This is a genomic window from Flammeovirga sp. EKP202, from assembly GCF_014534745.1.
Classification (GTDB): domain Bacteria; phylum Bacteroidota; class Bacteroidia; order Cytophagales; family Flammeovirgaceae; genus Flammeovirga.
Window position 1 is genome coordinate 230,685 of record NZ_JACVVP010000001.1, and the last position, 41,950, is coordinate 272,634.

At 35.1% G+C, this 41,950-nt stretch carries 33 protein-coding genes (1 of these 33 running past the window's edge); 26 read left to right on the forward strand and 7 right to left on the reverse strand.

Annotation, left to right across the window (positions count from 1 at the left end; all coding sequences use genetic code 11):
- The 15 genes from IC221_RS00965 to IC221_RS01035 form a co-directional block, all read left to right on the forward strand.
- Positions 1-734, forward strand: partial view of a GMC family oxidoreductase gene (locus IC221_RS00965; RefSeq protein WP_188167177.1) — the final stretch only. Its footprint begins 1,129 nt before the window's first position; the window shows 734 of its 1,863 coding nt (coding positions 1,130-1,863); its start codon lies off the left edge, out of view; its stop codon occupies positions 732-734.
- A gap of 58 nt (positions 735-792) precedes the next feature.
- Complete coding sequence (locus IC221_RS00970) at positions 793-1,275, forward strand: hypothetical protein (RefSeq protein WP_188167178.1); 483 nt, start codon at positions 793-795, stop codon at positions 1,273-1,275.
- Between the two features lie 507 nt (positions 1,276-1,782).
- Positions 1,783-3,687, forward strand: a complete 1,905-nt coding sequence (locus IC221_RS00975) for a GMC family oxidoreductase (protein ID WP_188167179.1) — start codon at positions 1,783-1,785, stop codon at positions 3,685-3,687.
- Positions 3,677-4,798 (forward strand): ferritin-like protein, encoded by a 1,122-nt coding sequence (locus IC221_RS00980; RefSeq protein ID WP_188167180.1) that lies wholly within the window; start codon positions 3,677-3,679, stop codon positions 4,796-4,798. Before IC221_RS00975 ends, IC221_RS00980 begins: the two co-directional genes overlap by 11 nt.
- Complete coding sequence (locus tag IC221_RS00985) at positions 4,791-6,056, forward strand: VCBS repeat-containing protein (protein ID WP_188167181.1); 1,266 nt, start codon at positions 4,791-4,793, stop codon at positions 6,054-6,056. The genes IC221_RS00980 and IC221_RS00985 overlap by 8 nt, the downstream gene beginning before the upstream one ends.
- Positions 6,057-6,058: 2 nt before the next feature.
- Positions 6,059-8,080, forward strand: coding sequence for an amylo-alpha-1,6-glucosidase (locus IC221_RS00990; protein WP_188167182.1), 2,022 nt, complete (start codon positions 6,059-6,061; stop codon positions 8,078-8,080).
- Positions 8,077-10,776, forward strand: coding sequence for a glucosidase (locus IC221_RS00995; protein WP_188167183.1), 2,700 nt, complete (start codon positions 8,077-8,079; stop codon positions 10,774-10,776). The genes IC221_RS00990 and IC221_RS00995 overlap by 4 nt, the downstream gene beginning before the upstream one ends.
- 8 nt (positions 10,777-10,784) lie before the next feature.
- Positions 10,785-11,696, forward strand: coding sequence for a myo-inosose-2 dehydratase (gene iolE, locus IC221_RS01000; RefSeq protein ID WP_188167184.1), 912 nt, complete (start codon positions 10,785-10,787; stop codon positions 11,694-11,696).
- A gap of 496 nt (positions 11,697-12,192) precedes the next feature.
- Positions 12,193-13,800, forward strand: a complete 1,608-nt coding sequence (locus IC221_RS01005) for a cation:proton antiporter family protein (protein WP_188167185.1) — start codon at positions 12,193-12,195, stop codon at positions 13,798-13,800.
- 226 nt (positions 13,801-14,026) lie between these two features.
- Positions 14,027-15,874 carry a hypothetical protein gene (locus tag IC221_RS01010; protein WP_188167186.1) on the forward strand — a complete coding sequence of 616 codons (1,848 nt, stop codon included), beginning with the start codon at positions 14,027-14,029 and terminating at the stop codon, positions 15,872-15,874.
- Between the two features lie 554 nt (positions 15,875-16,428).
- Complete coding sequence (locus IC221_RS01015) at positions 16,429-16,710, forward strand: hypothetical protein (RefSeq protein WP_188167187.1); 282 nt, start codon at positions 16,429-16,431, stop codon at positions 16,708-16,710.
- Positions 16,711-16,771: 61 nt separating this feature from the next.
- The gene (locus IC221_RS01020; RefSeq protein WP_188167188.1) at positions 16,772-18,895 is read left to right on the forward strand and encodes a PAS domain-containing protein; all 2,124 of its coding nucleotides are present in this window, start codon (positions 16,772-16,774) and stop codon (positions 18,893-18,895) included.
- 1 nt (position 18,896) lies between these two features.
- The gene (locus IC221_RS01025) at positions 18,897-19,550 is read left to right on the forward strand and encodes a response regulator transcription factor (protein WP_188167189.1); all 654 of its coding nucleotides are present in this window, start codon (positions 18,897-18,899) and stop codon (positions 19,548-19,550) included.
- Positions 19,551-19,853: 303 nt separating this feature from the next.
- Positions 19,854-20,414, forward strand: a complete 561-nt coding sequence (locus IC221_RS01030) for a DUF3124 domain-containing protein (RefSeq protein ID WP_188167190.1) — start codon at positions 19,854-19,856, stop codon at positions 20,412-20,414.
- A 12-nt stretch (positions 20,415-20,426) separates the two neighbouring features.
- Entirely contained in the window at positions 20,427-21,617 is a 1,191-nt protein-coding gene (locus IC221_RS01035; protein ID WP_188167191.1) for a potassium/proton antiporter, read from the forward strand.
- 224 nt (positions 21,618-21,841) lie between these two features.
- Here IC221_RS01035 and IC221_RS01040 read toward each other — a convergent pair whose 3' ends face one another.
- Positions 21,842-23,428: a hypothetical protein gene (locus IC221_RS01040; RefSeq protein ID WP_188167192.1), complete on the reverse strand. Its 1,587-nt coding sequence runs from the start codon at positions 23,426-23,428 to the stop codon at positions 21,842-21,844.
- 473 nt (positions 23,429-23,901) lie between these two features.
- On the opposite strand from IC221_RS01040, the gene IC221_RS01045 reads away from it, so the two are divergent.
- Positions 23,902-24,579, forward strand: coding sequence for a DUF2490 domain-containing protein (locus tag IC221_RS01045; RefSeq protein WP_188167193.1), 678 nt, complete (start codon positions 23,902-23,904; stop codon positions 24,577-24,579).
- Between the two features lie 300 nt (positions 24,580-24,879).
- Here the strand turns inward: IC221_RS01045 and IC221_RS01050 are convergent, their stop codons facing one another.
- The 3 genes from IC221_RS01050 to IC221_RS01060 are packed head-to-tail and all read right to left on the reverse strand — an operon-like array spanning position 24,880 to position 27,162.
- Complete coding sequence (locus tag IC221_RS01050) at positions 24,880-25,830, reverse strand: succinylglutamate desuccinylase/aspartoacylase family protein (RefSeq protein WP_188167194.1); 951 nt, start codon at positions 25,828-25,830, stop codon at positions 24,880-24,882.
- A complete protein-coding gene (rimK, locus tag IC221_RS01055; RefSeq protein WP_188167195.1) occupies positions 25,823-26,695 on the reverse strand; it encodes a 30S ribosomal protein S6--L-glutamate ligase in 873 nt (290 codons plus the stop codon). Before rimK ends, IC221_RS01050 begins: the two co-directional genes overlap by 8 nt.
- A gap of 20 nt (positions 26,696-26,715) precedes the next feature.
- A complete protein-coding gene (locus tag IC221_RS01060; protein WP_223241254.1) occupies positions 26,716-27,162 on the reverse strand; it encodes a RimK/LysX family protein in 447 nt (148 codons plus the stop codon).
- Between the two features lie 727 nt (positions 27,163-27,889).
- Here IC221_RS01060 and IC221_RS01065 point away from each other — a divergent pair.
- From IC221_RS01065 to IC221_RS01105, 9 genes are all read left to right on the forward strand, one after another.
- A complete protein-coding gene (locus tag IC221_RS01065) occupies positions 27,890-28,165 on the forward strand; it encodes a hypothetical protein (protein ID WP_188167196.1) in 276 nt (91 codons plus the stop codon).
- Complete coding sequence (locus IC221_RS01070) at positions 28,162-29,739, forward strand: tannase/feruloyl esterase family alpha/beta hydrolase (protein ID WP_188167197.1); 1,578 nt, start codon at positions 28,162-28,164, stop codon at positions 29,737-29,739. The genes IC221_RS01065 and IC221_RS01070 overlap by 4 nt, the downstream gene beginning before the upstream one ends.
- 10 nt (positions 29,740-29,749) lie before the next feature.
- On the forward strand, positions 29,750-30,424 hold the full coding sequence (locus IC221_RS01075) for a MarC family NAAT transporter (RefSeq protein ID WP_188167198.1): 675 nt from the start codon (positions 29,750-29,752) through the stop codon (positions 30,422-30,424).
- Between the two features lie 47 nt (positions 30,425-30,471).
- Positions 30,472-30,966 carry a hypothetical protein gene (locus tag IC221_RS01080; RefSeq protein ID WP_188167199.1) on the forward strand — a complete coding sequence of 165 codons (495 nt, stop codon included), beginning with the start codon at positions 30,472-30,474 and terminating at the stop codon, positions 30,964-30,966.
- A 517-nt stretch (positions 30,967-31,483) separates the two neighbouring features.
- A complete protein-coding gene (locus tag IC221_RS01085) occupies positions 31,484-32,290 on the forward strand; it encodes a hypothetical protein (RefSeq protein WP_188167200.1) in 807 nt (268 codons plus the stop codon).
- An 18-nt stretch (positions 32,291-32,308) separates the two neighbouring features.
- Positions 32,309-34,123: an alkyl sulfatase dimerization domain-containing protein gene (locus IC221_RS01090; RefSeq protein ID WP_188167201.1), complete on the forward strand. Its 1,815-nt coding sequence runs from the start codon at positions 32,309-32,311 to the stop codon at positions 34,121-34,123.
- 17 nt (positions 34,124-34,140) lie between these two features.
- The gene (locus IC221_RS01095) at positions 34,141-35,958 is read left to right on the forward strand and encodes an alkyl sulfatase dimerization domain-containing protein (protein WP_188167202.1); all 1,818 of its coding nucleotides are present in this window, start codon (positions 34,141-34,143) and stop codon (positions 35,956-35,958) included.
- Between the two features lie 66 nt (positions 35,959-36,024).
- A complete protein-coding gene (locus tag IC221_RS01100) occupies positions 36,025-37,164 on the forward strand; it encodes a hypothetical protein (RefSeq protein WP_188167203.1) in 1,140 nt (379 codons plus the stop codon).
- Between the two features lie 11 nt (positions 37,165-37,175).
- Positions 37,176-37,697, forward strand: a complete 522-nt coding sequence (locus tag IC221_RS01105) for a mechanosensitive ion channel domain-containing protein (RefSeq protein ID WP_188167204.1) — start codon at positions 37,176-37,178, stop codon at positions 37,695-37,697.
- Positions 37,698-37,866: 169 nt separating this feature from the next.
- On the opposite strand, the gene IC221_RS01110 is transcribed toward IC221_RS01105, so the two are convergent.
- Both IC221_RS01110 and IC221_RS01115 read right to left on the reverse strand, forming a co-directional pair.
- Positions 37,867-38,382 carry a DUF3124 domain-containing protein gene (locus IC221_RS01110; RefSeq protein WP_188167205.1) on the reverse strand — a complete coding sequence of 172 codons (516 nt, stop codon included), beginning with the start codon at positions 38,380-38,382 and terminating at the stop codon, positions 37,867-37,869.
- Between the two features lie 132 nt (positions 38,383-38,514).
- Complete coding sequence (locus tag IC221_RS01115) at positions 38,515-40,278, reverse strand: long-chain fatty acid--CoA ligase (protein WP_188167206.1); 1,764 nt, start codon at positions 40,276-40,278, stop codon at positions 38,515-38,517.
- 444 nt (positions 40,279-40,722) lie between these two features.
- On the opposite strand from IC221_RS01115, the gene IC221_RS01120 reads away from it, so the two are divergent.
- Positions 40,723-41,343, forward strand: a complete 621-nt coding sequence (locus IC221_RS01120) for a class I SAM-dependent methyltransferase (protein ID WP_188167207.1) — start codon at positions 40,723-40,725, stop codon at positions 41,341-41,343.
- Positions 41,344-41,403: 60 nt separating this feature from the next.
- Here the strand turns inward: IC221_RS01120 and IC221_RS01125 are convergent, their stop codons facing one another.
- Complete coding sequence (locus tag IC221_RS01125; RefSeq protein WP_223241255.1) at positions 41,404-41,844, reverse strand: BLUF domain-containing protein; 441 nt, start codon at positions 41,842-41,844, stop codon at positions 41,404-41,406.
- Positions 41,845-41,950 lie beyond the last annotated feature (106 nt).

The window sequence follows — 41,950 nt, forward strand, 5'->3', positions numbered from 1 at the left end:
ACTTTATGGACCATCCGTATTTACTGACTTGGGGATTATTGCCAGAAGTAGCTGGTACAATGAGAGGAACTGTTTGTACATCAGGTATTTCTGATCTAAGAAGTGGAGAATTCCGTAAAGACCATGCTGCATTTGCAATAGATATTCATAATGATGGATGGGGTTGGGCTACTGGTTCACCATACACAAACCTTCATGATATTGTGGATAATATGAACAAGTACGGTAAGGAATTAAGACATGAGTTGGTCAATCAAATTTCGACACAATTATTGATGGCCGTAATGATTGAACTTCTGCCAGACCCTTCTAACAGTATCACTGTAAGTCCTGATTATACGGACCGTTTAGGTAATATGCGCCCGATTGTATCACTTTCAATTCCTGATTATACACTTAAAGCTGTTGAGAAAGCAAGGCAAGTAACTCGTCAGGTTTTCCAGAGATTAGGAGCTGAAGATCATACATCTTATGATCCATTGGATTTCGGATATGTGTCTTACAATGGAGAGGGATATGCTCTTCGTGGTGGTAACCATATTGCAGGTACACATATCATGGGAGATGATAAAGCGACTTCTGTGGTAGATAAGTATCAAAAATCATGGGATCATGAAAACCTGTATTTGATTGGAGCAGGTAGTATGCCGTCAATTGGAACATCCAATACAACACTTACATTAGCCGCTTTGTGCTTTATGAGTACAAAAAAAATGCTGGAAGATTTAATCTAGATTTCGCTCTTTTTAAATTTAAAATCAACAAACACGTATCCAAAACTTTCTAATAACTATGAATGCTAAGACACTAGAAATTCAACAATTTCTACAATTGTCCGAGAAGCTAACAGCCTTTTCAGAATTCCAACTTCAAGGGACAGGACAATTGGAAGAATATTACGAAGCTGTTTACCAAATTATTGGTGAGAAAAACATGATTCAATTGCTTACTACTTTTGATAAAATTCAAGATGAAACAGCTTCTGATGAGACAGCTTTTGATAAGCAATTCAGAGCTAAAGTATTAAGTGACGAGAAACTAGGACCAATTACTAGAAGTATTATCAAACTTTGGTTTGTAGGCACATGGTATCAATTACCTAAGTCATGGAATGAAACATTTGGATTATTAGAGAATGATAAAACATATGTGATTTCACCAAGTGCTTATAAAGAAGGTTTGCTTTGGCCAACGATTGGTTCTCACCCAATGGGAGCGAAAGCTCCAGGTTATGGTACATGGTCAGCTCCTCCGGAAATTCCAGCAATAGACTAGTATGTTGTAAACTAAATTACCGTTAATTTATATAATTCCTTTTATTAGGGGAAATGATGCTGTATTGTGGTTCGCAAGGACGTTTTACTAAAACGTCCCTACAGAACTGTACTTTAGAAGATTATTATAAAACACTTTTCTTTTGATCTGTAATTAGACAATCATCTAGCAGTAAATTCCCCGGCCTTGAAGGGAAAAGCGTTAAGAATTTCATGTATTGAGTCGTTAAGAATGATTTTGCTGTTTGAGCATTTCAAAACGATGAAGTTTTGATCGAGTTATCCTTTCAATAGGCGAGAGAAATGGAATTTAGCTTTTGACTTCTAAGCCTTGAATTTTTTGCTTCGTTTTTGTTTCAAGACAAAATTGAAGAAGAAGGAAGTTTGAAAGTAGACTATAGATAACATGTAGAACAATCGATGTATAGTTGACGAAAATTTAGTTGATAATATGTTAGCTCTATTTTAAACGAATACCCAAAATGTACCCTAACTAAATACTATAATCATGGAAAATAGAAAAAGTCACTTATTGGAAGATATAGTGACAGACCATAAAACTGCATCAGAAATAATGTATGATGTTGTGATTGTTGGTGCCGGTATTTCTGGTGCCATCATGGCCAATGAATTAAGTCAAAAAGGGTTTAAAGTACTTGTTGTTGAAGCTGGTCCAGGTCAAGATCTAACCATTACAGGCTATGAGGAATACGTTAAAAGGTTCTATACTAATCTTGATAAAGACCCTAATGCACCTTACCCTGTCAATTCAAGTGCACCTATGCCACGCCCTCAAGATATCAAGCCTTTGAAGAAAGGAGAGATTGATGATAGCGGTTACATTGTACAAAAAGGGCCGGATGTTTTTGATGGAACTTATGCAAAAGTCGTTGGAGGAACAACCATGCATTTTCAGTCCAATACACCAAGAATGTTACCTGAGGATTTCGAAATGAAATCAACGTTTGATAAAGGTATCGATTGGCCGATGAAGTACGATGACTTAAAACCTTATTATCGCAGAGCGGAAAAGGAAATGGGTGTTGCTGCTAATGTCGAAGATCAAACCTATGATGGGATGACTTTCGATGAAGGGTATGTTTTTCCTATGGAAGCGATGCCTCCAACTTATTTGGACAAAGTGATTGCTGATACTGTAGACGGTACGGTAATTAACTTGGCTGGAGAAAAGCATGAATTGAAAGTACGTAACATTCCACAAGGCCGTAATGGAATCCCAAATCCAAAATATAATAACGGAAAAGGTTTTGTTCCTGATGGAGCAGTAAGTGATCATCAAGCTGAAATTGGTGAGCGTTGCCAAGGGAACACAAACTGTACACCGATTTGCCCTGTACAAGCAAAATATGATGCTAGAAAAACACTAGCAAAAGCATTGCATACAGATCAGGTAGATTTCTTGAATAAGACGATTGCCTCTAAAGTAATTGTTGACCCTAATACGGGTGAGGTTACTTCATTGGAAGTGAAATATTATGATGAAGTAGGTGCTGATAATTACGAAGTAGCTACTTTGAAAGCACGAAAATTCATTCTGGCAGGTAATGCCATTGAAAATGCTCGTTTGATGTTGGCATCTGGTCTTAAAGGAGAAAGTGAGTTGATTGGTAAGAATTTGACGAATCATATTTACTTATTCAACTGGGCTTTAATGCCAGAAAATGTAGGTGCTTTTAGAGGTACTCAAGGTACTTCAGGTATTGAAAACTTCAGAAGTGGTCAGTTCAGAAATGAGCAGGCGGCATTCCACATGGACATCATTAACAATGGCTGGAACTTCGCAACTGGAGCTCCTTACAGTGATTTGGCTGATTTGGTCGACAACAAGAATAAATACGGAAAAGAACTTCGTAAAGAGTTGGTTGATAAAGTTTGCCGTCAAGTACTTTTCACTTTTATGGTGGAAATGACTGCTGATCCAAACAATGCTGTTTCTGTAGATCCTCAGTACAAAGATAAGTTTGGTAATCTTAAGCCTGTTGTCTCTTTCAAAATTCCGGAGTATACCCTAAACGGACTTCAGTATGGAAGAAAACTGGCGAAGAAGTTATTCCAACAACTAGGAGCGGAAGACTACACTGAATACAACCCAACAGATTGGGGCTATATCATTCATAATGGAGAAGGTATTGTGGTAAGAGGTGGAAATCACTTCTCAGGTACACACATTATGGGAGATGACCCTAAAACTTCAGTTGTGGATACTAATCAGAAGTCGTGGGATTATAAAAACCTCTTCTTGGTAGGATCAGGAAGTATGCCAACCATAGGAACTTCGAATACCACACTCACATTGGCTGCTCTATGTTATAAAACAGCAGATGCCATTACGAATGAATTAAACAACGAAAAAAATAACCAACAAAAAAAGGAACTAGATTATGTCTCTTAAGCCAATAAAAACTCTTGACGACGTAAAGGATTATCTTTACGCAGGTATGCAATTAGAACATGCCACTATTCCTACATACATCACTACGATGTATTCTATTCATCCTGATACAAACTTAGAAGCTTACAACCTAATTCGTGTTATTGTAATTGAGGAAATGTTGCACCTTACATTAGCTGCAAATATCCTGAATGCTGTGGGTGGTACACCTGACATGATGAAAGAAGGTTTCTTACCTGAATTCCCTACTTATTTACCAAATGGAGAAACTGATTTTGAGGTAAGTATCGCACCTTTTTCTCACTCAACGGTAGATATGTTTTTGGAAATTGAGCGTCCTGCTAAACCTGAAGAAGAAAATACGGGTGTCCGATTGAAGGCCGTTAACCCATCACAAAAAAGATACTTATTGCCTTGTTTGAAGGATGAAAATGACCAAGATGTAAGCTATTACAGTATTGGCGATTTCTACAAAGCGATTGAAGAAGGTTTGGAAATGCTTTGTGATGAATTAGGAGAGGAAAATGTATTTGTTGGCGATAAGAGCAGACAAGTGACTCCAGAATATTACTACTCAGGAGGTGGTGATATTGTTCCAGTTTATGATTTAGAGAGTGCAAAACAGGCCATTCGTTTGATTTCAGAACAAGGTGAAGGTTTTGAAGGTGGTATTTATGACTACGAAGGTGAATTAGCACACTACTATAGATTCCAACAGTTAAAATTAGGAAAGTACTACCATAAAGGTGATCAAGCGGATGAGCCGACAGGTGAAGCATTAAGTATTGATTGGGAAGCAGTTTATCCTATCAAGACCAATGCAAAGATGGATGAGTATCCGAAAGATTCTGAACTGTATGCAGCGAACTTGAAGTTCAATCAATACTACAAAAACTTCATGGACAAGATCAATACGGCATTCAATGGAAAGCCTGAAACATTGATTCCTGCAATTGGTGGGATGTTTATTATTAAGCAAATGGCTTATGAAATCATCAAGAATCCAATTCCAGGTCAGGAAGGCATGAATGCTACCCCAACTTTTGAGGTAGACAAAGTAGAATTATTATCAGATGAAGAACTAAACGTAGTCACACCTCAACATGGATAAGGAAGCATTAGATATACACGCATACTTAAATGATGGAACAGTAAAGATTCCGAAGTTTAAGAAAATTACGTTAGCAGAAAATCAAAAAGATGGATATTGGATTTCTGCAATTGATATAAATGGCAATGGTAAACTAGATATTGTCACTTCAGGCCTTGCTGAAGGTGAGGTAGTTTGGTATGAAAACCCTACCTGGAAAAAGCATTTAATTGCTAAATTTCCGGAGCCTGTAGCCATAGATGTTGCTGATATTGCTGGCAACGGTCGTAAGGATTTGGTGATCTCTCACAATTTTGGAACGTGTGCTTTCTGGTGCCGTCCTGAAGATGGTAAGATTTCATGGTTGGAAAATCCTGGAAAGTATGAGGAAAATACACCTTGGCAACGTCACTTTGTAAGTGATCTATTGGCAACCCATAGAGTAAAGTTGGGTTATTTTACTCAGTCTGAAAATTTAGAACTTTTGGGTATCCCTGTAGTAGGATGTAAGCCTTATGGCGAAGGAATTCATCAGCCGATTGCGATGACACTTTTTGATCGTCCTAAAGATCCAACAAACGCGGGAGACTGGCAAGGAAGAGTAATCAATGATACTGATTTCCGATTAGTACATGACGTTCTTTTAGGAAAATATGGAGGTTATTCTGGCGAGAAACACGATTCTATGTTGATTTGTAGTGAGGAAGGGTTGACTTGGTTCTACTACAATATTGAAACTGGAAAGTGGGATTCTGCACCATTATCAGAAGGTGATCGTGAATATGCAGACATCGGATTTACGGGTTGCTCCAATATTGCTTATGGAAAACTAGGTGATGACCCCTATGGCTATATGGTATCATTAGACCCATTCCATGGTAATAAATTGGCACTTTATACTCGAAGAAATAAAGGTGGTATTGCTGATGGACCTTGGACACGTAAAGTCATTGATACTTATGGTGATTTTGATGCTCACGGACAAGGGGCAACACACCACGTTATTTGTGCAGATTTTGACGGTGATGGTGATGACGAATTTTTAGTAGCACTAAGAGGTCCTATGCCAAACCAAGGTGTTTATTACTATAAAGTGATTGACTTGGAGCAAGGATTGATCGAAAGATGGAGAGTTTCTACTGCATCAGCATCATTAATTGTAATCGGTGATTTTAACGGAGATGGTCGTTTAGACTTTGCAACAACGAGTTATTACACACCAGGATTTTTCCTATGTGACAATGCTCAAGTGAACGTTTTCATTAACGATTTCGCATAGTCATGGCGGTTCACTTCGGACGTGACATTACCGGAAGTTTAGAAACTGTTGAAGAAAGAGAGTTTCTAGTGACAAATGGTATTGGCGGCTACTGTTCAGGAACAGTAGCCGGTTCACTCACTCGTGGATATCACGGGCTTTTGGTGTCTTCTTTAAAACCACCAATTGACCGTCGATTAATGCTTGCCAAGTTGGAAGAAACAATTACTTATAGAGGTACAGCCTTTGCATTAACTTCCAACAGATGGCAAAACGGTGCCGTTGCTCCAGAGGGCTATAAAAACATTCAGACTTTCGCTCTAGATAATTCTATCCCAACTTGGCAATATGCTTGTGCGGATGCTTTGATAGAAAAGAAAGTATGGATGAAATATGGAGAAAATACAACGTATGTGTCTTATGAAGTACTTGAAGCGGATGAAGTGGTTGAACTCCAAATCAGTGCGATTGTAGACAATAGAATTTTTCATAATACAGGACAAGTGGAATGGCCTGTTAATGTCTCAGCTATTCCATCAGGTGTGAAAATCACTTCCAATAATTCTTCTGATTTACCGCTTTACTTAAAGTTAGAAAACAGTTCTTGTACAATTTTTAATGAATTGTATCAGAATTTCCATCTGGAAGAAGAACTGAAAAGAGGGCTGAATGATACGGATTCACATGTACATCCAGCTACCTTTCAGCTTCAACTTTCAAAAGGTCAACGCATCACTTTTGTAGCTTCTACTGAAGAAAATGCAACAGCTGATGGCAATGAGCTTTCTGAAAGAATAAAAAGGGATGAGGCAGTGGTGAAGAAGTGGTTGAAAACACAAAAGTTGAAAAAGAACCAGGTTTCTGACTGGATGAAACAACTAGTTTTAGCTTCAGATCAATTTGTGGTTAATAGAGTGAGCCAAGATGATCAAAATGGCAGAAGTGTCATTGCAGGTTATCATTGGTTTGAAGACTGGGGCAGAGATACAATGATAAGTCTTACAGGCTTAACGTTGGAAACAGGGAGGTTTGATGATGCATCAAAAATTCTGAAGACATTTGCATTATATCTTAATGAAGGAATGTTGCCGAACCGTTTTCCTGATGTAAGTGATACACCTGAGTACAATACAATAGATGCCACTTTATGGTATTTCCAAGCTATTCATAACTACTACGAAAAGACTTCAGACTTAGCGCTCATCAAAGAACTCTACCCAAAATTACAAGATGTTGTACATTGGCATATTCAGGGTACAAGGTACAATATCAAAATGGACCCTCAAGATCACTTATTAAGTGGTGGTCAAGAAGGAGTCCAATTGACTTGGATGGATGCAAAAGTGGGAAATCACGTAGTAACTCCAAGAATAGGAAAGCCAGTAGAGGTCAATGCACTTTGGTACAATGCCATCTGCGTAATGAACCGCTTTGCAGCACTTTTGAATGATCAAGAATCCAATTACGATACATTAGCTAATAGCATCAAACAAGGGTTTCAACGTTTTTGGAACGAAGAAAAACAATACCTTTTTGATGTATTAGACGGTCCAAACGGACATGAAGATTTACTTAGACCCAACCAGCTATTTACTATTTCTTTACCAGATTCTCCATTGAACAAAGAGCAACAAAAGAAAGTCGTTGATATCTCTGCTGAGCATTTACTTACTTCTTTTGGTTTACGTTCTTTAGCTCCTTTTGAAAAGGAGTTCATCGGTTTCTATGGAGGAGATCAATTCCACAGAGACAGTGCCTATCATCAAGGCACTGTTTGGGGTTGGTTACTAGGACCATTTGTGAGAGCACATCTAAAAGTATATCAAGATAAGGACCGAGCATACGATTTCCTTATGCCGGTTTCAGATCATTTGAATACATCTGGCTTGGGAACAATAAGTGAAATTTTTGATGGTGATGCTCCATTCACACCAAAGGGCTGTATTGCACAGGCTTGGAGTGTTGCACAAATTATTGAAGCGTTTCATGCTATTGAAACCTTAACTACTACGTCTCAATCTAAACAAAATTTAGTATCAGTATGACATTAAATAAAGAACAAGAAAGACTAGCAAAAGCATATTCTACTCAACAAGATCATGAAGAGTGGCTGGAGTGGGGACCCTATTTATCCGAACGTCAATGGGGAACTGTAAGAGAAGATTACAGTTCTGATGGTAATGCTTGGGATTACTTTCCACACGATCAAGCAAGGTCAAGAGCCTATCGTTGGGGGGAAGATGGATTGGCAGGGATTTCTGATCCAAAACAAAAACTATGTTTTGCCTTAAGCCTTTGGAATGGCAATGATCCTATTCTAAAAGAAAGACTGTTTGGTTTAACCAATAGCGAAGGAAATCATGGTGAGGATGTAAAAGAATATTATTTTTATCAAGATAATACACCTACTCATAGTTACATGAAGTGGTTGTATAAATACCCTCAAAAGGCATTTCCATATCAAGATTTGATTGATGAAAATGCAAGACGTAAGCAGTTTCCTCACTCCATGGAGTATGAGCTGATTGATACGGGTATTTTTGAAGAAGACCGTTATTTTGATGTGCAAGTGGAGTATGCGAAATCTTCACCTACAGACGTATTGGTCAAGATTAAAGTGACGAATCATGGTCCGGATAAAGCACCGATTCATCTTTTACCAACTTTATGGTTTAGAAATACTTGGTCTTGGTTTTTTGATGTAAAAGCACCTGTGATTGAAGGTGTTACAAAAGGTAATATTGGGATACTAAAAGCGAGTTCTGATACGGATGGAAGTTCAGATGAGATGGCTTTGTACTGTGAAAATCCGGAGGAGCTTTTCTTTGTCGATAATGAAACAAATAATAAAAAACTGTTCAATTCTGAAAATAAAACAAAGTATCCCAAAGACGGTATCAATGATCATTTAATTCATGGTACAGCCTCAGTAAACCCAGAGTTGAAAGGTTCTAAATCAAGTGCTTATTATTATTTTGAGTTAGAAAGTGGAGCAACGCAAGAAATAAACTTAAGGTTTACAAAAGATCTTGATAATCAAGCTCCTTTTGGTGATGCTTTCGAAAAAGTATTTACAGATAGAATTGCGGAAGCAGATACTTTTTATGAAAACATTTCTCCAACTACCTTATCAGATGAGCAGAAGATGATCCAACGTCAGGCCTATGCAGGTATGTTGTGGAGTAAGCAATATTACTTGTATGTAGTTTCTGATTGGTTAAAAGGAGATCCTGTTGGACCTACACCTCCGGAAAGCAGAAACAGAAATAAGGAATGGAGTCACTTCTATGCGGATAACATCTTAACGATGCCGGATAAATGGGAATACCCTTGGTTTGCTGCTTGGGATTTATGTTTCCAAACGGTGGTATTTTCAAGAGTGGATATTGAATTTGCGAAAAAGCAATTACTCTTCTTATCGCATGAGTGGTATATGTCACCAAAAGGTGCAATACCTGCTTATGAGTGGTCCTTTAGTGATATCAACCCTCCTCTCCACGCTTGGGCTGCTTTGAAAATTCATGAAATAGATAAAGAACTAAACGGAGATAAAGCTGATACACAATTCTTAGCTGATATTTTCAGACATTGTTTAATGAACTTTACTTGGTGGGTGAATCAAGTAGATAAGGACAATAATAACCTGTTTGAAGGTGGATTCTTAGGTTTGGATAATATCTCTATCATCAATAGAAGTGACCTTTCCAACCTAGAACAACGATTAGGTGTGGGAGTGAACATGAATCAATCCGACGGTACAAGTTGGGTCGGGATGTTCTGTCTTAAAATGATGGATATAGCCAATGTTTTAAGTATTGAAAATCATTCAGAATATGCTCACTTGGTAAGTAAGTTCTTCCAACATTTTGTGTTTGTAGCAGATGCAATGAACATGGATAGAACGGAATGTAAAATCAATCTTTGGGATGACGATGATGAGTTCTATTATGACTTCCTAACGGTTTATGAACAACCGACTAAGTATCATTCAGTGAAGTTGAGATCTTTGGTGGGTGTGATTGCTTTATTCCCTGTCGCTACCGTTGATTTCACAAAACTAGAAGAACATAGTGCCAAATCTTTACAAGAAAGATTGGATTGGTTCATAGACAAGCACCCCGAACTTTTAGAGCATGTCAAGACGACTTCTGATAAAGATACAAACAAGATGCTACTCTCGTTTGTCGATCCAGAAAGACTGGTGAAAATACTATTGAGAGTATTTGATGAGATGGAATTCTTAAGTCCACATGGTATTCGAGGTATTTCGAAAGTTTATGAAGATCAACCTTATACATTGGATCTACAACGTAATAATGTGACCCTTCAAGAACAATATGCACCAGCAGAATCATTGAATCATGCCTTTGGAGGTAACTCCAACTGGAGAGGCCCTGTATGGTTCCCAATCAACTATTTATTGATTGAAACACTCATAAAATACAATGAATTCTTAGGGGAAGATTTCCAAGTGGAATATCCTTCGAAGTCTGGAAATATGATGCATCTCGGAGATATCGCCAAAGATCTATCGAAGCGTTTGATTGGCATTTTTGAAAAAGATCAAAATGGTAACCGTCCCGTATTTGGAGGAAATCAGACCTTCCAAAAAGATGAAAGATGGAACAACAATATTTTGTTCTATGAATATTTCCACGGTGATATCGGTGCAGGTATCGGGGCGTCACATCAAACAGGCTGGACAGGTCTTGTCGCTGAATTACTTCAAACTCTTAAATAACGAAAACAATGAAAACTCCATTTAATAAAGAAAAAGTATATATAGGAATTACTCCTACATCATGGTGGAACGATGATTTTTTAGACATCGATATTGGAATTCCATTTGAACAATGTGTATCTGAAATGGCTTTAGCCGGCTATGAAGGTTGTAGTGTGGGGCATAAATACCCTAAAGATCCTGAAGTATTAAAATATGCTTTAGATATTAGAGGACTTCGTGTTTCTGAACCTTGGACGAGTACCTATTTTACCATCAAAGATATGTATGATAAAACGGTAGAGGACTTTAATAAGTCATTAGAGTTTATCAAGTCGATGGGGGGAACGGATATCGTAGTGGCTGAACTTGGGGGTTCCTCGCACCAACAACCTATTGCATTGAAAGCCAATAAAGCCGTATTTAATGATGAACAATGGCAAGCATTGGCAGACGGATTGAACCACATTGGTAAAATTGCTACTGACAATGGTATGAATTTATGTTATCACCATCATATGGGAACAGGTGTGATGACAAGACCTGAAGTAGACCGTTTGATGGAAATGACAAACCCAGCATTTGTTCATTTATTATTTGATACAGGACACATTCGTTTTGCAGGTGGAGATCCATTAGAAATGGCGATGGACTATGCACATCGTATCAAACACGTTCACCTAAAAAATATTCGTCAACCGATCATGAATCAGTCTGATGAGCAGGAGATGTCATTCAAAGAATCTATTGAAGCAGGTATTTTCACTGTTCCAGGTGATGAAGAAGGTTGCATTGACTTTGAGCCTATTTTTGAAACATTAGCGGAAAATAATTTCGAAGGTTGGTTAGTGGTTGAAGCAGAACAGAATCCTGCAAACGCTTATCCTTTGAAATATGCTAAAATGGGTAGAGAATACATCAAAAAAGTAACGGGAATATAAAATGTAATTGTGTGTTCATTGTCATTACGGTAATGACTTATTGTATGAGCATATTGGACTCCCTACGAGAATTTTTCTTGTGGGGAGTTTTTTTCTTTGTACAAAAACAAAGCAAAAAAGTAAAGACTTAGAAAACAAAATCAATCTTAACATAAGATTTAAGTACTAAGCCAAAAATATATCATAGTTAATTCTAATTTATTTTTTGTGAGTACAACGCTAAAAAACGTATGAATAGTGGTTCTATTGAAAGTTTTTTGAAGGAAGTAATCGCAAAACAATAAATAGAATTAGTATTAAATAATTTTGTCTTGGTACTTAGCACTAATAAAATAGCAATCATACTATTGATTTGATACTTGTTATTGAAGAACATAAGCAATTTTAACGGCTCAACGTTCCCATAAATCATTTTATATGCTTATTTTATTTCCGCAATAGAAATGAGATTGATTAACAACATACAGTAACCAACTGTCAAAACTAGAGATATTATATGACCGAAGAGATTATACTAATCATACTTACGACTTTTATAACAGGTTTTATTGCCTTTAAATCCAAATTTCCTCCTCTCGTTGGGTTTTTGATTGCTGGATTCTTGTTGCATACGTTTGGCGTAGAAAGCAATGAAATTATCCAGTGGCTCGCAGATACAGGGGTTACTCTTTTACTTTTTACCATTGGTTTAAAATTAGATATCAAAATGCTGATTGGAAAGCATATTTGGTTGAGTGCCCTGGTTCATAACCTTGGGACTACTCTTTACTTTTTTCTAGCCTTGTGGGGATTACAGGTGATGGGAATATCACTATTGACATCTTTGGGGTACATTGAGCTTCTTTTAGTAGCTTTTGCATTATCATTTTCAAGTACTGTTTTCGCCATTAAAACCCTTCAAGAAAAAGGGGTGATGAATGCTATTTATGGTGCTTTGTCTATTGGTGTATTGGTAATGCAGGATATATTTGCTGTAGTTTTTATGACGATCAGTACAGGAAAAGTGCCCGAAGTTTGGGCTTTCTTATTGTTTGGATTACCTCTGTTAAGACCGCTTTTTTATAAGGTGATGGATATTGTTGAGCACGGTGAAATGCTAGTCATTTTTGGTGTTTTCATGTGTTTTGTGATGGGTTCAGGACTTTTTGCAGAAGCAGGTTTAAAGCCGGATTTAGGGGCCTTAATTATAGGTGTACTACTATCTGGGCATCCTAAAGCTTCTGAATTATCAAAGTCTTTATTCAACATTAAAGAGTTACTATTGGTTTGTTTTTTCTTGGATATAGGACTTTCCACTTCGTTAAGTACTTCTGCTATAATATTCGCATTAGTTTTGGTGTTACTATTACCTCTTAAAGGTTGGTTATATTTTAGAATTTTCGATCTCTTCAATTTTAGAGTAAGAACGTCTGTATTCAGTGCTTTGACTTTAATGAATTACAGTGAATTTGGATTGATTGTAGGTGGACTAGGGTACAAGTTTGGGTGGATTTCAGGTGAATTATTAGTAAGTATTGCGGTGGCCGTTTCTCTCTCATTTATCATTGCTTCACCTATTAACAATTGGAGTAATGAAGTATATCAGTTTTTGGCAAAAATCAAGAAAGAAAATAGCCGTTTGAATAAAATGGACCAAATGCTGAAAACTGGAGAGTCCAAGATTTTAATTCTAGGAATGGGCCGTATTGGTACGGGTATTTATGATGAAATCAATAAGGTTTACCAAGGTACTGTATTGGGTGTTGATGTAAAAGAAGGTGCAGTTGAATCTCAATTGGAAGAAGGTCGAAATGCGATTCTTGGTGATGCAATAGATTGGGATTTTTGGCACAGGATAAAAGACATCAATCAGTTTGATATGATTCTCTTTGCGATGCCACATCATCATTCTAACGATTTAGCTTTTCGTCAACTCAAACACTTAAACTTTAAAGGGAAAACTGCTGCGATTGTGGAATATTCAGATCAGATCGATCAATTGAAAGCAGAAGGAATGGATGCCGTTTATAATGTGTACAGAGAAGCAGGTAAAGGTTTTGCACAACACGTTATCGAACAATTTTCTGACAATACCATTTCTATTGCGTACAAAGCAACGCATTAAAGGGATGGAAGTTGAGAATGAGGAAAAATACTTTTTTTTTGACCAAATATTCAAGTACCATGACAAAAGTTCTAAAACTTATGTCATGGTACTTGAAGGCACATCAATAGGATTATTTTATTAACCTATTTTATCTGATGAGTAACCTTTTTTGTCCATTATTAAGGCGGTTGTTAGCGATTTGTAATTACCCTATTACATTTATATAGCAAAGAAAACTTTTATTATGCTATACAACAGCAAACTATTATTAGTACTGACTTTATTGTGTACTCTTTTTTATTCATGCGCAGAGGAAGACGTAGAACAAAAAATTGAAGAAGAGCTAGATATTGAGTTACCAACTCTATCTATTCAAGAAATTGATTATTTCAGAGGGGTTGATACTTTGGAGGTAGACCTTGGAGATTATTCTTCAGATATTATCAATATCGACGATATCTATTTTACTTTAGATAGTAAATTGTTAGAGTCAACTTATGCCAATGAAAATGGTAAACACCAAGTAATTTTTGATTCTAAACAACTTGCTGATGGGATGTATAATATTTCAGCTACTGTAAAATTTTCAAGTGATGAAACATTAGAAGGAAATGAAATTTCAAAAGAATTAATGGTTGACATCGATAATTTTCTACCATCAATTTTTGTGGAATCAGGTTATTCAAACTCTTTAGACAATAAGTATGAGAATATAAATGGGGACTGGGTAGCAAGAACAGAGACATATGACTATTTGATTTCCTATATAGTGGTAGATGAAAATTTAAACCCGGTATCAGAATTTTTCACAGAAGATGGTTCAGGAATAAATGAAACAATAGAATTACCAAAATCTGTCAAAGGACAAGAATTTAAACTGATCAAATTCGAGAGTAGAATGATCGAAAGTTTTGCAGGTTTTGAGGGGTCAGAACCTTTATGGGATTATATTCGAGATTACCGTAATATAGGTATTGAAGAATTTCCATCTCAAGGTGAAGGTATTGAATTGAATATTTTTAGAAGATCAGGTGCAAGGTTGAAATCAGGTGAGAAAACTGTAGTTGTTGCTATATCTAAGTCGTTTGAAAGACATTTCGGCTATTCAACTGCATTTGATTTGTCGGCTGATGACTCGTATGATTATATCTCATCCACAAGGTCTGAATTAGATATTACAGCGATATCTGAAGCTGGTTTGAATAGTGTTCGTAGCTATCCCGTTCCAATTACAAGTGGTGAAAAAGGAATAATTGTTTCATTAGATATGATAAATGACGGGGATACTGTCTTTATTGAAGAATCAGATTTAAAAGAGTCAACCAAAGTAAATTTATCATGTGAAAATCTTCGATTGGCTTATGAATATCAAGGGATAAAGATTGTAGGAGCTGAACTTTACTTTACAGGTGTAGAATCAGGTGACCTAAAAGAGTACCGAATATTTGATTACATCAATGTGGATAACTCAAAACTTACTTATGTTAGTCTAAAAGAAATTCAAGGTCCAATAATAAATAGTACTAGAGTGAACTATTCTGGATTTATTTCTGAAATAAAAAGTCTAGATGAATCATTTAAAGAGCCTTATAAAACTGATTCATTCGATTATAGTGTTTCTGATGATGAAATTATCTTAAACCCTTATGCACATGATATCAATAAAGAAAATGTTTATAACACTATTGTATACTCATTAGAGAGACCTGTGGAAGGTAAAACAGAATTCTACTTTGGCATCGGTGTGAGTACTGAAAGAAATCACAAATTGACCCTACCCAAAAATCTAGTTTTAGATGGAATTTCTGAAATCCAGAACGGAAAATTTTCAGACTTTTTTACAAATGAAATAACTGGTTTTTCTTTAGCAAGTTCTTCCTCTAAAAATGACCTAATAGGAGTTTTTGAAATTAACTCATACCGTGTTTATGCTCAATTTGATAACAATGGAAACCCAATAGTTGGAGAATCTAATAATAAAAATGTAGTAGAGTATGAGGCAAAACAATTGGCTAGCGTACAAAATGAAGAGCAATTCATAAATGCGTCTTATAGTTTGATGCAAAAACATGAGCATGAAAGAAAGAAGTAAATAATAAATACATAAAAACGAGAAGCCACCCTCACCAGGTGGCTTTTTGTTTTTATGTACTTCTTTGATTTCATTACTGAGTACACCGTAAACTAAGTTTCCGAATGTTTGTGGCTTTTAGAAATCAGGAGATTTCTGTTGATCAATAGGATACGAATGCCGCTTACGCTAAACATTTTCACCAGTGGAATTATTCATTTGGTAGTGGAATCCCTGGCATTGAAGGGAAAAGGGTTAAGAATTTCATGAATTGAGTTAATATATTTTTTTCCGATAACACCTTTTCTAAATAAGGTAAGAGAGTTGAGGGATGAGGTAAGAAGGAAGAGATAAGAGGTGGTTCGTATTTCTATTTTTAATTAAACATCCATAAGAACCACAATACAAACCACACCGCGTAACATCGTTCTTAACTCTTCATTCTTAATTCATAACCCTTTTATTCTGTTATTAATACGTGAAAAACGTAAGGCGTTCATTTTGGTGAAAATACAAATAACATTCTGTAGAGAGTGGGCTAACTTTGCAGTGCATTGAGTCTAACTTTTAAACGAATGACAAATACCTTTTTAGAAAATAATTATGAGAAAAAGAGATTAGAGTTCACCTATCAAAAGTATGTTGCTTATATTGATTACATCAGAGAGGGAGCTCATCTTATTCTATTTCATACTTACATTCCTTCAGAATTACATCAGATAGAAAATTTTGGTTTCACTTTTTTATCAGAAGTGAAAAGCTTCTCTATTCAAAATCAATTGATATTGCATGCTAAGTGCCCTTATGCGAAAGCATTATTGAAAAATATCGATGAGAAAATGTGTTGCAATGAATAAACTTTTAGAAGATAAAAAACGCCCTTTTTTTTGGCTCTTTTTGTTAAATATAATACTCATTTTGGGTATACTTTTTTCTCTTGTTTTCTTATTTATCAATCAAGAAAAGCTTTTTGATAGTCAGGTGAACCGCTATAATTCTTACCGTTTGGGGGATGCTTTGAGGCAGAGCGATGATTTTCTGACAGAATATTGTAAGAATTTTATTATCACAAAAGATAGTATTTGGGAAGAAAAATATTGGGATTTAGTCGCACTAAGAGAAGGGAAATTGATACCAGAGGAAAGAGGATGGAGTCAGTCTATTTTGGATAGTATGTATCAAATGGGCTTTTCAAAACAGGAATTTGCTCTATTGAAAGAAGCCCTTGAAAAATCGAATCAACTGATCAAAAAAGAGACTCAGGCTTTTAATGCGGCAAAGGGAATTTTCTTAGATAGCACACATCAGTATACCATTCAAGGTGAACCTGATATGGATAAAGCGCTTCAAGTTCTTTATGATAATGAGTACCTCTACACCAAAAAAGAAGTGATGGAGCCCATCGTAAAGTTTGAAAGCTTAATCGAATCTAGAACACAATCAACAGTAGAGAAAAATAGAGAAAGTGGAGAAAGGCTTTTAGTGACCATTTTTATTGCGGTGGCTGTTTCCATTATTCTTTCTCTAGTGACTTATTATATGATTGTCAAAAGGCTGATTCAGAAAGAACAACTCTCTAATCAGTTGCAATCAAGAAATAAAGAGCAAGCATGTTTATATAAGATTTCTCAATTGACAGAAAACACGCCAAAGGATATTGATCATATACTGGAGGTGGCTGTTTCCATTATTCCTTATGGGTGGCATGATACCGAAAAAACGTGCTGTAGAATTACTTTTAAGGAAAATACGTATACCTCCATTCATTTTGCGGAATCCAAATGGAAACAAGAAGCCTCAATCTATGATGGAAAAAATGCGGTAGGTCAAATCGAAGTGTTTTATAATGACCTTTCTCTTGATCTAAAATCAGGTCCATTTCTAAAAGAAGAGCAGGAATTAGTCGAAACAATCGCTTCGTTGATTAGCAATTTCAATGAAAGAAAATCATACCTTGAAAACCTTCGAGAATCCAATGAAAACCTCAAACAGGAAATTGAAGCCAAGGAAAAAACGGAGTTGGCGTTGATTGAAAAAGAACAGCAACTTCAATTTGCCTTGGACGTTTCGAATGAAGGAATATGGGAAATCTATCAGGATTCTGATGTGATTAATTTCAGTGAAAGGTGTTACAGCATTTTAGGTTTTACTTCAGATAGTGCTGACTTGGATCAAGAAGTTTTCTGGAAAGATTTGATCGTCGATGGTGATCAGAATAAGGTTTTGATTAACCGAATCAATGAAATAAAAACCAGTGGGCTTCACGATAGTATTTACAGGTTGAAAACCAAAAATGGTCAGTACAAGTGGATTCACACCAAAGGTAAGGCTGTCGCTTTTTCAGATAAAAATGTTCCCCTTCGAATCGTAGGGACGATGTCGGATATCACAGAACGCATGAAGCAAGAGGAGAAAATTGTCGATGCGATTTTGGAAACAGAAGACAAAGAGAGAAGTAGAATAGCAAGAGAAATTCATGATGGATTACAACAAACAATGTCGACTTCTTTGATGAGTTTTGAGAAAGTGAGATCGACAGTTGATTTTGAAGAAACCAAAATTAATGAGCGTTTTCAGATGGGGTATCAATATTTGAAGAAAGCCATAGAAGAAAGTCGTACATTGGCGCATAATCTTATGCCTAAAATAGTCAATGATAATGGTATCGTTGCCGCTATAGAATCATTGCTTACCGCACTTCAACCCTCATCAAATACGGAATTTAATTTTGATCAAAATATTCATGAAAATAGGTTGAAATTAGCCGTTGAAATGACTTTGTATCGCATTACACAAGAAGCACTTAACAATGTGATCAAATATGCAAATGCCTCAAAATGTAATATTCAATTACTCAAGCATTCAGATGTATTATTGTTGACGATTGATGATGATGGAGAGGGTTTTGTGGTAGAAGAAAAAATAAAAACTTTCGGCATCAACAGCATGAGAACTCGTGCAGAATCTATTGGAGCCTATTTTGAAATCAATAGTCAATTGCAGAGAGGAACACAGATATTAATAGAATTACCCTTAGAATAAAATGAGTGATATTAGAATAATGCTAGTCGATGATCACAGTATGATCAGATTTGGTTTAAAATCCTTTTTGGAGGATGATAATATTATGGTTGTGGCAGAAGCAAAAAATGGTAACGAAGCATTGGAGCAACTTGCTAAAGTTGAGGTTGATGTAGTAGTAACCGATATTATGATGCCCGAAATGAACGGTATCACATTAGCTCAAAATATCACAGAACAATATCCTGACATCAATGTACTCGCCTTAACAATGATGAATGAACCTCAGAACATTAAAAGAATGTTGAGTGCCGGAGCAAAGGGTTATATTCTAAAAGATTGCACCCAAGAAGAATTGATCAAAGCCATTCAAATTGTCAATAAGGGCGAAACGTATTATGCCAATGATGTCACACAAATCATCATGCAAGGTTTAGGTTCCAAACTCAAACCCAAAAAACGAACAGTAAAAGATATTGCACTTACGGAAAGAGAATTGGAAGTACTTCATTTGATTTGTAAAGAAAAGACCAATGCTGAAATAGCTGAAGAACTTTTTATAACGGTAAGAACAGTTGAAGCACATAAAAGAAATTTGATCGAAAAAACAGGCTGTAAAAATGTAGCAGGACTGGTCTTATATGCGATTGAACGTAATCTATTTGATGATTTATAAGCAAGTATCTCTTGTGGAATAACAAAGTAAATACTATTGAAATACAAAAATACTGTACAATGAATAGGTGTTTCACGTAGGTCATATGTGTATCACCAAAATTTTTCGAATTGTGGTAATAGCTACTATATAACAAGGTGTAAATAAGATCTTTGTGGTATCAAAAATATTAATTAAAAATAAAATGATATTGATATGGCAAAGTTTATTTTAATGATAGGAGCAGTCTGGTTAGTAGGTTTTTTTATCTATTTAGCGGTAAAGAAATAAAGTATTTAAATACCAATAAAAATCATTAGAAAGATGAGAAATAAATCAAAAGAAAAATTTAATCGTATGATCTATGTTTTATGGTGTTTTTTAATACTTGGTATCTGCGTGGTTTCTTGTAATAAAATATATAATTTAGGAAATGAAGAAGTAGAGAAAAACTTAAATAAAATAGTGTTGGAGGATGAATATATTCCCGAATTATCATTTAATGAAAAGAGATATATTCCAGCTTATTCCAATTTATATTACAAATCAGAATCAACTTATATCTATTGTACAGTTATTTTGAGTGTCAGAAACACAAGTTTGACTGAAGATTTATATCTTAGCGAAGTCGATTATTATGATACTTATGGTACAAAATTGAAATCTTTAATCGAGAAGAAAAATAAAGTAAGACCATTAGAAACAAAAGAATTTATCATCGAATTTAAAGATGATAAAGGAGGTTCAGGTGCAAACTTTATTGTAGATTATAGTGCTGAAAATAAATTAAAAGATATGCCCATTATTGAATCAATCACTATTGGTCATCATGGAAATAATGGTTTTACATTTACCTCAAACTCTCAAGTAATTCAATCACATTAAACTAAAAAACAGATGTTAGGAAGCGAGATGACATTATTGATTGCCGTCTTAATTATTATCGGTATTCTACTCTATAATCCTACCAAGGATTTGGGTATTCCTGCCGCCTTTATATTTATCGGTGTGGGTTTATTCTTAGGAAATGGAGAATCTTCATTTGAAGTATACGATAATCCCGAAATGTCTGAATTTATCAGCCAAACCGCTTTGGTACTCATCATTTTCGTAGGGGGACTTCATACCAAAGTACTGGATATAAAAAAGGTAATTAAAGAAGGAATTCTCGTGTCCAATATAGGGGTGCTTGTCACCTCAATGGCATTGGGAGCATTTGCCTCATTGGTTACACCCTTATCATTATTAGAAGGTTTTCTATTAGGAGCAATCGTATCTTCTACTGATGCCGCTGCCGTTTTTGGAGTGCTGGAAGCTAAGAGGATGAAATTAAAATATGCATCTGACAAAGTGTTAGAATTTGAATCGGCAACCAATGATCCAATGGCCATGATTCTTACCTTAATCTTTGTAGGAATTTTGAATACACCGGATGCCCCTATCAATTATTTAGAGCACATTCAGTTTTTTGTGCAACAGATATTTATTGGTGGAGGTTTGTCTTTTGCATTATTTCATGTGATCAAATTCTTATTCAAGAAGTTCCATTTCCAAGAAGAAGGATTGGTGCCAATTCTACTCTTCAGTTCATTGATTGTGTTTTTAAAGATCAATGAGTATATGGGAGGAAATGCTTTGATAGGAGCTTATATTTTTGGGGTGCTTCTAAATACAATCGACTATCAAAACAAAGAAAATACATTACATTTCTTTAATAGTTTTTCTTGGTTAGCACAATCGATTATGTTCCTGATTTTAGGTTTACAAATCTTCCCGATCCATCTATGGGAAGTGTTACCAATAGCAATATTACCAGCCATCTTCTTATTCTTTATAGCAAGACCTTTGGGAGTATTTATCTCTTATTTACCACTAAAGGAACCATTAAGTAAAAGAATATTTATTTCATGGAGTGGGTTGAAAGGTGCAACACCAATTGTATTTGCATTAATCCCAATCCTAGCTGAAGTGAATAATGCAGGAATGATATTTTATATCACAAGTTTCATCGTCTTAGTTTCATTGATTATCCACCCGTTCAGTATGGAGTATTTGGCGAAGAAGGTGAATTTGTTGGAAGAAGATTAATCGAACAGAGAAAACATCAATAATATAAACTTTCTCAAAACACATCTTATTTAAACGCTCTGCATTCAGTAATGTAGTACTTCAAATATTCATCTATATCAAAATATAAAAAAAGAATTCGTAGTAGTTTAGTTGATGTTTGAGAATGTTGAAATAAACACCAAGTTCTGCTTGGTGTTTATTTTTATACAGGCATATACGGTGTAATTCTCCGAAAAGTAGGGTTATTGAGGTACAAAACCCGCTTTTTCTAAGCCTTCCATGATTTGATTGACAAGTGACTCTTCTTTAACAAATCGACTAATCAATTTATAACTATTGTGAGTCATATCAGGTCTTAATTCTAATGCTTTATCTAAATGTTGTTTTGCTTCATCTATTTTTCCAAGTTGAGCATAACATACAGTTCTAAGAATAGGTCCCCAAATAAGTAAAGGAACGTGCAAATTATTAGCTTCGACGAGTGCCTTTTCATAATCAGCATTTCTGTAATGAAATAAACATTTTACTCCATTAAGCCAGGCTGGAAAATCTATGTTGTTCAAGAATATTCTATCTAACAATTCCATTCCTTTGTCCCATTCTCCATATAAGCATAAATAATTCGCAAAAATACCTAAGCGTAATGGAGTGTTAGTGGCTGTTTTTAAACTATTGTTGACAATATGAAAGAAGCGCTCTTTTTCGTCAAAAATGAAAGTCTTATAAGCCATTATTATTTGTACCAATTGACTTTTTGGATTTAAAGTGTAAGCTTTTTCAATTAGCCTTTCACACTCTTTTTTATCTTCCTCCGTTCCCAATGCATTAATGTAAATAGCTCCATGAAGGTTGCCTAATAAAGCATTAATAATGGCTGAATCGGGATCTTCTTTTAATGCAGATTTTAATGTTTCTAAGAATTGATGATGGGAATCTTCAGTAAAGCTAGAGAGATAGAAATACCACATCAATAGCACTTGATCTTCTTGAAAAGTAGTAGGTTTACTCGCTAGTAACTCCTTATATCTTTTCTCATTGATATGTCCTGTTTCCGATCCTACATGTATAGCAATCTGAGCAGTAATTTTTTCTTGAATATCGAAAAGGTCATCTTCTTGAAGATTAAACTTATAACTTTCTCCCCAAGTATGTGAATTATCACTAAGGTCTGTCATATGAATGGATAACTTTGCCTGAGGTCCCATCACCTTCATATCTCCTTGTATCACAAATCGAATATTTTGAGCTTTTAATTTTTCAATGAATTTATTGTCATAGGTTATACTATCAAAAGTAAGCGTAGAACCTATGATTTTAATATCATCATATTTTGATAACTGAATGGATAAATCTTGAGAAAACCCAAAGCAGAAATATTCTAGATCTTTATTATTGGAGAGGTTTTTAAACGGGAGTACCGTAACACACGCTTTTACTTCTCTAGGTGTATCTGTAGAACTTACAGATGGATTATCAACCTTCTTTTCCTCATTAGAAATTTGTTCAGAAGCACTAATCAGTGGAGAATAATTTCCTTTCGGAATTTCAATGATGATGGGGTCATTTTTTCCATCTTCTAAATAATAAAGCTTTAGCAATCGTCTTAAACGTCCGACATTGATTCTGACTAAAGCATTCTGGTCGGGATCAAAATTATCTCCTTGATCAAATACATCAATACCAATATTATAACCTTTCAGCTGATCTCCTCTGTCTTCTAAATATTCAGAGACAATATACTCCAAGAGTTTTTTCATCTTGGGTTTATTGATAAACTCGGCACTGTTAATAATTTTCTTAAGCTGTTCAGGTACTTGAGTATTGATCATTCGTGCTAGATTTTCGTGTTTATTATTAATTAGCTATTCAATTAATTAAGTACTAAGACAAAAATAAATAACACTAATTCATATTATTTTTTCTGATTACTGCCTTCCAAAAACTTTAAATAGAACCACTATTGATGCGTTTTTTCGCGTTGTACTCACAAAAAATAATTACGAATTAATTATCATTTATTTTCGGCTTAGTACTTAAAGAACGGAAATTTAAGCTGTTCTTTTTTAGTCAAGACTAGAAATGAATCACCTTAATTTTTCCTATTTCAAATGTTCACCGGTTTATATCAGAATTAACCGTAACATACAGTGTATAACTAATATAATTCATTTGTTTTGGTAATTTTTGTATACAATGAACAAACGTGAAAATTAATCAGAAGTTGTAAATTTTGAGGTAATAAAAGTAAAACTTTTCATGTCACTTCATTGAGCAATTTTTCAGGGACAAAACGGCTCTCATTATGATAAAAAACGTATTTATTGTTATTGTATTTCAGTTTTTATTGATGATGTCTTTGAAGTCCTCAGCACAAGATATTATATGGCTCCATTATTTTAATCGATACAAACTTTCCTATAAGTTTAGTATTGATTCAGATATAGGATATAGAGAATATATATCAGAAGGAAATCGTGGACAGTTGAGAAGTGGATTAAGATATGATATCAATGATAAGATGTATGTAAGAGGGGGCGTGATGTTTGTGGGAGGAACGCAAGTTCGTAGAGAAACTCGTTGGTATCAAGATTTTGTATTGAATACAAAAGTCAATGCTTTTACGCTGACGCAAAGAACTCGTTTTGAACAACAGCTTTTTGAAGGAAGTGATAAAGCAAAGGTCAGATTGCGTTATAATGCCTCTGTAAAATATTCATCCCCTTATGGATTTTTGACTTTAGGAGTAGAACCTTTTATTCCGTTGAATGATTCGCATTTGTACATTGGGAGTTACCGTACTTATGTGGGGGTGACCAGAAGAGCTTATAAAAATACGTTCGTGACGTTGGAGTATATTAATGAAAGAATAAGAAAACGAAATGAACATACTTCCATTATACCCACCCATTTAATTCGTATCAAAGTCAGTCATGTGATTAATCCATTGAAGATAGGGCCGTTATTTGGGAGGAATAAATGATAGTTTGAAAATTTGCGATTTGCAGTTTTTCTACTTTTATATCGCAAGTGTTAAGCCGATAGGCGCCACTTGTGATGACATATTGGCGAAGTCTCCTGACTTCGAAATACCACATTTTCATCTATTTCGAAGTCAGGAGACTTCGCCCAAGATCAGTTCCAAGTGTCGCTAGCACTTAACACTTGAAACATGGTGAGTATGTAACACTGGCTTTTCTCATATTCTAGTACTAAAACCAAAAACCCTTGAACTAAAATAATCCAAGGATTAAAAAAATATGATTAATACTAACTGAACTGTCTAACGATCAACACTCACATGAAATAGAGCGTCGCCCTTATAAACATTGGGAGCTGTATTGAGACCAAAAATATAGCAATCAAAAGGAGCGTATATTTTCTTCTCAAACTCACCATAAGGGTCAGAAACTCTTCCTATTAATGTTTTCTTTGTGACATGCTGACCATTTTCTACCATTGACTCAAATAGACCAGAGTAAGGAGCACGGAGCCACTTACTTTTTTTAATCAAAATAGACTCATGACTGTTTTCGACTTCACCATCATGCATATTCAAATGTTTCATGACATTCAAAGCACCATTTACACCGCAGTTGATAACACTTTTATCGAGGTGAAGTGATTTTCCACCTTCAAAAAGGATAATCGGTTTCCCCATTTTGTGAATCGTTTCACGAATAGAATGAGAAATGTATTTGGAATGCATCATATAAGGAGCTCCAAATGCCTTTGCCATACCGTATTCTTGCTCTTCATCAAAATTGCAACGTATGTTTGGGAAGTTGCTTCTATCAGCACCACCCGTATGAAAATCCACCACATAGTCTACATATGGAGCAATCTCTTTTGTAAACTTATGAGCAAATTGACCTGCCAATGACCCTCTTGACGAACCAGGAAACACACGGTTCAGATCACGACCATCAGGAAAAGCTCTCTTTAAGTTGAGATAACCAAAAACGTTAAACACGGGAATACAAATGACTGTTCCTCTTTTTGGTTTATGGTATTTCTTTCTGATGATGTCCCTAACAATGGCAACACCATTTGATTCGTCACCATGTACTCCTCCGAGAAGGAGAAGTACTGGCCCATCTTTCTTACCTCTTTCTACGATTACAGGTACTTTTAGGCTATTTCGAGTGTGAAGTTTAGCAACATCCAACTCAAGGATAGCACCTTTTCCTTTTTTAATTTCTGTGCCTAACAGCACAAATTTATCACTAGACATTTCTTTCAAGATATTTAATAATCTCCTTCGCGATGTCAACGTTAGTTGCGTTTTCAATTCCCTCTAAACCTGGAGAAGAATTGACTTCTAACACTAACGGACCATTTTTAGATTGTAGCATATCTACGCCTGCCACACCTAGCCCCATTGCTTTAGTCGCTTTTAAAGCAGTAAGTTCTTCTTCATTTGAAAGTTCTATCAATTGAGCACTTCCTCCTCTGTGTAGGTTTGAGCGGAATTCACCCTCTTTTCCCTGACGTTTCATCGCCCCCACTACACGTCCGTCTATTACAAAAGCACGTATATCGGCTCCTCCAGATTCTTTGATAAATTGTTGAGCAATCACTCTAGCTTTCAAACCATTAAATGCTTCAATCACCGAGCTAGCCGCATTTTTTGTTTCTGCCAATACAACACCAAGTCCTTGTGTCCCTTCTAAAAGCTTTAAGATCAGTGGAGCACCACCAACAGATTCAATGACATGATCCACATCTTTAGTATAGTTAGTGAATACTGTTTTTGGAAGACCCACACCTGCTTTTGCAAGAATTTGAAGGCTTCTTAATTTATCTCTAGAGTTTGCAAGCGCTTGAGAATCTACTGCTGAAAACACTTGCATCATCTCAAACTGACGAACTACAGCTGTACCGTAAAATGTTACAGACGAACCGATTCGAGGAATTATAGCATCTATATCATCCAAGTATTTCCCATTGTAAAATATTCTGGGGCTTTTCTTTTCCAATTCAATTGTACACTTTAAGTGATCTACAACGATCGCTTTGTGTCCTAATTGTTCCGCCGCTTCAACTAAGCGTTGAGTAGAATATAATTTTGGGTTTCTTGAAAGGATAGCAATTTTCATTTGATTGTTGTTTTAAAATTTTATTGGTTTATTTCAATGCTGTTTTTAGATCTGGAAGACATGTTTTTTGTAGAAGGGTCCACGATGAAATTCTTATTCAAAAACTTTCTTCCTATTAAGACCGGAAATCTCATTTCACTTCGATCTGAAAGTGATAACTCAATCGGATATTCTTTATTAAATAGAATGACTTGTGTTCTGATGACAAATCGTTCCTCAATATCCCCGAACGAGCTTCTGACTTTTTTCGATTTATAATTTCTGACGGTTATAATCTGATCTTGGTATTTCGGGTAGGTATCATCCAATACCTTAAAACGGAGGTACTTCGTACCGTTGATATTTATTTCGTGGATCTCATGACAATGAATAGATGAAGTGTAAGCTCCTGTATCTATTTTCACATCAAGATTTTCTAGATTTAATTCTGGAAAATCTAGAAGATCAGTTCTTCCAATAATTTCCATGATGCGTTATCATTATGTTTTTAAAATGAATATTAAATAGAGATTTTTAAAGAGTTGTTATGCACTATTGTTGTATAATTAATTGAGTTAGCATATAGTATATAATTTTAATCTTTATAATTTCTTTTGCATGATTATTAATTTGTAGAGAGACAATTTTTTAATTTTAATTGGTGTTTTTTATTGTTAATAACATTTACTTATAAACGCTATTTATCCCAATGACCTTTTCGACGATATCCCTTTACTTTTTAATAATTCATACAACTCAAAATTATCCAGAGAGCTAGTAATACGGTAGTTAAACACAGTATGTTACGGTTACAAATCAAAAAAAATATTAAATTTTTATCACCTTTATTTTTGACTGTTTTAATGAAGTTTTTTAAGGGTTAAAACTCTGTAAGTCAGTATTTAAAACAGTGTGTAATTAGCTTTCAAATATTCATGTTAAATACGAATATCACTCTATGATCGTATCAGTAGATCTTCTATCATCTTATTGTAATGAAATTTAGCTTTTGACTTCACACCCTAGATTTATTGCTTCGTTTTTCATCAATGGAAAAAATGAAGAAGAAGGATATTTGGAAGTAGAATAACGAAACCTAGCAGACAATTCATTACATCATTGATTGCCCTTTCTCGCTTTACAGTAACATACGGTAAATAACTAACATAAGACTTCTTTCATGCTCAATTTTGCATCAAGATAAAACGGAAAACAATGAAGGAAGTTGTCGAAAGTCTTTTAAAAAATGAGCTGAAAAGTGATTTTCCAGAGCATAAACAAACTATAGATCATCTCTTTAATTCTATAGATATCATCATGGACCTGGCAAGAGATTACTATTTCTGCAAACATCAGATTAAAGTGTTGGATAAAGACACAAAAGGTGATTTGGTAGAAGAGTATAAGGATGTATACCAAGAGCTCCATAAAGAACTGAACCACTTCATTCATAAATACAGTATTCAAATCAATAAAAATCAATCAAAATGAACAAAAAAAGATTAAACCTGATCAAGGTGCTTATACTTACCTTGTCATTATCTGCTCTCGTTGGTTTTACATACGCTACAAAAAATAGTAACAAAAAAGCGGGAGATCCTGAAAATATTCCGGATATACCAGATGTAAACATTACTTCTATATCGAAAGAAGAAGCTATGGCTCCTCATTATAAAGTTGCCGGTATTATAGGAGAAAAAGTAAAATTTGAATTATTACTTCCTGATAATTGGAACGGTAAATTTGTCTTCGGCGGTGGCGGCGGATATGTAGGTTCTGTTATCAATGTAGCTTTAAGTTACAATGCTGTAGAAAAAGGATATGCAACAGTTGGAACAGATACAGGGCATGAAGGTGCTAATGCAATAGATGGTAGATGGGCCCAAGGAGATATGGAAGCTGTTGTCAACTTTGGCCATATGGCCGTTCATAGAACAACAGTAGTTTCTAAAGCAATTATTGAGGCTTTTTATGCAAAGCAAATTGATTATAGCTACTTCGTTGGTTGTTCAAGAGGTGGTGGACAAGCCATGATGGAAGCACAACGTTACCCAGATGATTTTGATGGAATTACTGCTGGAGCACCTGCTTATAATTGGACAATGGGACTAGGAATGGGTATGATTCATAACATGATTAACATGTATCCAGATCCAAATAATATAGATGAGCCATTAGTAAGTGTCGCTGATTTAAAGTTAATAGAAGATACTTATCTAGAAATGTGCGACGAACTAGATGGTATTAAAGATGGTATTCTGAATGATCCAAGATTATGTGATTTTGATATCGCTACTCTATTATGTGATGGAGAGAAAAAAGAAGATTGTTTATCTCAAGAACAAATAGATGCATTGAATGCTATTTATGAAGGACCAAAAGACAAGGATGGTAAAATGTATTATGGCTTTCCATTAGGTGGAGAAACACATAAAGACGGTTGGTCTAAATGGATAACAGGAGGTTTAAACAATGTTGATGCACAAACTACTTTCCATCAAGGAATTGATAATGAGGCTTCAGAAGATTTTCCTGTTCCTCCAAACTTCCAGTATGCATTTGGATCTCATTTCATGAAGTTCTTTGTCTACCAAGATTCTTCATGGACATATGAAGATTTTAACTATGATTCATTCAGAGATGATGCTTTGCTTGTTGGAAAAACATTGAATGCAACGAGTCCTGATTTATCAAAATTCAGAGCTAGAGGCGGAAAATTATTAATGTATTCAGGATGGTCTGATACAGCTATCACTTCGTTAGGCACAATAGGATATTATGAAGATGTAATCAATTTTGATGAAACAGCAGCAGATGATGTAAAGTTATTTATGATGCCTGGAGTACTGCATTGTGCAGGTGGCGATGGTCCTTGGTATGTAAACTGGATTGATGAAATAGATAACTGGGTGGCAAAGGATAAAGACCCAGATCAAATCACTGTTTATTTTGTAGATGAGAAATTGAAACCAACGGGTTCTAGATTGCTTTGTCCTTACCCTGAGGCAGCTCAGTATGATGGTAAAGGTGATACGCGTGATGTGAAATCTTTTGGATGTGAATAATTAAGAAATCATGTTAGGTATAATAGAAATTGCATTAATCACATTCCTGGCTTTACTGCCCATTTCCAATCCTTTCAGTTCGGTGCCTTTGTTTTTATCATTGACCAAAGGACATACTAGAGAGTGGTCGAATCAGCAAGCCTTAATGGCAAGTGTATTTATGGCCGGAATCCTCCTTACCTTTTTATGGTCAGGGGCAATAATCATAGAGTTTTTCGGAATCTCTATTCCCGCCATACGAGTAGCCGGTGGATTGATCATCATGAAAGTAGGTTTTGGGATGTTGAACCCCAAAGAAACAGAAGAACTTTCAGATGAGATCAAAGAAGAATCAAAGACAAAAAGTGATATTTCCTTTACTCCCTTGGCCATGCCTTCATTGGCTGGCCCAGGGTCAATATCAGTAGTGATCAGTATGGCGGCAGGGTCGGATAATTTACCGGGTTATGTAGCCATTTCCTTAGGTGTTTTGATGGTGGTATTAGTCGCTTACTTATCGATGAGGGGAGCACCTTATATTTCAAAAGTATTAGGTGTAACAGGACTCGATGCCTTGACTAGAATCATGGGCTTTATCCTTATTTGTGTGGCTTTCCAGTTTGTATTAGACGGTATTGGAGGTTATATCGAAAGTGAAAAGTTCTTGAAACCTATTCTTGAGCAACTACAGTTTTTGACAACCTAATTGTAGTTCCATCAAAGGAAATTTTCAATAGGTGAGCATTCAAAACCATGAACAACACAGAGAATAAAACGAAATCCTTGAAGTTAATGATTTCCATAGTGGTAAGCATCTGGGTTCTCTCAGGCTTGCTTATCTACTTTGGATTAGATACTTGGGATCAAAGAGGCACTTTCGGAGATTTATTTGGAGCCGTCAATTCTCTCTTTTCAGGACTCGCTTTTGCCGGTTTGATGTATACTATTTTTCTCACACAGCAAGATCTGGAAATTCAGAGAAAAGAAGTGTATGAAAATAGAAAACAGCTGATAAAGTCGGCCAAAGCACAGCAGAAATCTGAAAAGGCATTGGCAGAACAAGTGGAACAGATGAAAATTGCTTCAAGATTGGATGCCTTAAAAACATTAATCGGTTATTACAACCTTCAAATTGCCAATATCAATAACACCAAAGAGGTGATTGAGAAAGCAAAACAGAAGAGGAAATTGACCATTCAAGAGATAGAAGAGTTAATAGATAGAATTGATGATGATGTACTAGAATAGCAAACGTTGTATTCATAGTTAAAACAGTATTTGATGTAAACTGTAATTTAAGCTTAGTTAAGCTAAACCAATGGGGTCACCTTTCATTTCTTGTAAATGGGGTGGCCTTTCTATTCTTTTTAATGTGGAAGAACTTCCCTCGGCCTTGAAGGGAAAAGCGTTAAGAATTTCATGAATTGAGCCGTTAAAAATGATTTTCTTGTTTGAGTGCAGCGAGTTTAAAATCATTTAGGCGAGAGTAAGGAAATTTAGCTTTTGACTTCTAAGCCTAGCTTTTTTTGCTTCGTTTTTTCAGCAATGGAAAAAATGAAGAAGAAGGTTGCTTGAAAGTAGATCATAGAATACTTGTAGAACTATCGGTTAAATATTTAAAACCAATATCAACTTTTTCAATCATAAAAATCACCCATTGTAACATTTTTCATGTTACCGTTACATACGGTGTTTAACTAACATAAGAGTGGAAAGAATGAGACTTTTGTAAGGTAATCTAATCAAAGAACGTAATCATTCAATCATGAAAAAAACAAAAGAAATTCTCGCTCTTCTACTACTGTTTGCAGTGAGTTCCATCTCATATGGACAGAGTAAAGCAGATGAAATTGCTCAGAAATTACAGAATCCATTATCGAAGATTTCTGCTTTACCAATTCAAAATAATTTTGGGATGAATCCAGATAACACAATGAGTTATGGTTTATCATTCCAACCTATTCATGGTACGAGCTACGATAAATTTAATATTATTCATAGAGCAGTAATTGGTGTCAACTATATGCCCGGAATGGATGCAGGTCCTGAATTAGGAAAAATTGATGGACAGTGGGGATTAACAGATATCAATTACTCCTTCTTATTCTCACCAAAGACAGTGAAAAAAGTAGCTTGGGGTATTGGACCATCGATTAATCTTCCAACCGCAACAAATGAATTCTTAGGAACAGGACAATGGAGTGGTGGTTTATCTGCTGTTGTAGTTTACCAAACGGGTAAATGGACTTTTGATGGTGTAGTTCGTCAAACATGGTCGTTTGCAGGTGATAACACAAGAATAGGTGTAAATCAAATGGTATTACAACCGCTTATTGCTTACAGTTTAGGTAAAGGATGGGTAGTAAATACATTCCCTACAATCATGGCAAACTGGGATCATGAACAAGGACAGCAATGGACGGTACCAGTAGGTGCAGGACTTTCAAAAGTAGTCTTTATGGGTAAAATGCCAGTAGCGGTAGGTGCTCAATATTACAAATATGTGGTAAGACCAGATCTTGCTCCAACACAAGAATTCAGGCTAATGGCCAATTTTATTTTTTCTAAATAGACTGCTGAATATAAAGTTATGAATACAAAAATAATACTTTCAATTACTGCTTTTGTAATTATGATGAGTAACACACTAAATGCTCAAAATAAATCTCCCTATACAGGCGGTAATACAGAATTAGTAACGATGCCACATGGAGCTGTCGTGAATAAAAATTTACCTGAAAGACTTTCTAAAGTAGTACATGAATCTCCACAAGTTGTAGAATTAGGAAAAGGGGTTTGGAGTTTGGAAGGGTTTTCTATTGCCAACCTTGGTGTAATTGAAGGTGAAACGGGGCTAATAGTTTATGATACAGGAAATGATAATGAAAATGCTCGAGAATTCTTAAAAGGAATTCGTACTGTTACAGATAAGCCCGTCAAAACAATTATATATAGTCATTCTCATTATGTGTCAGGGGGGAAAGGTTTACTAGAAGGTAATGAAGAGTATACAGTAATTGGCCACCCAAAAGTCAATAAAAACATCCTTGAGAGTGGTGGTAAAGGAGCATCAATTCCAGAATTAGCACCTGTTTTAGAAGCTCGTTATTATGAACAATTTAATGTTTATGTTCCTTCAGAAGGAGCTGATGCCCCATTTAATCTTTCTCCTGTTCCAAGTAAAGACAAAGAATTTTTACCTGTTACAAAAACTGTAGAAAATGAAGAGCTTCTAGAGATTGATGGTGTGAAAATTCAATTTTTCACTGACTATGATAGTGATACAGATGATTGTTTAATGATATATTTACCTGAAAAAGAAGTAGTTTTTTCAAATATATATTGGAATGTATACCCTAATTTATACACTTTAAGAGGTTCATTATATAGAGATCCTACACCTTGGATGAAAGGACTTCAGAAAATTAGAGATCTTGGACCAAAGTATATGTTCGGCACCCATTCCAAAGCCGTAATTGGTAAAAATGAAGTGAGAGAAGCGGTAACTTATTATCATGATGGATTGGCTTACATATACGACCAAACGTTACGTCGTATTATATTAGGAGAGTCTCCAGATGAATTACGCCATACGGTTACCTTGCCAGAACACTTAGCAAAATTCTCAAATAATCAATTTAGTTATGGAGAGGAAAGCTATTATGCTCCCAATATCTATAATTATGCTTTAGGTTGGTTTAATGGTAATACTATGGATTTGAATCCTAGTCATCCTCTTCATGCAGCACAAAAAATTGTAGAAGGTTTTGGAGGTAAAGAAAATGTAATTAAAGCGATTCTTAAAGCTAGTGAGGAAAAAGATTTCGCATGGTCTACACAACTAGCAGGATATTTATATAAAGTATTCCCTAATGATCAAGAAGTAAGACAAATCACTGCTGATCAACTACGAAGTATGGGACAGTTAGCAGAAGCAATAATTCCAAGATCATGGTATTTGGGACAAGCGAATGCATTAGAAAATAAAACCGAAATACTTCATATCGTTTTACCTAAACCCGAACATATTTTACAATCAGAACCAGGAACCTATGTAAATATGATGAGAGTGCGTATTGACCCTGAAAAAAGTATCAATACAGATCAATTTCTTGTTTTCCAGTTTACAGATATAGAAGAGCAACCTCAGTTCGGTTTGCATATTAGAAATGGAGTAGCAGAATATGTCGAAAACCCTTCAGCTTATTATAAATCACAAGATGTACTTGTAAAAGTACCTAGGGCATTATTTGCAGCATATTATGCTGGAACAATAGACATTGAAAAACTGCTTTCTAATCCTCAAACATCAAGTAGTATTGATAAGAGCTCAACATTAAAATTATTAAATCAATTTGACTGGTTTAATGTTGATTCACCTGTTTTAAAGTTAAATAAGGTCTAATAAAAATATCTACGAAAATGAAAAAAATTATAACACTAGCGGTAGCTTCAGTTCTAATGTGCGGTACCCTTCAAGCACAAGAAAGCAGATATATGGGAGGTGAAGTTGAAATGACCACCTTACCGAATGGAGGTGTTCTAAACAAAAATGCACCAGAATCTTTAGCTAAAACTTGGACACATGAATCAAAAGTGGTTCAATTAGCAGAAGGTATTTGGAGTTTGGAAGGTTTTGCACATGTAAACTGTGCCGTCATTGAAGGAGAAAATTCTTTGATTATTTATGATACAGGAAATGATATTGAGGATGGGAAAAAGTTTCTGAATGAAATAAAAAAAATAAGTAATAAACCTGTTAAAACAATCATTTATAGCCATGCTCATTATGTATGGGGAAGTAGTCCATTACTAGAAGGTCAAATGGTGTATAATGTAATTGGACATCCTAATTTGAATAAAAACATTAAAGAGAGTGGTGGAATGGGAGCATCGATCCCAGAGTTATCACCTCTATTAACCGGGAGAGCTTATGAACAATTTGATATTTATACTCCAAGTGAAGGAGAAGATGCACCTTTAGCATCATCACCTATAGGAAAAGGTGAAAAGGGATTTGCTCCAGTTACTAAACCTGTAGAAGATGGCGAAATAGTAACTATTGACGGCGTGAAAATGCAATTTTTCACTGAATTTAGTAGTGATACTGACGACTGTTTATTGGTCTATTTCCCTGAAAAAGAATTGGTGTTAAATAACTTATACTGGCCTGTATATTCTAATCAATATACATTAAGAGGTTCATTATATAGAGATCCAATTCCATGGATGAATGGATTAAAAAAAATCAGAGATCTTAATCCAAAATATATGATCAATACACATACAACTGCAATTTCTGGAAAAGAAAAAGTAATGGAAGCTGTAACGAATTATCATGATGGTTTAGCATACTTGTATGATCAAACCTTAAGACAAATTTTATTGGGCGCATCTCCTAATGAGTTAAGCCATATTGTTCAATTGCCAAAACATCTAGCTGAATGGCCTAATAACCAATTAACATATGGAGAAATGAGCCAATATCCTAAGAATATCTACAACTATGCTCTTGGTTGGTATGATGGAAACGCTACCAATATCAATAAAGTTGAGCCAAGTATTGAGGCCAGAAAGATGGTTTTAGGTTTTGGAGGAAAGAATAAAATGATGGAGCAAGTAGAGATTGCATTAGACAATAAAGAATATGCATGGGCCACTCAATTAACAGATTATCTATACAAGGTCTATCCAAATGATCAGAAAGTTCGTCAACAAAAAGCGGATGCTTTAAGAAAAATGGGACAGGTCACGGAGTCATCAATTTCAAGATCATGGTATTTATCTCAAGCAAGAGCTTTAGAAAATAAAGTAATGATTCCTCATATCATTTTACCTGAAGTTGCTCAAATAATGGACTCTGAACCTGGAACTTTTGTGAATATGATGAGAGTGAGAATTAATCCAGAGAAGAGTATTGATACAAATAAATTAATCGTTTTTGAGTTTACAGATGTAGAAAATAGACCTCAATTTGGGTTACATATCAGAAATGGAATTGCCGAATTTGTGGAAAATCCTTCAACATATTATAAAGAAAAAGATGTAGTGATAAAAGTACCAAGAGAGTTATTCGCTAATTATTATGCTGGAAAAATTAATGTTGAAAAATTATTATTCAATAGTAATAAGGTGTCTATGAATATTAATCAAACAGAAGTACAATGGTTATTAGAACAATTTGATTGGTTTGACGCAAAGGCTCCAATTTTAAAGTACAATAAGGGGGTCAGTAAATAAGCATTTATAATAATACAAAGTATTAGGATAGAAATGTCCCAATACACTACTTCAACCAATTTAATAATGATGAAGTTCACTCACGTTCTCCTTGCTATTCTATTCACTACCATTGTAGGATACAATCAATCGTATGCCTCAGAAGTACCAGATTCAACAGGGGTGAAAGCTGTTCAAAGTGGTGTTTCAGTTCCAAAGTTCACCTATCAATTTTCAGGTAGAGTTCATAAGTCATTGATGATGGTGAATGATGGAGGAGGCAGTTTGGAAGGTCCTTATGTAATGGATTCTGATCAATCACCTTCAAGGTTAAAACTTTTGGTTCAAAATAGAGATTCCTCACCATTTTTTCTGGGGGCAAACATAGAGGTAGGGTTGCACAGTAAAAGACCAACCCACATCTCACAGGAGCAAGCCAATCCAGAAGCTGTCATCAGAATAATGGCAAGCGAGTTGACATTTGGACATGAAAAGTATGGTTATATAGATTTAGGAATAGGATTAACTTCCTCCACCATGTTTCTAGAAAGTGATTTAAGTGGAATTGCGAATAGTAATCTCCTGACTGTAGGGTTAGCCTCACAAGGGTTATATTTTAGAGATCGGGAGACGGGAGAACTGAGTGACACTCAAATTGTAGATTATTATTACACACCGGGAAGAATGTTGATTACAGATAGAATAAGATATAGAAGTCCAATTCTATTTGACGGTTTTCAAATTCAAGGAGGAGTAGCAACGGATGGAAAATGGGATGCAGCAGCAAGGTATTTTAAGACCTTTGAGCATTGGGACTTCAGATCGTATGTCTCTTATGAACATACACCTTCAGTAGCTTTTTCAGGAAGAGGAGTTCTAGGTTTATCAGCTAAGCATCATGCTTCAGGTCTCAGTGTTTCGTCTTTGTTTTCAAAAGCTGGAGCAACGGAGAATAATAGGAATCCTAACAGCTATATTATTAGGTTAGGTTTAGAAAGAAATTGGTGGAAATATGGAAGTACTTCATTTACGATTGATTACGGTGAGGGGCGTGATATAAGAACTTATCATGATAAAATCGAAAGCGTAGGAGCCTTTGTACAGCAAAAAATCACTCCATTAAATTTCGATGTATACGCAGGTTTTCGGAAGTATACCGTTTACAGTCCAGAAGAAAACTTACTGCCAATACAGACAGCGACATTGGGTATGATATTCATTTTTTAAATCGAAAAATTATGAATCAATATTTTCACAATATCAATTTAGACATAGGTAATATTTTATCGACCGTTTTAATCATTTCAATTGCTTTAGCATTGAAGCTTTCCTTTCTCAGGTTATTGAATAAAACGACTATAAGATCCACTTTTCATGCAAGAAGAAAAGTATTGATCTCAAAAGTGATCAATGTAGCGGTTATCGCTGTTTCTATTCTCTTGGTATTGGGCGTGTGGGAAGTCAATCCAGAAGATTTGGGGATTTATTTGACCTCCATATTTACCATTATAGGTGTCGCTTTTTTTGCACAGTGGTCACACCTTTCCAATATCACAGCTTGCGTAATTATATTCTTAACCAGCCCAATGAAAATTGGTGATAAGATAACAATATATGAAGGTGATGGTATTAATGGAGAGATTACAGATATAGGATTATTCTTTACAACAATTATCACAGAAGACAACCAAAGACTAATGTTGACCAATACATTTTTCATGCAGAAAATGTGGTCAGTGAAGCTATCAACGATAAAGTGAAGATGTTGAGAATATGATTTATTTAGAGTTTGAATTTGAAGTAAACTATGGTACATAAGTAATTGGTTGTTTTTGCTTTCAAAACAGCCAAACACTTTGTATCTGTAATAGGAGTATAAAAGTAGTTAATTTAGCTATAAGCATCAGGTTTTATCTGATGCTTATTTTTTTATTCGTTGATTAGAATCGCATTTGATTTAAAAGAGAAGCCATGCTGACTGAAGTTGCCAATATTGATGGCTTCTATCAGTGCTTTGTTTTTTGGTGTTGATGTAGTACCATATTTAACAATAAAGTTGGCGCCAACACCACCTAAACTTTCTCTTTTCTCCACGATATATTCGGCAGATTCCAAAGGTTTTAATTCCAATGTTTCACCTTTTAAGTAACTTCTTAATAATACCCCATTGCTATCATAATAATCAGCCGTAGTGAAGTAAAGCGTGTCCGTTGTACTCACATTTCTCAAACTCAAAATTACTGTACATTGGAATTTATCATTTCCTTCCTGATAGTATAAATCAGAATAGGCCGCCACATAATATTTTTCTTTGAATGTGAGATGTGGAGTTTCACTAGGTTTTATGATTTTTGAAGTCAAGTCTTCAGATACTAGTGATACCTTCTTCTGCTCACAAGAAGAAAAAGCAATTAATAGAATAAAAAATAGAACTATATGACGCATGTTTATAGGTTTTGTCTAGTGATGATATTTTAACGAAAATAGAAAGAAAAACCTGTATTGTAAAGAAAAAAGACCCCATCAGTTTTCACTAATGAGGTCATTTATTATTTAGATTTCAAAACCAGCGTTTTTCTAGTCATAAATCTCATTGATTTCACTTTCATATTTTTTATTGATGATCTTTCTCTTTGGCTTTAGAGTAGGAGTAACCTCACCGGTTTCCACCGTCCATTCATTTTCCAATAACTTGAACTTTTGAATTTTCTCCCAACGAGCAAAATCAATATTCGCTTTTTGAATTTCCTTCTTGAATTTATTGAAAACTTGATTGTTTTTGATCAATTCCTGTTTGGTATCAAAAGCAATTTGTTGCTCTTGTGACCATCTTTCCAAGGCTTCGAAGTTAGGAACTATCAATGCTGAAGCAAACTTTTGGTTACTACCGATAACGGCAACTTGTTCAATGAAGAATGATTCTTTCAGTTTATTTTCCAACAGTTGTGGTGCAATGTATTTACCAGCAGAAGTTTTGAATAATTCTTTTTTACGGTCTGTAATTTTTAAGAATTTTCCATCCACTAGTTCTCCAATATCACCAGTATGTAACCACCCATCTACTACAGTTTCAGCCGTCAATTCGGGTTGCTTATAATAACCTTTCATGATGTTAGGGCCTTTAATAAGAATCTCACCATCGCTTGCAATTTTCACATCAATTCCCTCCAAAGTAGGTCCAACAGTACCCACCATCATATTTTCAGGAGTAATACGATTGACACAAACCACTGGAGATGCTTCAGACATACCATAGCCTTCACATACTTTAATTCCTGCTGCCCAGAAAGAGCGAATTAACCTTGGCTGAAGAGCAGCAGCTCCAACATTCATATTTTTAATATTGCCACCTAGAGCCTCACGCCATTTACTAAAAACCAGTTTGTCGGCTACTTTGTGTTGGATCTTTTGCCATAGCGATTGTTTTTCTCGAGGATCATATTTTAATCCTAAGTTTAAAGACCAGAAAAAGATCGCTTTCTTAAGCCCTTTGGCCTCCATGCCTTTCCCTACAATTGTATCGTAAACTTTTTCCAATAATCGAGGAACTGTACAGAAAACATCTGGTTTTACCTCTTTCATGGCTTCGCCTACTTTAATGACACTTTCTGCGTAATAAACAGATGTAGAGTTGTTGATATATGAAAAAACACTAGTGCGTTCATAAACATGTGAGAGTGGTAAGAAACTTAATGCTTTTCCACTTCCTTCCTCTACAGGCAATGTTTTTGCGGCAGCAATTGCATTGGTAACCACATTTCGGTGAGTTAGCATTACTCCTTTTGGAGGGCCAGTAGTGCCTGAAGTATACACGATGGTATATAAATCTTCTTCTGCTATCGACCGCTTTACTTGAGTAAGTTGTTGCCCCTCTTCTTCAGAAATGTCTTTTAAGAAAGACCTCCAAGATTGAATACCTTCAATATCTTCAAAAGAAAAAATGTCTTCCAATGATGCTAATTTATCTTGAATAGACTTGATTTTCTTTACGAGTGCATTGGTTTCAATAAAAGCAATTTTTATCTCTGCGTGGTTGAAAATGTAATTGTAATCTTCAATGGTAATAGTAGGGTAAATGGGTACGGCCACTGCTCCAATTTGCGAGCAAGCCAAATCAATAAAGTTCCATTCTGGTCTATTTTCAGAAACAATAGCGATTTTGTCTCCTTTTTGAATACCATATTGCAATAGGGAATTACTTACTTGATTGATGATATGAAGAACATCATCAGTAGAATAAGTTTTCCATGTTCCTTTTTCTTTTGCAGCTAAGCAGACGTCAATACCTTTGTACTTACGTTTTTGCTGTTCAATAAAATCAAAAACTCTTGTTGGTTTCATATGGTTCGTTGTGGATAAGTACAGTTGTACTTAAGAATTGAAATTTATGTCAAATATGAGGGTATATTGGATATTGTGCACCCAACAAAATTATTTTATATCATCTCTTTTATAGTTGTGATTACAGTCTTCAAAATAGTTTGAACAGAATCACCATTTAGAATCTTCTAGTATAAGTACTCACAAAAAAGAATCAAGAATAAATGATAAACTAATTTTAAATGAAGTACTTAAGAAATACAAATAAACATAATATTTACCCTGAAATACGATGATTTACGTTAAGCTTTTTGAACTAGAAATAAATCATCAGCGTTTAAATAAAAATATTCGAAGACAAAATTATAATATTTTAATGAGATAATATTCATTCATTATAAACTTATATTATCCTGTTCTCAAAAGAATTACTTATTTTTCAAACTCATTAAGCACAAAAACAGAATGTTCACATTTGATAAAAAGAAACATTGGGAAAAGATTTACGAAACGAAGCCGTTGGAAAAAGTAAGTTGGTATCAATCCACACCTGAAACTTCACTGAATTTTGTTGAAAGATCTTTTTTAGCTCCTGATGATAAAATAATTGATATTGGAGGAGGAGATAGTTTATTAGTTGATCATTTATTGGCAAAAGGTTTTCAGGATCTTACAGTTTTAGATATTTCTGAAAAAGCATTGGTAAGGGCAAAGGAAAGACTAGGAAGTAAAGCTGAGCAAATAAAATGGATTGCGACAGACGTTTGTCAGTTTAAATCGGATTCGCAATATGCGTTTTGGCATGATAGAGCTGCATTTCATTTTTTGACTGATCCACAAGATATAGAAAACTATAAGAGAGTAGTATCTCAATCTATAAAGACTGATGGTGTGATGTTGATTGCTACTTTTTCTGAGCAAGGTCCAACAAAGTGCAGTGGCATTCCAATTCAGCAATATTCAACTGAAAGTTTGGCGAATGTGTTTGAAGATGATTTTGAATTAGTCAATACTCAAATTATTGATCATACGACTCCATTTGATACGGTTCAAAATTTTGTTTTTTGTTGCTTTAGAAAGAAATAAAAAAACTCCTTTAAGGAAAATCGCCTAAAGGAGTTTCGTCATTATTTTTCTTCATATAAATTAATTAGGTAGGTTCATCTGTAACTCAGAAAACCCCTGATATGTTTTAAGTAATTCTATGACATAATGGTTTTTTCCTTTTAAGTAGTGTTCTAGCGGTAAACTTTGGTCATATTCTTTTATAAAACCGGCTTCCTCCAAATCTTCCCAAAGAATTTCTTTAAAGGCCATTGACCAAGTGTTAAAGTTCCTCTCCTCAATCGTTCCAGAATAGATCTTTTGAACACTTTTATGACGGTCATCTCTTTTGATTTTAGAATACAGCTCTTCTACAACACTTTCATCTCCTTCAAGTACTTGGATGAATTTATCTTCTAGTAAGACTAACAGTCCTGTTAGTTGCTTGAGGACATTGTTTTTTCTACTCAAAATAAGTATTTCACGCAATACATCATCATCTAGTGAAACTTCACGCGTGCTTACATAACATAGGCAATACATAGTGTTTAACTGGTTTAATTAGTAAGTAACTGAGCTTTCGCTCTTTTAAAATTTTGATTTTTCATTATTTGATTTAAAGTCGATCTTTATTCTATGAAAAGATTTG

What these genes read in the sequence shown, in the direction of transcription:
- IC221_RS00975 (WP_188167179.1), top strand. Translation starts at nt 1,783, where the DNA reads ATGGAAAATAGAAAAAGTCACTTATTGGAAGATATAGTGACAGACCAT.
- IC221_RS01090 (WP_188167201.1), top strand. Translation starts at nt 32,309, where the DNA reads ATGAATACAAAAATAATACTTTCAATTACTGCTTTTGTAATTATGATG.
- IC221_RS00970 (WP_188167178.1), top strand. Translation starts at nt 793, where the DNA reads ATGAATGCTAAGACACTAGAAATTCAACAATTTCTACAATTGTCCGAG.
- IC221_RS01105 (WP_188167204.1), top strand. Translation starts at nt 37,176, where the DNA reads ATGAATCAATATTTTCACAATATCAATTTAGACATAGGTAATATTTTA.
- IC221_RS01010 (WP_188167186.1), top strand. Translation starts at nt 14,027, where the DNA reads ATGCTATACAACAGCAAACTATTATTAGTACTGACTTTATTGTGTACT.
- IC221_RS01100 (WP_188167203.1), top strand. Translation starts at nt 36,025, where the DNA reads ATGATGAAGTTCACTCACGTTCTCCTTGCTATTCTATTCACTACCATT.
- IC221_RS01070 (WP_188167197.1), top strand. Translation starts at nt 28,162, where the DNA reads ATGAACAAAAAAAGATTAAACCTGATCAAGGTGCTTATACTTACCTTG.
- IC221_RS01080 (WP_188167199.1), top strand. Translation starts at nt 30,472, where the DNA reads ATGAACAACACAGAGAATAAAACGAAATCCTTGAAGTTAATGATTTCC.
- IC221_RS01085 (WP_188167200.1), top strand. Translation starts at nt 31,484, where the DNA reads ATGAAAAAAACAAAAGAAATTCTCGCTCTTCTACTACTGTTTGCAGTG.
- IC221_RS01115 (WP_188167206.1), bottom strand. Translation starts at nt 40,278, where the DNA reads ATGAAACCAACAAGAGTTTTTGATTTTATTGAACAGCAAAAACGTAAG.
- IC221_RS01030 (WP_188167190.1), top strand. Translation starts at nt 19,854, where the DNA reads ATGAGAAATAAATCAAAAGAAAAATTTAATCGTATGATCTATGTTTTA.
- IC221_RS01095 (WP_188167202.1), top strand. Translation starts at nt 34,141, where the DNA reads ATGAAAAAAATTATAACACTAGCGGTAGCTTCAGTTCTAATGTGCGGT.
- IC221_RS01045 (WP_188167193.1), top strand. Translation starts at nt 23,902, where the DNA reads ATGATAAAAAACGTATTTATTGTTATTGTATTTCAGTTTTTATTGATG.
- IC221_RS00995 (WP_188167183.1), top strand. Translation starts at nt 8,077, where the DNA reads ATGACATTAAATAAAGAACAAGAAAGACTAGCAAAAGCATATTCTACT.
- IC221_RS01065 (WP_188167196.1), top strand. Translation starts at nt 27,890, where the DNA reads ATGAAGGAAGTTGTCGAAAGTCTTTTAAAAAATGAGCTGAAAAGTGAT.
- IC221_RS00980 (WP_188167180.1), top strand. Translation starts at nt 3,677, where the DNA reads ATGTCTCTTAAGCCAATAAAAACTCTTGACGACGTAAAGGATTATCTT.
- IC221_RS01125 (WP_223241255.1), bottom strand. Translation starts at nt 41,844, where the DNA reads ATGTATTGCCTATGTTATGTAAGCACGCGTGAAGTTTCACTAGATGAT.
- IC221_RS01060 (WP_223241254.1), bottom strand. Translation starts at nt 27,162, where the DNA reads ATGGAAATTATTGGAAGAACTGATCTTCTAGATTTTCCAGAATTAAAT.
- IC221_RS01025 (WP_188167189.1), top strand. Translation starts at nt 18,897, where the DNA reads ATGAGTGATATTAGAATAATGCTAGTCGATGATCACAGTATGATCAGA.
- IC221_RS01075 (WP_188167198.1), top strand. Translation starts at nt 29,750, where the DNA reads ATGTTAGGTATAATAGAAATTGCATTAATCACATTCCTGGCTTTACTG.
- IC221_RS00990 (WP_188167182.1), top strand. Translation starts at nt 6,059, where the DNA reads ATGGCGGTTCACTTCGGACGTGACATTACCGGAAGTTTAGAAACTGTT.
- IC221_RS00985 (WP_188167181.1), top strand. Translation starts at nt 4,791, where the DNA reads ATGGATAAGGAAGCATTAGATATACACGCATACTTAAATGATGGAACA.
- iolE (WP_188167184.1), top strand. Translation starts at nt 10,785, where the DNA reads ATGAAAACTCCATTTAATAAAGAAAAAGTATATATAGGAATTACTCCT.
- IC221_RS01050 (WP_188167194.1), bottom strand. Translation starts at nt 25,830, where the DNA reads ATGTCTAGTGATAAATTTGTGCTGTTAGGCACAGAAATTAAAAAAGGA.
- IC221_RS01015 (WP_188167187.1), top strand. Translation starts at nt 16,429, where the DNA reads ATGACAAATACCTTTTTAGAAAATAATTATGAGAAAAAGAGATTAGAG.
- IC221_RS01040 (WP_188167192.1), bottom strand. Translation starts at nt 23,428, where the DNA reads ATGATCAATACTCAAGTACCTGAACAGCTTAAGAAAATTATTAACAGT.
- rimK (WP_188167195.1), bottom strand. Translation starts at nt 26,695, where the DNA reads ATGAAAATTGCTATCCTTTCAAGAAACCCAAAATTATATTCTACTCAA.
- IC221_RS01120 (WP_188167207.1), top strand. Translation starts at nt 40,723, where the DNA reads ATGTTCACATTTGATAAAAAGAAACATTGGGAAAAGATTTACGAAACG.
- IC221_RS01110 (WP_188167205.1), bottom strand. Translation starts at nt 38,382, where the DNA reads ATGCGTCATATAGTTCTATTTTTTATTCTATTAATTGCTTTTTCTTCT.
- IC221_RS01005 (WP_188167185.1), top strand. Translation starts at nt 12,193, where the DNA reads ATGACCGAAGAGATTATACTAATCATACTTACGACTTTTATAACAGGT.
- IC221_RS01035 (WP_188167191.1), top strand. Translation starts at nt 20,427, where the DNA reads ATGTTAGGAAGCGAGATGACATTATTGATTGCCGTCTTAATTATTATC.